Genomic DNA, 56,578 nt, shown 5'->3' on the forward strand with positions numbered 1-56,578 from the left:
CCCGCCGTAGTGGATCGAGCCCGAATCCGGCCGGACGATCCCGGCGAGACAGTGCAAGAGCGTCGATTTCCCCGACCCCGACGCGCCCATGATCGCGAGCACTTCCCCCGCCGAGACGGCCAGCGCCGCCCCGTCGAGCGCCCGCGTCTGGCCGAACGATTTGTGCAGCCCGCTGCCCGCGAGCAACGGAGTTCCCGGCCTGGTCATCAGCGCACCGCCTTCTCGAGTTCGCCGAGCCGGGCGGCGGTGAGCTCCAGCCACCGCAGATCCGCCTCGAGGTGGAAGAGCGCGTGGTCGCAGATCAGCTGATCGGCGAGGTCGCCCTCGTACTTCCGTTTCGTGAGCGAACGCATCACCTTGAGATGCTCGCCGCGCTGGACGTCGAGCACGTCGGTGGCGTCGCGCCCGGACAGCAGCGCGAGGACCACCTTCGTGTACAGCGTGTTCTGCAGATACGGCTCCGGGTTTTCCGGAGTGCTCAGCCACTTCTCGACGTCGGTGATCCCGGCGTCGGTGATCGTGTAGCGCTTCCGCTCCGGCCCTTCGCCGCTCTCGACCCCCGCGACCTCGACCATGCCGTTGCGCAGCAGACGCGACAGCGTCGAGTAGACCTGGCCGTACGCGAGCGGGCGGTCCTGCCCGAACTGCTCGTCGTACGCCCGTTTCAGGTCGTACCCGTGCCTCGGACCCGACTCGAGCAACCCGAGCAAGGTATGTGAAACCGACATTCCCCTGTTCCTCCCTTGACCCCGGAAACCCGGGGGTGAAGATCACTATACAGCAGAGGTATACGCGCCGTGTATACCTCTGCAGAATAGTGCGTTTTCGCAGTTCAGAGCGTTTTTTCGAGGCCATCGGTCCGCAATCACCTTCGCGCGGTGCGGCTCCCGGCCGTTGTCTCTCCTCGATCGGACTACTCCCAGGTTTCACGCCCGGCGGGATGAGGTATCGCTGCAGGCGACGCTATCCGCCAGAGGAGGAACCATGCACGCACAGCGCGGAGACTGGCTGGTCGTGAAGGGAAACCAGGTGGACGTGCCGGAGCACCGGGGCCGCATCGTGGCCGTGGGTTCGCCCGAGGGCGACCCTCCGTTCACCGTCCGCTGGGAGGGCGCGGACCACGAGTCGACGGTCTTCCCGGGCCCGGACGCGATCGTGCTGACCGACGCGGAGCTGGCCGCCCAGGACAAGCACGCCCAGGAACGGGTCGAGGGTCTGGGCGCGCTTCAGCACCATCTCCCGACTGACGCGTAACAGTCCGTGAGGGGAACCTTGGGGGACCCTGCTTCCCTCCGGATTCCCCTCACGGACCCGCCCGCCCGATCCGGTTCCCGATCCACCGCCCGATCTCGATCAGCACCACTCCCGCCGCCGCGCAGAGCACCGCGGTCAGCGTGTAGCCGGTGTTGCTCGGGTCCAGCTGGAAGATCTCCCGCGTCCACGGCAGCACGAACATCAGCGCCGAAACGACCGCCATCGTCGCGACCAGTGCGGCCTTCCACCAGGTGTACGGCCGCGCGACGACCGCGAGCACCCACAGCGCCAGCGCCATCAGCGTCATCAACGCCGTGGTGCTCGCCTGCACCTGCGCGGCCTCGGTGGTCGCGTTGCCGGGGTGGACCAGGATGTACGAGACGAACGACGCGGCCCCGATCACGACCCCGGCCGGGACCGCCATCCGCAGCACGCGGCCGACGAATCCGGGGCGGGCGCGGTCGTTGTTGGGGGCCAGCGACAGCACGAACGCGGGCAGGCCGATGGTGAACCAGCCGACGATCGTGACGTGCCTCGGCAGGAACGGGTACGGCATCGCGTCCAGGCCGATCAGCCCGGGCACGCCGACGATCAGCGCCAGCAGCACCGAGTACACGGTCTTGGTGAGGAACAGGTTCGCGACGCGTTCGATGTTGCCGATCACCCGGCGGCCCTCGCCGACGACGTGCGGCAGGGTCGCGAAAGCGTTGTCCAGCAAGACGATCTGCGCGACGGACCGGGTCGCCGGGCTGCCCGCGCCCATCGCGACGCCGACGTCGGAGTCCTTCAGGGCGAGCACGTCGTTGACACCGTCGCCGGTCATCGCGACCGTGTGCCCACCAGCTTGGAGCGCGGCGACCATCGCCCGCTTCTGCGCGGGCGTCGCCCGGCCGAACACGGCGGTGCTTTCCAGCTGGTCAGCCAGCTTGCCGGGGTCCTCCGACAGCGTCCGCGCGTCGACCGGGGCCTCGCCGCCGGGCAGGGCCAGCGCGCGGGCCACGCCGCCGACCGACACCGCGTTGTCGCCCGAAATCAGTTTCACCGCAACGCCTTGGGCGGCGAAATAGTCCAATGTCTCGCGGGCGTCGCCGCGGATCTTCTGTTCCAGCACGGCCAGCGCCACCGGCGTGACCTTGCCCGGTCCGTCGGGCGCGTCGACCGCGTTCGCCGCCCGGCCGAGCAGCAGCACCCGCAGGCCCTGCGCGCCGATCCGCTCCGCTTCCGCGCGTTCCTCCGATTCGGCGGGCAGCAGCACGTCCGGCGCGCCGAGCACCCAGTCGCCGTGCTCGCCGAACGCCGCGCCGCTCCACTTCCGCGCCGAGGAGAACGGCACCACGGCGGTCGGCGTCCAGTCCGGCGCGGCCGGGCAGCCCTCGGCGATCGCGGCCAGGCTGGCGTTCGGCCGCGGGTCGGCGGCGGCGAGCGCGGCCAGCACGGTCTCCGGAGTTTCCCCCGCTTCGTGCAGCCGCCGCAGCTCGGACAGCCGCATCGCGTTCTCGGTGAGCGTGCCGGTCTTGTCCGCGCAGACGACGTCCACGCGCGCCAGACCCTCGATCGCGGGCAGCTCGTTGACCAGGCACTGCCGACGGCCCAGCCGGATCACGCCGACCGCGAACGCGACCGACGTCAGCAGGATCAGGCCTTCGGGCACCATCGGGACGAGCGCCGCGACCATCCCGCGCAGCGCGGCGGGCAGCGCCTGCGACCCGGACAGCTGGTTGTAGATCGACAGCGCCCCGGCCGGGACGAGCAGGTAGGTGATGACCTTCAGGATCTTGTTGATGCCGTTCCGCAGCTCCGAATCGACCAGGGTGAACCGGCCCGCCTCCTCGGCCAGCTTCGCCGCGTAAGCCTCGGAGCCGACCTTCGTCGCCCGGTACGCGCCGTTCCCGGCCACCACGAAGCTGCCGGACATGATCGGGTCGCCCGCGTGCTTCACCACCGGGTCCGACTCGCCGGTGAGCAGCGATTCGTCGACCTCGAGCGCGTCCGCGGCCAGCACCTCGCCGTCGACCACCACCTGGTCGCCCGCGCCGATCTCGATCACGTCGTCGGCCACGACCTCTTCCGGCGCCAGCTCGCCGCTGGTCCCGTCGCGGCGCACACGCGGCCGCACCTGCCCGACGATGGCGAGCCGGTCCAGCGTCCGCTTGGCGCGCAGCTCCTGCACGATGCCGACGACGCTGTTCGCCACGATCACCCCGGCGAACAGCCCGTCCAGCAGGTAGCCGGTGGAGAAGATGATGACCGCGAGCACCGCGAAGATCGCGTTGATCCGCGTGAAGACATTCGCCCGGACGATCTCCCACGCGCTGCGGCTGGTGCGCGAGGGCACGTCGTTCGTCCGTCCCGCGGCGACCCGCTCGGCCACCTCGGCCGCGGTGAGCCCGCGCGTGCTGTCCTGCGTGAGCAGGCCGTCGTCCCCTGGCATGGCCTCGACCTTACGCAGTTTCCGGGCAAATCCGTCACGTCCTCGCCCCCGACGGGTCCGCCCGTTCGGGTGACTCGGCGCGGGCCACCGGCCAAGACAGGACGCGCGGCCTCCGGCGGACGGTTCAGCTCAGCCACTGCTTAGGCGGCGGGTACACATAACGCGCGATCGTCGTGCTCACCCAGCCGATGCAGAAGCCGCCGAACACCGGCAGCACGATCGCCACCTCGTGTCCGCCGCGGAACAGGCCGACGAACAGCAAGACCAGCGCCCACGCGACGAGCAGCCCGGCGCTGTAGGTCCAGTAGTTGCGGTACCCGCGCATGGCAACCTCCCAAGTCTTCTCTTCCCGAGTGTTCCTGGCGCAGATCTCGATTGCATGCCCAAGGACGGATAAGGCATTCGACCGCACAAAACGGTCTTTCGCGTCCTTTCGACGGGAAACCGAAAGCGCCGGAACGCAGCTATGCTCAATTCCGTGGCGCCGAACAAAACTGTGCTTCCGCACGGCAGCCGCCGGGCGGGCCTGCTGCTCGCGGTGCTCCTCGGCGTCGCAGGCTGCTCGTCCGCGCCGACGCCTCCGCCCCGGCTGTCGCCGCCGCTGCCCGACGCCCCGCTCGACCTCACGCAGTTCACGACCAAACCCTGCGACCTGATGACCCACGACCAACTGGTCACGTTCTTCGTCAGCAGCCCGGGAACGACCGCGACGGCCGGCGGCAAGACCGCCTGCACCTGGATTCCCCGCGACACGAAGGCGTTGAGCTACGTCGCCTCCGTCGACACGACCTCAGGCGGGCTGGAAGCCCTCTACCATCACCGAGCCGCTGTTCCCGGCTTCGCCCCGGTCTCCGTCCACCACTACCCCGGCATCCACCGGGACAACGGGGACGGCCACTGCACCGTCGAAACCGGCGTCGCCAACGACACGCTTCTCAGCGTGACCGTGACCGCGACCGACCCCAAGCTGGACGCCTACAGCGATCCCTGTTACGAGGCCGACCGGTTCGCCGGAAGCATGATCGCCTATCAGGCCAACCGGGCGCCCTGACCGGTCAAATCAGTACGCAATCCCCGCATTTCGGACCGTTCCGATCCGGTGCCGCCCGATAAAACAAACAACAGCTGCGGCGACGGAACCGTCCATTCTCCCGGGTGCCGGTACCGGCGAGCTCCGGCAATTCCTCCAGCGCGGCAACAATTCGGGCGATCCGGTCAGTCCACTCCGGACGCTCGGAACGCAGTACCGTCACCGCCCCGTTCAGCGCCGACGCCACGTTCCCCCGCCGGACATTCCGCGCTAGCGAGAACCGTGCCATCGCGTCGTCCAACCGCGCCACCGGCCCGCGCAGCACCCGCGCAGCGAACGCACTGACCACATCGGACTCAACCGGCGGATTTTCCTCAAGGGACAACGGAAACGCGCCGCCCAGCTTCGGCTGCCACCAAGCCGTCGAGTAGTCCGGAACCGCGCCCGCGCCGACCGCGAGCCCCAACGCGGGCGAGATGATCCGCGCCGCCAGTCCGAGATGCGCGATCGACGCCGCGACCCGCGGTTCCACGAAATCGCCGCCGAGCACGGCCCGGTTCTGCGCGACTCGCTCGCGCAGCACCGGGCCGTCGTCGAGGACTTCGGAAAGCGGACGCCACGGCTCGGCCGGTTCGCCCGCCGGATGCGTGTCCACGGCGAAGAACGGGCCCAGTCCGGTCAGCGGGTTCACGCCTCGACGGTAGCCGCGCGCCCGCGGTCCAGCACACGTTCGGCGAGCGGGCCGAACACGAGCCCGATGGTCGTCCACAGGATGACCTGAGCCACCACCGAGCAGAGCCGGAATCCCGCGAGCGTGTCGGCCGGGAATCCGGGGTACACGATCCGGCCGCCGGGGCCCTTGAGCGGCAGCGGGGTCTCGCTGGCCTGCGGACCGTACTCGGCGACATTGGAGGCCAGCGAACCCAGCGACGGCAGCAGTGCCATCAGCAGCGCGGACAGCACGACGAACCCGGCGCCCGCGACGAGCGTCGCGTTCCAGTTGCCCAGCCGCGGGGCGAGCCGCTTGCCCGCGACGACGGCCGCGACCAGGAAAATCACCGACGCGACCACCATCGTCAGGTACAGCCCGGTGCGCGCGCCGATCGTGGCCTCGTGCCCGATGGCCGGCGGGTTGGCCGGGTATTTCAGGAACGGCACGAGGTACAGCGCCAGGAATCCGGCCCCGGCCACGAGCACCGCCAGCACCCGCGCGCGGATCCGGCCGACGCGGCCCAGCAGCACGGTGTAGGTCACCGCGAACAGCAGGCCCATCGCGACCCCGAAGAGCACCATGCCGAGCCCGATGCCCAGGTTGCCTTGCACGGCACGGCTGAAAACCTCGTGGTCCCCGTGCTCGGTCGGCAGGCCGGCGGCCTGGTCGAGCGCCATCTGCGCCTCGTCGCGGCCGGATTCGTAGTCGATCGCCGCCTGGGTCAGCGGTTCGGCGAAGATCCGGGCGAAGACGAACGCCAGCACTCCGCCCAGCGCTCCGGCGAGGAGGCCGCGCAGAATCAGCTTGTTCTGCATTGTTCGGTTGTCCGTTCCGGGCGCGTCAGTGGCAGGGGAAGCCGAGGAAGTGCCGCGCGTCGTGGACGAACTCGTGCACGTGGGTGTCGCTGCCGAAGATCGAAACCGCGCCCTGGTCGACGCCGATGAAGTAGTACAGCAGCAGCGCGCCGACGACGGTCGCGCCGAGCAGCAAAGCGGCTTTCGACACGGGCAAGACGACGGGGGTGGACCGGTCGGCCGGAATGGTGGCCATGGCTCTCCTTCGGGATGACGCGTCCCTTGCGGGTGGACCTGACGACGGCTCCTCGACCTGACTCGCCCCGGGAGGGGCTCACAGTGGCGCGACCGTGCCGGAATCTCACCGGCTTCGGGAAGCCGTCGCGCGAGCAGCACGGTACGGCGGTGTCCGGCCGGTCGTCAATCGCCCAAGGGTCCGGGCTGTCCGTTATCTCCTGGTTTGCGCGGCCGGTGTGCCCGGGGTCGCACCGAACGGAGCAAGCACGCTCACGCGGGGTCGCGGTAGAAGGCCAGGTGCTCCGGGCAGAGGTAGAGCGTGAGGCCTTCCGGCGTGTCGTAGCGGGACAGGCCGCCCCATTCCTCGTCCGGGTCGAGTTTGCCGAGCATCGCCTTCAGCGCGCGGAAGTCGGCGTCGGTCTTCGCGTGCGACTCCGGGAGGTCCTCCTCCTGCCGGTCCGCACCCGGCAGGAGGCGCTCGCGGTGCAGTTCCTTCGGCAGCTGGGCGGCCAGCTCCTTCATCAGGTCGCAGTCGGATTTCAGCTGCTCGTTCAGCACGCCCGCGGCCACCCCGAGCACCGGTCCGGCCAGCGGCGCGGCGTGTTTCATGACCCGGATGAGGTGCTCCAGGTGCGGCCCGAGCTTGACGAACCATTCCCGCGGCTGCGACACCGAGTACACGCCCTTGTCGCCGTCCAGCCGATGCCAGGCGCCGGGCTCCTCGCAGTAGAGGTGGATCTCGTAGGGCGAGCCGGTGATCCGCCGCCGCCCTGCCGGGACGACCGCGAACACGCTGGGGCAGCGCGCTTCCTGCTGGTGCTGCACGAGCCGTTGCAGGCGCAGGAACATCCGCTGGTGGTAGTCGCTCTGCTCCTCCAGCCGCTCGCCGAACTGCTCCACGGTGCGGGTCAGCCGCTCCATGGACGCGCGCGTCGAGTCCCGCTCGGCCGGGGCGAGGCCGAACAGCAGCTCCGGCACCGAAACCTGCTCGCCGGAGCGGTGGCATTCGATCTCGTGCTTGGGCGGCGTGCGTTCCAGCCGGGCGCGGAGGTTCTCGTAGTCGAACAGCTCCGGGCAGTCCGGTTCGCACCGGCACGGCACGCGGCGCGTGATGTCCAGGCCGGGGAACCGTTCCAGGGTCAGGTTGAGCCCCTCGTCGAGCACCATGAAGAACCCGACCGGCGACGGCCCGCGCACGGTCAGCTCGACGGTGTTGTGCTGGCGGTCCGCACTGACCAGCGCGAGGTGGCGGCCGTCGCGGTGGCCGAGCAGCGCACCAGTGCGCCAGTGCACGTTGCGGCTGAACCGGTGCGACCGCGCGATGAACCACGTCGGGATGCCCGGCGGCATGGTGTTGAGCTGGTAGATCACCTTGATCTGCTGGGCGTTCTCCCGCGCGGCCGCCCACTGCCCCGCGTACTCGGGCGGATTCCACTGCAGCCGCTCGACGACCAGGCTCAGATCTCCCCCGCCGTTCGACTCGACGCGGTAGGACAGGTCGTACTTGTCCATCATGCCGAGGAAATGGTCGCGGATCCCCTTGTCGAGGTCGTACCACAGCGCGGCGAGGTGTTCCCGGGTGAGCAGCCCGTGCCGTTCGGCGACCTCGTCGCTGTCCAGGACGCGGCTGATGTAGTCGTTGACCCAGGAAGGCCGCAGCACGACCGTTTCCTGGAGGTCGGGATCGTCCGGGTAGTACAGGATGTCGCCGAGTTCGTGCAGCGCCCGGGCGATGAACCGGCTCGGCTCCGCGCCGGTGACGCCCGCTTCGGCCATGCTCCGCCACATCCGGCCGACCGTGATGTGGTTCTCCTGGGTCTGCCGCACCGCGTCCGCGGCGGCCAGCCAGGACGTAGGCCATTCCGAACCCATGAGCGGCAGTTCCGCCGCGTGCCGCGCGAGAAGATCGCGCAGTTCCCCGACGCCGTCCCGCGTCGCGTTGTCCACGTGCACGCTCGCGACGATTCTCGGGTATTTCGCCCGCAATTCGGCGAGCGGCAGATCGACCGGACGGCCGTGAATGTGCGTGGCCACGAGAACGATCGGCGATTCCGGCGCGCGGGCGGTGATGATGTCGAGCCAGTAATGCAGTTTTCCCTGTTCCCACCCCAGCCGTGAATTCCACAGCAGGACGAACAGGGAACGGTTGGTGAGGAAGAACTGATGGGTGGCGTGGTAGATCTGCTGGCCGCCGAAATCCCAGGTGGACATCCGCATCCGGACATCTCGTTCCGGGTGGTCGAGTTCGAGATCCCGCACGAGCAGGCCGTGTGTGGAGGGTTCGTCCGGATCGTGCTCGTCCTCGGCGAGAGCGCGGACGAGGGAAGTTTTGCCCACGCCGCCTTCGCCTACGACGAGGAGTTTGGACACCCATTGCGCGGTGCTGCCGCGTTCGCGCTCGCGGAGGAATTCGAGAACGGACTCGGACCCACTGGCGGTGATTTCCGGAGGCGGGCTGATGAAGGGGTTACCGGAGACGCTGAGGGTGGTGAGCTTAGGCAAGTGCGCGAGAGCGGCGGGCAGACTGCGGAGGCGATTGTCGGAGAGGAGAAGGGTGGTGAGGCGGTCCAGGCGGGAGAAGTTTTCGGGGAGCGAGACGAGCTGGTTGCCCCGCAAGTCCAGATTCCGGAGGCTGCCGAGTTCCCCGAAGGATTCGGGCAGCTCGGCAAGGGCGTTCTCGGCCAGGAAAAGCCTGGTCAGGCCCGCGAGCTTGCCGAGGCGTGCGGGCAAGCTCGACAGCTGGTTCACCGACAGGTCGAGGTTGTCGAGATTCACCAGGTCCGCCAAGCTTTCCGGCAGATCCGTGAGGTAGTTCCGGCTCGCGTCGAGCCAGTGGAGACAGACCAGGTCGCCGATGTTTTCCGGCAGCGAGGCGAGGTTGTTGCCGCTCAAGGAGAGACTGACCAAGCAAGGCAAGCTAGCCAGCCACTCGGGGACCGCGGCGAGCTCGTTGTTGGTGAGGAAAAGCCGCCTCAGCGCTCGGAGCCTCGCGACAGTGTCCGGCAGTTCGCCGAGCGAACACCGATTCAGGAACAGAGTCTCCAGCCGGCTCAGCTCGCCGAAGTCGAAGGAGGTCAGGTCGAGCGCGTTCCCCGCGGCGGAAAGGAAGCGCAGACCGCCGAAGCCGGCCAGCCAAGCAGGCAGTTCGACGGTCCCCGTGTCGTCCAAGGCCAGCATCGTGAGATCCACCAGCTCCCGCACCGGGTCCGGCAGGCCGTTCAGCGGATTCCCGCTGATCCACAGCTGGGTCAACCCCTGGCACGAACCCAGCCACCGCGGCAGCTCGCTGAACCGGTTGTTCCGCACCGACAGTGCCGACAGGTGTTTCAGTTCCGCCAATTCCGCGGGGAGTGCGGTCAGCTTGTTGTCGTCCAAGGTCACGTCGGCCAGAGCGGTCAGCTCCGGAAACCAGCCGGGCAGTTCGCGGAGCTGGTTGCCGCTCGCGTTGAGTCTTTCGAGGTGGCTCAGGCCGCGGATCCAGGCAGGCAGCGCGCCGAGCCCACAGCCCACAAGGTCGAGCCCCCGCAACGCGGCGAAGTCGCCGAGCCACTCGGGAACTCCGCTGAACTGGTTGCTCCCCAGGGACAGCTCGCGAAGGTCGGTGAACTCCCGAAGCCAGTCCGGCACTTCCGCGAGCTGGTTGCCGCGGAAAGAGAGAACGCGAAGGCGGGTGAGCGGAGCGAGCTGGGCGGGCAGCTCGGCCAGCCGGTTGTTGTCCAGCCGCAGCTCGACCAAGCCGGTCAGCCGGTCGAAAGAGCCGGGCAGGCCGGACAACCGGTTCGAGGAGGCGTTGAGCAGGTGCAAGGACGTGAGCTCGCCGAGCCACTCCGGCAGGGTTTCCAGCCCGCAGCCGGCGACCCGCAGTTCGGTCAGCTCAGTGCATTCCCGCAGCCACGACGGCACCTCGGACAGAGGCAAGAAGTCCAGGTCCACCCTGGTGAGCTGAGCGAGATCGCCCAGCCAGTCCGGCAGCTCCGCGAGCCGAGTGCCGGACAGCCGGAGCCACTGCAGGTTTTCCGGCCGGACGACCCCGGCAGGCAGCTCGCGCAGAGGGTTGTCGTTCAACGACAGGCTTTCGAGGCCGTCGAGAGCGCTCAGAAACTTCGGCAGTCCGGTCAAGCCGCATCCGCCGGCGCCGAGCGAGCGCAACTCCCTCAAGTCGCCGAGCCAGTCCGGCAGGCCGCGCAACAGGTTGTCGTCCACGTCCAGACGACGAAGCTTTCTCAGGCGACGCATCGACTCCGGCAGCTCCGTCAGCTGGTTGCCGTCGAGCCACAAGGTTTCCAGCTCGGTCAGGTCGCCGAGCCACTCCGGGAGCGCGGTGAGCAGGTTCCGGTCGAGGTGCAGGACGGTCAAGCCGGTGCAGTCGCGGACCCATCCGGGCACCTCGGCCAGTCCGCAGTCGCCGGCCGTCAGCTCGGACAGGCCGGTCAGGGTCGCCAAATGCCCAGGCAGCCCGGTGAACGAGTTCGAGGAGAGCCGCAGTTTTCGGAGGCCGGACGGCAGCTCGGGCAGGTCCCGCAGCCGGTTGTGCGCGACGTCCAGCAGGGTCAGGTGCTCGAGGCCGCCGATCCAGTCCGGCAGGTCGGCGAGCCGGTTGCCGTCCAGGTCGAGTTCCTCGAGACGGTCCAGCCCGGCGATCCACTCCGGGACCTCCGTCAGGCGCAGGCGCGCCAGGCCGAGCTTCGTCAGCCCGGTCATCCCGCCCAGCCAGTCCGGCAGGCCGGTCAAGGGGTTGTCGTGCAGGTGCAGTTCGACGAAGTCCAGGCCGCGCAGGCACTGCGGCACCTCGGTCAGCAAGTTGTCGTAGAGGAACAGCTTCGCCAGTCTGGGGATCTCCCCGAGCCAGTCCGGGAGGGCTGTCAGCCGGTTGCCGTCCAGGTCGAGCCGGACCAGGTTCGGCAGGCCACGCACCCACTCCGGGACCTCCGTCAACCGGCAGGCGGCCACGTCCAACGTCTCCAGACTGGCCATCCCGCCGAGCCAGTCCGGTACTCCCGCCAGGCGGTTGCGGTCGAGGAACAGCTCGGTCAGCCGCAGCCCGGCGAGGGATCGAGGCAGCGCGGCGATCCGGTTCCGGTCCACCGACAGACTGCGGAGGCTAGCCAGCTCGCCGATCCATTCCGGCAGGTTCGCCAGCCTGTTCTTGCTGACGCTCAGCTCCCGCAGCGGCAAGCCCGCCAGCCATTCCGGCAGCTCCCGCAGGAAGTTCTCGTCCAGCACCAGCTTCTCGAGACCGCCGATCTCCGCCACCCGCGGCGGGACCTCCGTCAGGTGCAGGCCCTGCAGATCCAGCGTCGTCTCTCCGGCGGCGAGCACGGCGTCGATGCGGCGATTCGCTTCCTCGGTCCCCATGCGGCCAAGTCAATCAGGTTCGCGCGCGAAGCGTTGCGCGTCCGGCGGGAAAGCTATACCGTTCCTGAACTAGAACAGGTTACAGTTTCGGCGGTGCGCGGGACGAGGAGCGGACATGGCAGCCAGGGTGGCCCGGAGCAACGAAGCCGACTACGTGGTCGTCGGGTCGGGCAGCTCGGGGGCTGCCGTCGCGGGGCGGCTCGCGGAGTCCGGGGCCAGCGTGATCGTGCTCGAGGCGGGCAAGAGCGACAACCAGCTGCTGTTGCGCAAGCCGGGGCTCGTGGCCCCGTTGCACGCCGTGCCCCAGCTGAAGAAGATGAGCGACTGGGGGTTCTACTCAGTCCCGCAGAAACATGTTCTCGATCGGCGCATGCCGGTGCCGCGCGGGAAGGTGCTCGGCGGCTCCAGTTCGGTCAACGGGATGGTCTACGTCCGCGGCAACCGGGCGAATTTCGACTCCTGGGCGGCCGAGGGCAACACCGGCTGGGACGCCGACAGCGTCAACGCCGCGTACAAGCGCATGGAGGACTTCGAGGACGGCGAGAACGCGTTTCGCGGTGCCGGCGGGCCGATCAAGATCACCCGCAACAAGATCCCGCAGGAAGGCACGCTGCAGTTCCTCGACGCGACGGCCGACGCGATCGGCTGCGACATCATCGACGACTACAACGGCGAGTCGCAGGAAGGCGTCAGCCGGATGCAGCAGAACGCCGCCGACGGCCTGCGCTACAGCGCCTCGCGCGGTTACCTGCACCACTTGGCGCCCCGGACGCTCGAGATCCAGTCCCGCGTGTTCGTGCGAAAGGTGGTGATCGAGAACGGCCGCGCGACCGGCGTCGAGGTGACCGACGCCAACGGCACGCGCCGCACAGTCCGGGCGGGCAAGGAGGTCATCCTCTCCGCCGGGTTCGTCGGGTCGCCGCAGCTGCTGATGCTGTCCGGCATCGGGCACGCCGAGCACCTCAAGGAACACGGCATCGAGGTGCTCGCCGATCTGCCGGTCGGCGACAACCTGCACGACCACATGTTCCACGCGCTCACGTTCCAGGTGTCGTCGTGCAAGAACAAGGGCACCGCACCGTATTTCGCCCGCGGGATGGCGCGCGAACTGCTCAAGCCGGGTTCGACGTTCCTCGCGAACTCAGTGTTCGAGGCGCTCGCGTTCCTCAAAACGTCGCAGGCCTCGGAAGTGCCGGACCTGCAGCTGCACCTGCTGCCCTGGGCGTACGTGTCGCCGAACCAGGACGCGCCGATCCGCCATCCGGTCGACAAGCGGCCGGCGCTGACCGTGCTCACCACGCTGATCTACCCGAAGAGCCGCGGCACGATCCGGCTCGCCTCGGCCGATCCGACCGCCGCGCCGCTGATCGACCCCCAGTACCTCTCCGACCCGTCCGACCTCGAAGTGCTCGGCGAGGGGTCGGAGATGGTGCGGGAGATCTTCGCGTCGAAGGCGTTCAAGGGCTCGATCAACGAGGAGATCCACCCGGGCACGCACCTGCGCGGCCAGGAACTGCGCGACGCGATCCTCAACCGCGCGACGTCGGTGTACCACGGCGTCGGCACCTGCCGGATGGGCGTCGACGACCTGGCTGTCGTCGGGCCGGACCTCAAGGTGCGCGGCGTGGACGGGCTGCGGGTGTGCGACGCCTCGATCATGCCGTCGATCACCGGCGGCAACACCAACGCGCCCTGCATCATGATCGGCGAAATGGGCGCGCAGCTGGTTCTTTCCGGCAACTGACGGGAGCGGAAGACCATGACCCTCACCCCGGTCCGGCCCACCCGGCCGGCTTCGGCGACCGACGAATTCCTCCGCCAGCTCGTCGCGCGCGTGCCGGGTTCGGGCGGCGCGGTGTGGCCGCTCACCGAGGTCTACACCGGCGACGTCCTGGTGGACCTGCCGCAGTCGACGCCGTCGGACATCGAACAGGCGTTCGCCGCCGCTCGGGCCGCGCAGGCGAAATGGGCCGCGACGCCGCTCAAACAACGCCTCGCGGTGTTCCGTCGCGCGCATTCGCTTTTCCTCGACCGCGCGCGCACGGTCGCCGACCTGATCCAGGTCGAAAGCGGCAAAAATCGCCGGATGGCGATCGAGGAAACGTGCGATCCGCCGATGATCATGAGCCACTATCTGCGGCGGGCCCCGAAATTGCTGGCCGCGACCCGGCGCGGCGGACCGGTGCCGCTCGTGTCGTCGTCGACCGAGATCCGGGTTCCCAAGGGCGTGGTCGGGATCATCGCGCCGTGGAATTTCCCGTTCGCCACCGGGGTTTCCGACGCCATTCCGGCGTTGATGGCGGGCAATGCGGTGGTGTTGAAGCCGGACAACAAAACCGCGTTGTCACCGCTGTACGGCGTGCGGCTGCTCGAAGAAGCCGGGTTGCCGAAGGGCCTGTTCCAGGTCGTGTGCGGCGAGGGCCCGGACGTCGGCCCGACGCTCATCGACCAGGCCAACTACGTGATGTTCACCGGCTCGACCGCCACCGGGAAGGTGATCGGCGAGCGAGCGGGCCGGAACCTGATCGGCTGCTGTCTCGAACTCGGCGGCAAGAACCCGATGATCGTGCTCCCGGACGCCGATTTCGCCGACGTGGTTCCGGGCGCGGTGTTCGGCGCGTTCGGCAACACCGGGCAGATCTGCATGCACATCGAGCGGATCTACCTGCCGGAGTCGCGTTACGAGGAATTCAAGGAAGCCTTTGTGGCCAAGGCTTCCTCGCTGGATGTGCGGGCGGCTTACGATTTCGGTCCGGAAATGGGTTCGCTGGTTTCAGTGGACCACATGAACCGGGTCAAGTCCCATGTGGACGACGCGGTCGAGAAGGGCGCCACCGTCCTGTGCGGCGGGCGTCCCCGGCCGGACTTGGGGCCAGCGTTCTTCGAGCCGACCGTTCTGGAAGGCGTCACGAAAGACATGCTCTGCGGAGTCACGGAAACGTTCGGCCCGGTGGTGGCCTTGCACCGGTACCGGACGGTCGACGAGGCTGTCGAGCTGGCGAATGACACTGACTACGGGTTGAACGCTTCGGTGTGGGGCAAGGACCTCCGCGCGGCGTCCGCGGTGGCCGCCCGGCTGGAGACGGGCAACGTCAACGTGAACGACAGCCTGGCGACCGCGTACGCCGCCAAGGGAACTCCGTCCGGTGGCGTGAAAACCTCGGGAGTGGGCGCCCGGCACGGGGATCAGGGACTGCTGAAGTACACGGACGTGCAGAACCTGGCGGTGCTGAAGAAGCCGGTGATGAGCCCGCGACCGGGACAGAAGTACGAGAAGTACGTGGAAGGAATGCTGTCCGGACTGAAAATGATGCGTCGGCTCAGGATCCGGTAGCCGATCATCGTTCGAAGTCCGGTATCCGGTCGGCGAGCACGCTGAAGTACGGCTGGGTCCGCCAGTTCTGCCGGTTGCCGATCACATACAGCCGGCGCTTCGCCCGCGAAACGGCGACGTTGAGCAGGTTCGGTTTCTCCGCGGCCCATTCCCGTGCCCGCTCCCGGTGGTCCGGAGTGCCGAGCACGAGAATCACCACGTCGGATTCCTTGCCCTGCATAGTGTGCACAGTGCCGACGTTCGTCCCGGCGAACTCCTCCCCCAGCACGTTCCGGCCGATCCTGCGCGAACCGCGCACGACCGCTCGGAAGGGGCTGACCACCCGGATGTCCTGAGCCCGGACGCCGTCCCGCCGGAGCTGCCGGAGCAGGTCCGCCAGCGCCTCGCCTTCGGCAGGCAGCCAATGCTCGTCCGAGGCGCCAGAGGGCACATGGATCCAGCCGTTCCGCCCCGGGAAAACGCCGTCGTGGCGCGTCCCGTACACCATCAGGGTCCCGCCGTAGGCGATGTCGTTCGAGATCTCGAACATCGGCCGGTCGCACCGCCGGTGCACTCGCAGCGGCGCTCCCACCCAGGCGGTACCGCTGCCGTCCGAGTCCGCCAGTTCGGTGCCGTACCGCGCCATCCGGTCCGCGATCTGCTGCGCCGAGGCAGCGTCCGGCAACCACTGCGCGTCCACCTGGCAATAGCGGCGAAGGACCTCCTGCGCGGACGAAGGCAGCGACACGATCGGCTCGAGCTGCCGTGGATCACCCACGATCACCGAACGCCGGGCCCGCCAGATCCCGCCGACGACTTCCTGCGGAGTCGCCTGCCCCGCCTCGTCGATGAACAACCAGCCCAGGGATTCCCGGCCGAGTCCCGCGAACAACCGCGGCAGGGACGAGAAGGTGGTGGACACGACCGGCACGACCAGGAACAACGCCTGCCACGCCGCGAGCAGAACTGCGGGCTCAGGCTTGACCCGGCCCGTCAGGTACGCCTCCATCACGGCCAGGTTGTCGCGCAGCCGCGGTTCAGCGCCGAGCACGAACCTTTTGTGCAGCCGCAGCGCTTCGAGAAACAGGCGGTTGCGCGCCGCGGTGAACTCCGTGTCGGCCCAAGGCGCGCAGCGCTGGAACTCGGAGTCGCTGTCGAAATCCAGGCGAAAAGGCACATTCCCCGGCCAGCGCCGGCGGCCTTCCTCGATGCGCGCGCAAACGTCGGCGAACGTCCGTTCAGCCGCGTCCCTCACCTGCACCGCCTGTTGCCAGGTCGCGGTGGCTGCAGCCAGCTCCGCTTGCCAGCTGGCCGCGGTCTGGTGCGCCCGCTCGCACGTCAGTTTCGCTGCCGCGCGGCGGTGCCGAAGCTCGGCAGCGACGCTCGCCCACTCGCGGCCCGCCCTGAACCAGGTGGAGAGCTGGATCCAGAATCCAGGACGGCTGAGCGCGTGGTGCTTGGACTCCGCGTCCTCGTCGGCGAACGTCTTCCGGGCTTGCATCAGCGCCCGTTCCGCGGCGGTGGCTTGGCCTCGCGCGTGCTCGGCTCGGCGAGCCGCCGCGACGACCTGGTCAGCCGCCGCGTCGCGGGCAACCCGGCAGCCGGGATGCGCGGCCACGGCATCAGCGACGCCCTGTCGTTCCGCTGCGAGCCGCCGGACGTCCGCCAGAGCGTCTTTGAACCGCTTGACCGCACGAGCCCAGTCCGCGGCCGTTTCGGGTTTCCGTTGCGCCTGCTGGAGGATGTGCAGCATTCCGGAGGGCTTCTTCTTCGCCTGTTCGGGCGATCCGTCCTTCTCAGCCGGTTCCGCTCGGCTCTGGCCGTCGCCCCACCAGAACCTGCTCGCGAAGCGACTCCGCTTCTTCATGCTGCCGAGCGTCGCGGCCATCAGCCCCCAAGCCGGTGCGTCGAGGACGTGCGACGCGAGTTCGGTGAAGTAGTCCGCGTCGAGTGCTTCGGCCGCGGCCCCGCCCACTGCATTGACCCCGGGAATTTCCGCGGTGACGTTCTCCGCCGCTCCGTTGTTCGCGGTGGCGAGCACCACCTCGAACCCGGTCAGTTCAGGCCGGGGGCGGTACACGTGAGCGGTGTGTTTCGCACTCAGTGCGACGCTGCCGATCTGCCCGGCGAAGGCGTCGACCGGGTGGTGCAGGGCGGCGAGCCGTTCGGCCCGCCGGACGAGGACACCCGCGAGCACGTCGCGCAGCATCGTCGTCTTCCCAGTTCCCGGCGGGCCGTTCACCGCGAACAGCCCGCTGCCGTCGGCGAGGTCGGCGAAGATCCGGTCGACCGCGAACTGCTGGCTCAGCACCAAGGGTTTTCCGACGTCGGTCGGCCACCGGCCGACCGGGATACTGCCGGGCGCCACGCCCGCCACGACCGCGTCCGGGCTGTGCCGCACGTCGACCCGGTCCGCGACGGGAACACTGCGCGGCGCGGTCAGGTACTGCAAGAGACCGGGCCCCGCGTTCCCGTTCCGGAGCTCTTGTTCGATCCTGCCCAGATCCTTCGCGATAAAGCTGTTGAGGAAATTCTGCTCGCCCGCCTCGGCCGACTCGCGCACCGGCACCAAGGCGCACTTCACGCGGACCCCGGACGGCCGCAACGCGCCGAGACCGAGCTCGTTTGCCAGCGAAGCCACCAGCCGGTGCACATCGCCCGCGGTGAGACGCGGCCAGCCGACCGTCTCTTCCAGGTCCGTCTGCTCAGGCACCGAGCCGGACGGACGCGTCTCCGGAGTCCTCTCTCGCTTGCGCGGGGTCAGCAGCTTTTCCGCGAACGCGCCGGCGACGCTGCCGGCGATCCCGCCGACCACCGGGCCGGCGACCGAGGTCACTGCCGCTGCGGCCACAGTCGTCACCGCGGTCCCGGCCGATTTCGCACCCGCTTTGAGCGCCTCGGCCGCGGCGTTCTTGACCTGGTCGCCGGCGGCCTGCGCTACCCTGCTCGCCATCGATTCGCCCGGCTCGGCGGAGTCGTCGTCCGCCGGCGACCTCCTTGCCGACGGCGGGACCAGCCTGTCGAGCTGCCTGGCGAACTCTCGTTCCTCCGCCTCGAACCCGTCCAGCCAGTCCCGGGCACCCGGTCCCGGCGAGCGCGTGCGGCCGATGGCCCATGCGCAGGCGGACAACGTCGCGGAGTTCTCCACCAGGCAGCCCTTGTCGTCCACGGTGAACGCCAGCAGCGCGGTGTGCCGGTCGAGCCGCCCGTCGGGTTCCTTGGTGTCGCGGCCCAAAGCCCGCACGAGCTCGTTCCGGACCGCCGACAGTTCGTACAGGCCACCGTAAACGGTGAACTGCCAGGTCATCCGCGGCTTCGCCGGAAGGCTCCACACGGGATGGCCTTCTTCCCAGGGCGCCAGGCCACGCGGAGGGAGATCGAACACCAGCTGCTCGCTGTCGGCGCCGGGCCGGGTGTTCGGTTTCTTGGGCACATTCTGCGGAGTAAACATTTCGACCATCCGCCAGAAACGCACGATTTCCGCCGTGCGAGCACCGTCTCCCACCGGACCCCCTCGTTCCCTCGCCCGGACGCGATTGTACTCGCCCCGTTCACCTCCATTCGCGGCGGCCGTTCCGTGGAATATTCCAACTCTTTAAAAGGCAACAATCCGGATTGATATTAAGGTTTCAGGGAGAGAATCCCCGTCCTGCTACGAATTCATCGGTACCCAGGGCTCATCCGCCAGTGCAGCGAGCGGGTACACGGCGATTGCTCCAGCAAGCTCTATCGCTGACGCCGCGGAGCCAAGCTCCCGATCGCCGCGCCGAAGATCGGTCTCTCGACGTCCTCTATTGTCGCCGATCACATTAAGCCGCCGTGTCCGCAATGGACCGACGGACTACTCGCGCCACCTGTCCGTCCACTTCGGTCAATCCGTTCAGCCGGTTCCGGCGCGTCAGCAGTCCGCCCAGGACAAGATCGACCAGCTGCGCGCCTACCTGCTCCGCCGACACCGGGCCGGCTGGGTCGAACCACGTCCATGCCCATTGCGCGGAGCCGAAGATCAGCAGGCTCTGCACCTCGACATCACACGAGCGGAACTCCCCCGACGCGATCCCTTCGGACAAGGTCGCGCGCACCAGGTCGAGGTATTCCGCGCGCATCCGGCGGCCCTCGGCCATCGCCTCGTGGTCGGCGAGCCGGACGACCTCGCGCTGGAACGCGACGGTCGCCTCCCGGTCCACCACCTGGTACAGCATGAACGCGTACAGCAGCCCGGCGAGTTGGCGGGTCGGCGTCGCGAGGCGGTCGCGGATCAGCGCGGCCTCGGCGAGCCTGCGGCGCATGTACGACTCGTGCAGCGCGGCGAGCAGCCGGTCCTTCGTGCCGAAGTGGTGCACGATGGTGCCCTTCGACAGTCCCAGCTCGCCGGCGATGTCGGAGAAGTTCGTGGCGTCGTATCCGCGCTCGGCGACGCAGCGGGTGAACGTCGCCAGGATGTCCCCGGCGCGGCCTTTGGGTGGCATCGGCCCACTGTAGCCGAAGTTTGACCACTGACCGTCCGTACGGTTACCTTCATCGTGGTCCCCGGCGACGAAGGAGTCTCGGCATGGCAGCGAGCTTGGCGCAGTGGATTGTCCGGCGCGGCACGGTCACCCCCGAGTCGGTCGCGCTGGTCGCCGCGGAGACCGGCGAGCGGATCACGTACGCCGAGCTCGAACGCCGGGTCGCGCGGCGGGCGGCGGCGCTGCGCGAACTGGGTGTGCGCAAGGGCGACCGCGTGGCGTTGCTCGGCCTGAATTCCACCGGCTACCTCGAAACTCTCTTCGCGGTCGCCTGGCTCGGCGCGATCACGCTGCCGATCAATTTCCGGCTCGCCGCGGCCGAAATCGAGTACCTCCTCGACGACGCCCGGCCGGTGGTCGTGGTGCACGACGACACCTTCGCCGCGCTCGCGAAGGAGGCTTCCGGCGCACGGACGCTGGTCAACAACCGCGAACTCGGCCAGACCGAGGACCGCGTCGAACCCGAACCGACCGGGCCGGACGAGGTCGCGGTGCTGATGTACACCTCCGGCACCACCGGCCGCCCCAAGGGAGCGATGCTCACCCACGGCAACCTGGAGGCGAACGCGGTCAACGTGCTCACCTCCGGCGAAGGCATTCTCCCGTCGGACATCACGCTTACCGTCGCCCCGCTTTTCCACATCGGCGGGCTGGCGCTGTTCACCCTGCCTTTGCTGTACGCGGGCGGCACCGTGGTGGTCGCCGGCAAGTTCGATCCACAAGAGACACTCGCACTGCTCCAGCGGGAAAAGGTCACCGTCCACTTCATGGTGCCCGCGATGTGGGCGGCGATGACGCAGGTCCCGGACTTCGATTCCTACGACCTGTCGCGGTTGCGGTACCTGTTGTGCGGCGGCGCGCCGTGCCCGCTGCCGGTGATCGAGTTCTACGAAGGCAAGGGACTGACCTTTGTGGAGGGTTTCGGGATGACCGAACTCTCCCCCGCCGCGCTGGTGCTGGAATCGGCGTTCGTGCGCTCGCACGCCGGGTCCGTCGGAAGGCCCTTCCTGCACGTCGAGGCGCGGATCGTGGACGAACGCGACGAGGACGTGCCCACCGGAACGGTCGGCGAACTGGTGCTGCGCGGCCCGAACGTCTTCGCCGGTTACTGGGGCCTGCCCGAAGCCAGCGCCGAAACCATGCGCGGCGGCTGGTTCCACTCCGGCGACCTCGCCCGCTGTGACGCCGACGGTTTCGTGACCTTGGTGGACCGCAAGAAAGACATGATCATTTCCGGCGGCGAGAACGTCTATCCGATCGAGGTCGAGCAGGTGCTGCACCGGCATCCGGACATCGCCGACGTCGCGGTGATCGGCGCGCCGGATCCGCAGTGGGGCGAAACCGTGGTCGCGGTGGTCGTGCCGGCCGGCGACTCGCTCGACGGGGACGCGGTGATCGCCTACTGCCGGGAAAGGATCGCCGCTTTCAAGTGCCCCCGCCGAGTCGAGGTGGTGGACGAGCTTCCCCGCAACGCCACGGGAAAGCTGCTCAAACGCGAACTTCGGGCCCGCTACACCGATTCCGCTGCTTCCGTCTCCCGGTAAGCCGCGAGGGGAACCAGATCCCCTCACGGCACGTCACCGGGTCAGATGAACCGCCACAGATGGTCCGGCGTCCCGTTGTCGTCCCACTGGGTCACCTGTGCACCGTCCGCAGTGGACTGCTGATCGACCGCCATCACCTTTCCGCTGTGGACATTCACCAGTTTCCACCAGCCGCCGCCGGCGTCCACGATGCGCCACAGGTGATCCGGTGTTCCGTTGTCCTGGAACTGCTGCACGTGCGCGCCGTTGTCGAGGCTCTGGTCGTGCACCGCTAGCACCTTGCCGCTGTTGCGGTTCATGATCCGGACGGTCCCGTCGCCGCTGTCCACGACCGTCCACACGTGATCGACCGTGCCGTTGTCTTGCCATTGCGTCACATCGGCAGTGTCCGAAAGCGACATACCCTGCACCGCCAGCAGTTTTCCGGAGCGCTGGTTCTCGATCCGGCGCCACGAGGTGGTCGAGGCGGCCGGACGCGGCAGCAGAGCCAAATACCCAGCCGCGACCGGACGCGCTTGGAAACCGGACTGCCGGGCGTCCGCGACGAAGTACCAGTCCGAGAACGGAACCCGCGAATCGGTGGTGTTGGCGAAACTGTGGACGCCTTCGACCAGCGTCGTGCGGATGTCGGTGTGGTCGGTCAGCCAGGCGGCCGTCCAGAGTTCCCAGTCGGCTTTCGTGTAGTCGTGGCGCGGATCCAGCGGAACCCCGTTCGCGCCCCGCTGGGACTGGTACCAGGCGGCTTCCCGCGCGGCGGTGCCGACCGGCACCAGGTCGAGGCCCAGCAACCGGTCCGCGAAACCGTTGTACTTCAGGCTCCACGTTCCCGGCTGGTCATACGCCATCCGCAGGTGCGAGCCGTCGTCGGCCAAAGTCGTCCACTGGCTGATGTACGACCGCGAAATCGACCGGTACCGCAAGGCATCAGCGGAATTGCCGGTGACGTCGGCGAGAACGGCCATCGCGCCGACGCCGATGATTCCCTTCAACGCGAGGTTGGCGCTGTGCGCGATCCAGCCGGTGAAGTCGTCGGTCTGGTTCTGGTTGCCGGGGTCGAGCGTGGTGCCCACGAGATATTCGGCCCATTGCCGCAGGATTCCGTAGTGGGCGCCGGCGAACGCTTTCGCCGCCGCGGAATCCAGCCGCTGCGCGACCGCGGCGGACATGATGAGCATGTTGGCCGATTCCTCGACCGGCATGCTCTCCTCGTTGCCGTCGTTGTGCCCGGCCGCGTTCGGATAGGACGCGCCGATGTCGTGTTCCGAGAACGTCATCGGCCAGCCGCCGTGTTCCGCGTAGTCGAGCACCGGCTCCAGCAGCAGCCGCACGAACTCCGGCGACAGATGGAGGTAGCCGGGCAGTGCCGGATAGATCACGTCTACTGTGGACACATTGCCGCTGGACGAGATCTCCTTCAGGAACGCCCACGGCGAGCCGTTCCGGTCGACCAGTTCGGTGCCGCCGAACGCCTGGCGCAGCGCGAGCGCGCAGATCGCCGCGTAGTGGTCGCCGGTGCTGCCGCCGCCGGCCGCGGCGGACGCTTCGCTCGCGATCCGCTGGTCCAGCGCGATGCCGGTGCCGAGCGCGGCCGGGTAGTCGGCGTGGAACCACGCGACCATGTCCTGCCACGACGACCAGTAGTGCGTCCACCACGGCGCCAGCTGCGCGCCGAGGTAGCTGACCGCGGGCGTGCGGACGTGCCCGATCGCCACGACCAGCGGATCGACGGCCGCGTCCGGCCGGATGGTGCCCAGGTCCTTGGCGAACGCGAGGACCGGCCAGCGGTCGCTGATCGCCCGCGGCTGGTCCGGATCGCTCGTCCCGGCCAGCGCTCCCCCGTTCGCCGACGTCGCGCGCACGACCGTGTCCTGCCCGATTTGCCAGGTCACCTCGGCCGAAGGCGCCGCGACGACGAGCGAACCCCAGCGCGGCTGGTCGTGCCCGTCCTCGGCGAGCACAGCCGGCGAGGCAGCCTGGACGCTCAACGACGTGATGCCGCCGGATTGCTGTTGTCGCCAGCCGACCGGCGTGCCCGAGTCCCATTGCAGCCATTCGGCCGACGAGTCGAAATGCAGCGAAACGGCATGCGCCCGGCCGTCGGTGCTCGCGGCGGCGACGGCGACATAGCCGAACGGCACGCACTGCCGTTGGAGGTTGCCGGGGTCGACCGGCGAGAAGAAGGTGACGGTGAGGGTCACGCCGCCGCCGGAGAGTTCGTAGATCGAGCGGGTTGCGGTGACCTGCAAGGAGTTCTGCGTCATCGGGGTCAGGCTCGGCCCGGACGGCAGCTGCGGCGCACCGGCGAACACGTACGCGGCGCCGTCGATCCGGGCGATCCCGCACAACGCGGTGATGTGCCCGTTCCAGAACGTCGACCAGGTGCCGGGCAGATTGTCCGCCGCTTGCCAGGTCGAGAGATACGGCGAGCGCACGACGAGCGGCGTCGCGGGCGGGCGCAACGGGTTCAGCGTGCCCGCCGGAGCTGCCGACGCGGTGGACTGGACCAGTTCCGGGGCGCACCAGAGCGCGGCCGCCGCGACTGCGCCGGTGCCCGCCCAGCGCAGGGCGTCGCGGCGGCTGACTTCGCGGGGAGATTCGGAGGAGGACATCGACAGCTTCTTTCGGTCAGATGCCGGACACGGGAAAGAAGGAACCGAGCGACCTCAGTGTGGCACCGCGATACAACGTTGTAAATCTGCCGAAAGCACTGACAAACGCTGTCCGTTTCCGGACAGGCAGTGTCAATGAGCGCGGCTTTCCCACCCGGCGACCGCATCCGTGCCGGTCCGCGATTCCGCTGCCGCGTTGATGAAGCCGCCGAAAAGCTGACAAGCGCTGTCCGTTTTCAGACAGCGCTTGTCAGTCCAGGTCATCGCCCCGCGGCGTACCCCTGCGCCCCGCGCGAATTCGCCGCCGCCGAAAGCACTCCGGTCTCGGGATCCTTCGCCACCGCGCACAACCGGCCCTCCGACCAAGGCTCCCCGACCGTCACGTCGTGGCCGCGGCCTTCCAATGCGGCAATGACGTCCGCGCCGATCCGCGATTCCACCGTCACGCTGCCCGCCGCCATGCCGCGCGGGTAGAACGAGCTCGGGAAGCTGTCGGTGTGCCAGTTCGGCGCGTCGATCGCGCCCTGCAGGTCGAGTCCGCCGCGCACCTTTTCGCGCAGCGCCACGGCGAGGAAGAAGTGGAAGTTCCACTGGTCCTGCTGGTCGCCGCCGGGCGTGCCGAACGCCATCACCGGCACGCCGTCGCGCAGGGCGAGCGACGGCGAGAGCGTGGTGCGCGGCCGTTTGCCCGGGGCGAGCGAGTTGGGCAGGCCCGGGTCGAGCCACGCCATCTGCAGCCGCGTGCCCAGCGGGAAGCCCAGCTCCGGCACCACCGGATTGGATTGCAGCCAGCCGCCGCTCGGAGTCGCGGCGATCATGTTGCCCCAGCGGTCGACGACATCGAGGTGGCAGGTGTCGCCCCGGGTCAGGCCGTCCTTCGCGACAGTCGGCTCCCCCGCCCCGATCGCCGACGCGGTGACCCCGCCGCCCGCGACGTACCGCGCGTGCCGGCTCAGCTTCGGCTCCCGGCCTTCAGGACTGCCCGGACGCAGGCCGAAGGACGCGCGCTCGCCGATCAGCTTGCGCCGGACCTCGGTGTACTCCGGGGAAAGCAGCGCTTCGATGGACACGTCGGTGCTGTCGCCGTACCACGCTTCGCGGTCGGCCATCGCGAGCTTCGTGCCCTCGATGAGCCGGTGGTAGTACTCCGGCGTCGCGTACTCCAGTTCGTCCGGCAGGAGCGCGAGCTGCTGCAGGAAGGCCGGACCTTGGCTCCACAGCCCGGCTTTCGCGACCGTCCAGCCGTTCCAGGTGCTGGTGACCGGGTCCTCGTAGGCCGGCCGGAACGCGGCGATGTCGTCGGCGGTGAGCGTGCCCGCGTGCCGTTCGCCGGAAGAGTCCATCGCCGGTTTCGCGGCGAACGCGGCGAGTGCTTCGGCGACGAACCCTTCGCGCCACGCCTTCCGCGCCGCCTCGATCTGCGCTTCCCGATCGCTCCCGGCCGCCTCCGCTTCCGCGATCAGCCGGCGCCAGGTCTCGGCGAGCGCGGGATTCTTCAGCAGCCCACCGGGTTTCGGCGCGACCCCGCCGGGCAAGTACAGCTCGGCCGACGTAGTCCATTCGTTCTCGAACAACTCGCGGACGGTCTCCACCGTCGCGCCGACGCGCTCGACCGCCGGATGGCCGTCCGCCGCGTAGTGAATGGCGTACTTGAGGACTTCGCGCAGCGATTTCGTGCCGTGGTCGTGCAGCAGGAGCAGCCACGCCTCGACCGCGCCGGGGACGGCGGCGGCGAGCGGGCCGGTGCCGGGGACGAGGTCCAGGCCGAGCGACGTGTAGTGCTCGATCGTCGCCCCGGCCGGCGCGGGACCCTGCCCGCACAGCACCTTCGGCGCGCCGCCCGCCGGGGCGAGGATCATCGGCACCTCGCCGCCGGGTCCGTTGAGGTGCGGTTCGACGACGTGCAGCACGAACGCGCCGGCGACCGCGGCGTCGTAGGCGTTGCCGCCGTCCTCGAGCACCGCCATCGCGGCCGCCGAGGCGAGCCAGTGGGTGGACGACACCATGCCGAAGGTGCCCTGCAACGTCGGGCGCGTCTGGACCATGGGCGTTATCGTCGCGCGCCGGCTGGCGGTACGTCAAAGACATCTGAGGCACCAATCCGATAGCGTACCGCTATGGAACGCCGCCAGCTGGAGTACTTCGTCGCGATCGCCGAGCACGGCGGGTTCACGCACGCGGCGCGGGCGTTGCGGGTGGCGCAGCCGTCGTTGTCGCGGGCGATCGCGAAGCTGGAACAGGACCTGGGCGTCGAGCTGTTCCACCGCGTCGGGCGCAACGCGGTGCTGTCGAACGCCGGCGAGCTGCTGGCCGAGCGCGCCCGGCTGGTGCTGCGCGACCTCGACGCCCTGCGCGCCGCCGCGCGGATGGCGGGCGACGGACCGGCCGGGCGCATCGACGTCGCGGCCACGTCGTCGTCCGCGCTCGAGCCGGTGATCAGCATCATCGCCGAGATGCGCACGCGGTATCCCGGCGTTCTGGTGAGCACGTCGGCGGCGTTGTCCGCGGCCGAGGTGGTCGCGATGGTGGTGCAGGGGCGATGCGAGGCCGGGGTGTGCGGGAGCGCGGAACGCCCGGTCGGGCCGGGGCTGGTCGCGCAGCACCTGCGCGACGAGGAAGTGCTGCTGGTCGCCCCGCCGGGCACGGAGATCGGCTCGGACGGGGCGGTGGAGCGGGCTGAACTCGGCGGCATGCGGTTCGTCGTCACCAGCTCGGCGACCGCGGTGCGCGGGTTCTTCGACCGGCTCGCGGCGAGCGTGCCGGACCTGTCGATCGCGGCCGAGGTCGGCGACCGGAGCGTCGTGCTGCCGATGGTGCTGCGCGGGATCGGTGCGAGCCTGATGCCGGACGGCTGGGCGGAGCTGGCCCGCCGGGCCGGTGCGCGGGTGCTCCGGTTCTCGCCGCCGGAGAAGCTCCCGCAGTGGCTGATCTATCGGTCCGGACCGATGACCGCGGCGACTCAGGCGTTTGTGGACATCACCCTCGCCGCCGGCTCGTCGGCCCCGCGCAGCGCGGCGATCACGGACTGAACCGCTGTCATCCGATCCCGAGCCCGCGCCGTCCGATCGCGTTCAGCCGCGCGGGAGCGAATCTGTCCGGCCAGGACCGCTCGTAATGCTCGGGCGGAAAGTCCGAGGGACTGGAACCGGACTCGAACGCTTCCCGCACCGCCCCGGCGTACGCCTCGTTCCGCGGGCACCACGGCGCGGCCGGGATGTACATGACGTTGCCCCAGCCCCGCTGGTTCTTCACCGGCGCGACGCTGTGGATCAGATCGCAGTGCCACCACACGGAATCGCCGGCCCGCACGTCCGGAATCCCGCTGGAAGCACGCAGCAGCAAGGAATGCCATTTCTCGCTGGCCGGGAACACCTGATTCACCGTGACGCCGCACATGTCGTCCTCGGGCACGTCGGACAGCAGCGGGCGCAGCATCAAGCAGCCCATCGCCTCCGGAATCGGGACGGTGTGCAGCACGCCCTGGTCGTGGTCCATGTCGGAGAGCGCGGTCCAGCCTTGGAAGGTGCGGAACACCGAGCACATCGTCGAACCCTCGAACTGCGGCCCGGCCGTGCGATGCGCGGCGTCCCACGGATCGTAGGACTCGACCGTGCCGTCGAAGAGGTGCCGGAACGCCCGCTGGTACGCCTCGGTCATCCAGAGGTCCAGCGTCCCGGGGTCGAGATGGGTGCCGAGGCCGCCGGAGTCCGCACCCGGCGGACGGCGGCGGATACGGTCCGGGTACAGGGAATCCCGGCCGGGGTCGAACCACCGGACGCCGCCGGATTCGGATTTCCACTGTGCGTTGAGGAACGCCTGCACGCGGGCCATCCGATCGCTTTGCCGCGCCTCCATTTGCGCTGGAGACCAGTAGATCGGGTAAATCTCCGGACGTGAGCCGACGGTGCCGAAGAAATCGTCGCCGGGCCCTCGGTAGTCTTCGAAGAACCGGTTGCCCTCGACGTAGTCGACGATCCCCTTGTCCCACGCCAGCGCCTGCTCGCGCGGAAAATGTCCGCGCACGACCAGGCAACCGCGCTTCCGGAGCCGAGCCAAGTCCTTTTCGGACACTCTGCCCGCCTCGATGTCGGCGTAGTCCAGCACCGGCCAGATCTCCTCGCCGCGTGCTTTCGCCGTCTCGATCTCCTCGACCTCGGCGGCGACGCGGGACTCGACCACCGCGAAGACCTCTTCCACGGTGCGGCCGGACGCCTCGATCCGCGCCCGCAGCGCGGCTTTGATCTCGCGGATCGCGGCCGGGAGGTCGTCCGGCGCGGTCTCCCAGTGCGGCAACGGGGGCAGCTGCATGGCGCTCGCTCCATTCAGGAAGGGCTCCTTACTGAAATGACCGTAAGGCGCCGGCGCCAATTCAGGCAACACTCCTGACTAAATCGGCTACACTCGCGCCGGTGACCCCGGCCAAGCCCTCCCTCGACCTGCTCCGGTCGCTGACCGACGAGCACGTGCTGCGGGCGCTGCTTGCCGAACGGCAGCTTACGCGCGCGCAAATCGCCGCTCGCACCGGCATTTCCAAGCCCGCGGTCGGCGACAGCGTCGCCCGGCTCGCCGAGGCCGGCCTGCTGCGCGACACCGGCGAACGCACCACCGGACGCGGCCGCGTCGGCACCTATTACGCGCTGGCCGACGATCTCGGCACGGCCCTGGTCGTGAGCATCGGCCACGACGGCGCGGTCGCCGAAGCCGTCGACGTTTTCGGCGAGGTCCTCGCCCGGCACGTCGAAGACCTGGGCTGTCCGGTGCGTCCGCGGAAGGTCTCCCAGGCGTTGCGCAAGGCCGCCGCGCAGGTCGCCGCCGACGCGGGGCCGCTTCGGCTCGCGGTCGTCAGCGCCGCCGATCCGGTCGACCGCGCCACCGGGAAACTGGTCCACCTGCCCGATTCCCCGTTCCTGCTGGGGGAACTCTCCCCCGCCGACGTCCTCGCGCCGCTCGTCGCGGGACCGGTCACAGTGGACAACGACGTCAACTGGGCCGCCCGCACCGAGCAGGCCGCCGACGATTTCGCCTACCTCTTCCTCGGCGAAGGACTCGGCTGCGCTGTCGTCGCCGACGGCGAAGTGCGGCGCGGGCACGCCGGTTTCGCCGGGGAAATCGCGCACGTCCTCACGCGCGGCCCCGGTGGCCAGGCGATCGCCTTCATCGACGTCTTCGCGGATCTCGGTGTGCGGCAACCGGATTCGACCACGATCGACGTCGAGGCCCTGCGGACCGCGATCAAATCCGACGACCTCCTCGACGCCCTCGCCGAAGCGATCTGCGGAGTGCTCCTGGCGTTGGTGACCGTGTCCGACCCGGAACTCATCGTGCTGGGCGGCCCCTGGGGACCCGACGTGCTCGACGCGGTGTCGGACCGTTTCGCGCAGCTGCCGCGCAACGTCCCCCTTCGCGCCCCGCACGCCACGGACTCCCCCGCGCTGGCCGGTGCGCGCGACGAGGCCGTGCGTGCGCTGCGGAGTGCCGTCCTCAGCCCTTGAGCCTCGTGAGCGTTGATCCCGGTTAGAACCGGGATTGCCGCGCACGAGGTGCGCCCCGGTTGACATGTCGGAAACTTCCGACGTAACGTAGCGTCATGCCCGACGACGTCTTCCTCGCTCTCGCCAGTCCCGTCCGGCGGCGGCTGCTGGAGATCCTGGCGGACGGCCCGCGCACGGCGGGCGACCTCGCGGCGCGGTTCGAGCTGAGCCGTCCGGCGGTCGCCGAGCATCTCAAGGTGCTGCGGGACGCCGCGCTGGTCCGCGACGAACCCGTGGGGCGACAACGCTTTTACCACCTGGAAAGCGACCCGCTGGAGCAGGTCGGCGCATGGCTGCACCCGTTCGAACGGTTCTGGCGCGGCCGTCTGCGCAGCATGGCCGACCTGCTGGAAAACGAGGAGGAAACCCCGTGACCTACGCCCGGACCGGCAGTATCTCGGTCGACCAGTTCATCGCCGCCCCGCCGGACAAAGTCTGACGGGCGCTCACCGACCCCGAACTGCACGCGAAGTGGTGGGCTCCCGGCGACATCGGCCCGGACGTCGGCCACGAATTCCATCTGGAGATGCCCGGGTTCGGCTCGATCCCTTGCCGCGTCCTCGAATCCGTGCCGCCGTCGAAGTTCGTCTACACCTTCAACGGCGACTGGACCCTCACCTGGACGCTCGTCGCCGAGGGCCAGGGCACCCGGCTCCTGCTGAACCACTCCGGCTTCGACCTCGACGACAAACGGCAGGCGAACGCGTGCGAGCGGATGGGCCCGGGCTGGCGCGACGGCGTGCTGCCGCGGCTGGCGAAACTGGACCTCGGCTGACCCGTCAGGCTGGACGGCGAGCGTAGACCACCGCTTGCGGCACCTCGCTGTCCAGTTCCTCCACCCACTCCGCTTCGACGGTGAACCCGGCTTCGCGCAACCATTCCGAGACCTGCGCGGGACGACGTCGATAGACGTGCACCCGCATCGGATGACCGCCGTAACCCTGCGTCTTCAACCGGGCCACGTCGCCGACGTGAAAGCCGATCGCGACCGGCGCTCCGGGCCGCAGCACGCGGTGGAACTGCGCCAGCGCGGCGGGCACCTCCGCGTCCGGCACGTGGATCAGCGACCACCACGACAGCAGCCCGGCCACCGAAGCGTCGGGCAGCGGGAGCGCGGTCATCGAGCCGACCGCGAACCGCAGCCCCGGGTGGTCGCGCCGGGCCACCTCGATCATGCCGGGCGAGAGGTCGAGGCCGAACGCGTCCAGGCCAAGGCCGTTCAGGTGCGCGGTGACATGCCCGGTGCCGCAGCCGACGTCGGCCACGGGACCGTCTCCGGGCACCAGCGAGGCGAACAACCCCAAAGTCATGCGCAGCGAAGGACTTTCGGCGATCGAATCGCGCAACCGGTCGGCATAACTGGCGGCGACGGTGTCGTACGAGGTCCGCGTGTCGGTCAGCCACGTCTGCACGACGGCCACGCTAGCCCACCGGCGCGCCGAACCACTGGCGAATCGCTGGTTCGAGACCGTCCGGGGCACCTGCCCACGCGACATATCCGTCCGGGCGGACCAGCATCGCCTCGGTGCCCGTTTCGACGCGGTTCACCCGATCCGCCCACCGCGCCGCGAGCTCCCCGAACCGCCTTCCGGGATCCACGAGAACACCGCGTCCGGCGCGCAGCTCCGGACCGAGGTCGTGCGCGGGTAGTCCCACCAGCGGATGCTCCTCGCTGCCGGGCATGGCGTAGCGGAAACCCATGCCGGACAGCATGTCGTCCAGGAGGTACTGAACTTCGGGCACTTGAACCAGTTCCGCGAACAACGACCGGGCCGCGGCCGAATCCGGGCCGTCGTCGAGAAGCAGCGACTGCGCTTGGACATTGCGCAGCACCGCCGCACCGACCGGATGCCGTTCCGCGTGGTAGCTGTCCAGCAGTCCCTCGGGCGCGGTGCCGCGAACCGCGGCGGCGAGCTTCCAGCCGAGGTTCATCGCGTCCTGGATTCCGGCGTTCATGCCTTGCGCGCCAAGGGGAAGGTGCACGTGCGCGGCGTCGCCGGCGAGAAATACCCGGCCGTGGCGATACTGCGCGGCTTGCAACGCGGCGTTCGTGATCCGGCGCGCGTAACGGAGTTCGACCAGTTCCACCCGGTCGCCGAAGACCGTCTTCAGCCCGGTGCGGATCTCGTCCTCGGTGACCGGGACGTCCCGTTCCAGCGACCAGCCGGGCCCGCCCAGCACAAGACGGCGCAGCGGCCGGCCTTCGGCGTCGACGCCGAGCGGGAACACCTGCGCGCGGTAGCCCTCCGGCGTGATCGTGTGCATCGGGACCTCGGCGCTCAGCCGGACGTCGGCGGCCACCGTGGTCGCCGTCCCGGGACGGCCGGAGAACTCCGCGCCCAGCAGTTTCCGGACCGTGCTCCGCCCGCCGTCGGCGGCGACCAGGTACTGAGCGCGGATCGCGGTGCCGTCGGCGAAGGTTCCGGTGACGCCGTCCGCGTCCTGCCGCAGTCCGACCAGTTCGTGGTTGCGGCGGATGCGGATGCCTTGGGCGGCAAGGTGTTTCTCCAGGAAACCTTCGAGCATCACCTGGGGCAGCGAGCGCCACGGGAACTGGTGCCGCGTGCGGACCAGCGGCAGCAGCGTGCCCGCGAAATGCGCGGTGCTGACCGGATAATCGCCGGTGGCCAGCAACGGTTCGAGCAGCCCGCGCTGATCGAGCGCCTCCTGCGTGCGGGACTGCAGCCCGCCGGCCTTGGACAGTTCGCTGGCCCGCGACAGCCGGTCCGCCAGCACGCAGGACACTCCGGCGAGCCGGAGTTCGTTCGCCATTGTCATCCCCGTCGGACCGGCGCCGACGACGAGCACCTCGGCAGTCATGATCTCTCCCTCGTGGGTCGGTGCGTTCGGAACTGACCCTCTGCCCGGCACCGGTCCGCGAGCCAGAAAGCGACTCAAGGGCGGCGGATTCCGACACCTGTACCCTCAAGAAGGTGGATTTCGACTACGACGATCTCGACCGGCAGCTCGTGCACGCCCTGCAGATCGACCCCCGGGCTTCGTTCAGCGCGATTGCCGAGGCGCTCGGCGTGTCGGATCGCACCGTCGCGCGCCGCTACGCCCGGCTTCGGTCCGCCGGAGCGGTACGGGTCATCGGTGGTGTCAACGAGACCCCTTCCGGTGCGGTGCGCTGGTTCCTGCGCATCCGGTGCGCGCCTGCCGCCGCGGGCGCGGTCGCCGAGGCACTCGCGCGGCGGCCGGACACCGCGTGGGTGAGCCTGACGTCCGGCGGCACGGAAATCACCTGCACAGTCCGCATCGAAAACGAGGCCGACAGCGAAGCGTTGCTGCTGGCCAAACTCCCCCGCACGCCACGGGTCGAAGGTGTCACCGCGCATTCGGTGCTGCACGAGTTCTACGGCGGCTCCGACAGCCTGGTCGCCAAGCTCGGCGTCCTGGATGAAGCCACCGTCACCCAGTTGCGCCCGCCGCCGCTTCCTCGCCGACCGGGCCGAGCGACCCTCGACGAGGGCGACCGCAAGCTCCTCGCCGCACTCGCCGCCGACGGCCGTGCCGGGTTCGAACAACTCGCCGCCGCGACCGGCTGGTCCCCCACCACGGTCCGCCGCCGCATGGCGGAACTGCGCGAACGGGACGTGCTGTATTTCGACCTCGACCTCGACTGGCGGTTGCACGGCAGGGGAATCCGGACCCTGCTGTGGCTTTCGGTCGCCCCGGCGGCGCTGGAAGAAACGGGTGCCGCGCTCGCCGCGCATCCGGAAGTCGCCTACGCCGCCGCGACCACCGGCCCGACCAACCTGTACGCGACAGCGGTGTGTGCCAGCCAGCACGAGCTGTACCGCTACCTCACCACCAGCGTCGCCGCGCTTCCCGCGGTCACCCACGTGGAAACCGCGCCGGTGATCAAAACGGTGAAACAGGCAGCGAACCGGCTGTGACGCAGGACGAACGGGCGCCCTCCCGGTCGGCGGTTGACAGCGCGCGGACCGTCCGTCGATGATTCGTTCGGCCTTTCCCGGTGGGAAATTCCCGAACGCGTCCGCGAACTGTCCCCGCTTTTTCGAGGAGACCTCGATGTCATCGGTCAGCCGTCGCCGGTTCATGCACCTCGCCGCGGCCACCGCCGCCGGCACGGCCTTGCCCGCGAGCATCGCGCGCGCGGCCTCGGTGCCGGCCGCCGTGCGCACCGGCACCCTCGCGGACGTCGAGCACGTAGTCGTGCTGATGCAGGAAAACCGGTCGTTTGACCACTATTTCGGGACCCTCAACGGAGTCCGCGGCTTCGGCGACCCGCGCCCGGTCTCCCTGCCGAACGGGAAATCGGTGTGGCACCAGGCCGACGCGAGCGGCGCCGAGACGCTGCCGTTCCGGCCGGCCGAGGACAACCTCGGCCTCACTTTTATCGAGGACCTCAACCACGACTGGAACGGCACGCACACCGCGTGGAGCACCGGCCGGTGGGACAAGTGGGTCCCGGCGAAAACCCGCACCACCATGGCCTATCTGACGCGCAAGGACATCCCGTTCCACTACACGCTCGCCGACGCGTTCACCATTTGCGACGGTTACCACTGCTCGATGCTGTCCTCGACCGACCCGAACCGGTATTACCTGTACACCGGCTGGACCGGGAACGACGGTTCCGGCAACGGACCGGTGCTGGGCAACGAAGAATCCGGCTACGGCTGGACCAGTTTCCCGGAAATCCTCGAAAAGGCCGGGGTTTCGTGGAAGATCTACCAGGATGTCGGCGAGGGGCTCGACAAGGACCACGGCTGGGGATGGACCAAAGACCCGTACATCGGCAACTACGGCGACAATTCGCTGCTGTACCTGACCCAGTACCAGAAATCGGTCCAGGGCACGCCGCTCTACGACAACGCGCGCACCGGCACCCGCGCCACCGCGGGCGACGGTTTCTTCGACCACCTCGCCGCGGACGTCAAAGCCAACCGACTGCCGCAGGTTTCCTGGATCGTCGCCCCGGAAGCGTACTGCGAACATCCGGCGTGGCCCGCCAATTACGGCGCCTGGTATGTCTCGGGCGTGCTCGACGCGCTCACGTCGAATCCGGAGGTGTGGAGCAAAACCGTTCTGCTGATCACTTACGACGAGAACGACGGGTTCTTCGATCACGTCGTGCCGCCTTATCCGCCGCGCGACGCGAACTGGGGCAAATCGACGGCGAGCGTCGCCGGGGAATGGTACGAAGGCGGCGCGGCCGCGTCGTACACCACCGGAATGCCTTACGGACTCGGCCCGCGCGTGCCGCTGCTGGCCGTCTCGCCGTGGAGCACCGGCGGCTGGGTCTGCTCGCAGACTTTCGACCACACGTCGCTGATTCAGTTCGTGGAAAAGCGATTCGGCGTGCACAACCCGAACATTTCGCCGTGGCGCCGCGCGGTCTGCGGGGACCTCACGTCGGCCTTCGACTTCACCGGAGCCGACAGCGGTGTCCCGCCCCTACCCGGCACCAGCGGCTACCAGCCGCCCGCCGACCACAGCACTCCGCCGACCTACCATCCGGTGCCCCCGTCGAACGGCTCGCTGCCGAAACAGGAACCCGGCACGCGCAAAGCGCGCCCGCTGCCGTACGACCTGGCCGCGGACACCGAGGCCCGGGACGGCCGGATGTACTTCACCTTCACCAACCTCGGCGACGCCGGAGCCGGGTTCCACGTGACGTCCCGGATGCGTTCCGACGGACCGTGGCCCTACACCGTCGAAGGCCACAAGTCGGTCACCGACAGCTGGCGTCTGCCCAGCGGCGCGGGAGACGGGTACCAGTACTCGGTTTTCGGCCCGAACGGCTGGCTCCGCGAACAGGCCGGGACGATTGGCGGCCTGGGCCCGGAAGTCACCGCCCGGCACGACGCCGGGTACGTGACGGTGACGTTCACGAACCCCAGCAGCCGGACGGTCACCTTCACCGGCGTCGACGCTTACGCGGCTTCGGAGGCTTACAAATACACGCTCGCCCCGGGCACTTCACGGGTAGTGCCGAAGTGGGGCGTGGCCAACGGTTGGTACGACATCACGGTGAAGGCGGATCACGACAGCCAATACGTCCGCCGCTTCGCGGGCCATGCGGAGACTGGCCAAGCCTCCACGAGCGACCCGGCCATCGCTACCAGCTGATCAGTCCCTTCACGGCTTCCGGAAGCCAGCCACCGCCAGGCCGACGATCACCAGCACCACGGCCAGCCCGCCGAATCCCGCACCCAGCGTCGCCGCCGACGCGAGCGCGCCGACCAGCAGCGGTCCGCCCGCGTCCCCCAGCTCCCGGCCGACCTCCGCGGCTCCCATCGTCTGTCCCAGCCGTTCCTGGGGCGCGGAACCAGCCAAATGCGCGAACCCGATCGGCGTCGCCACCCCGACCCCGACACCGATCGCCACCGCCGCGGCCACCACCCCCGCGACGCCGGGCACGAGCGCGCCCAACGCCAGCCCGGCCGCGGTCAGCAGGAGCCCGCCGGCCATTCCCCCTCCGTCGGGAATCCGCCCGGCGTCCCGGAGCCGGCCGGCCCACGGCTGCACCAGCGCGGAACACAACGCCAGCACCGACACCACCGCACCGGTCGCCACCGTGCTGAGCCCGCTCGCCGCGCCGGTCACCGGCAGGAATCCGATGCCGACCGCGAGCGCACCCGTCGTTCCGGCCAGCACCGCGGTCGGCCGCAGGAACCCGGGTTCGGCGAGCCGACGGGCGAGGTCGAGGACGGTCTGACGCTGCCGCGGCAACGGCTCCGGCGAGGACACCGCGAACGCGGCCCACCCGGCGACGACGAAGGCCAGCACCGCAAGAGTGCCGAGCAGCAAGGAAAATCCGCCCAGCATGATCAGCACGCCGCCGAGCAACGGGCCCAACGTGTACCCGACGCTCTTCCAGGCACCGTAACCGCCGAATGCCCGGCCCTGCCGTTTCGCCGGCGACAACCGCGCCACCAACGCCCCGGCCGCGGGCGAGAAGGCCGCCGCGGCCGCCCCCTGGCCCAACCGCGCCAGCCCGACCGCGGCCGGATTTCCCGCGACGACAAAGGCCGCCGACGCGAGCGCGAACGCCAGCAGCCCGCCGAGCAGGACCGGCCGCGGCCCGATCCGGTCGGCCAGCGACCCGAACACCGGTTTGAGCACGACCTCGGCCCCGTCGTACACCGCGAGCAGCAGTCCCAGGGTCAGCAAGGAATCGCCGTGCGTGTACGCGCCGAGGCTGGCGGCGATGCTGTGCGCGCCGAACGCGGTGACGAACCCGGCGGCGTACAGCGGACGCAGCTCAGCAGAACGCATGGGAACCCCTCAAAATCCGCAGCACTGTGCCGCCCTCACATCTGGTGCAGGGCTTGGAAAACCTGCTCGGTGTAGTCCGCGAGCCGTTCACCGCAATGCTTCAGCCGCTGCTCGGCCTCCGCCGCCGAAGGCGCGCCGAACACGTCCCGGGCCTTGAGCTCCCGATGCCAGCGCCGCAGCCGCTCGAGGCTCTGCTCTTCCTCTTCGAGCTCCGCCATCGTGAACTTGCCGATCCGGATTTCCTTGTCGATCTCGGCGTCGAACTTCCCGCAGTCGGCGACGAACTCCGTCCACTCCTCTTCCCGCTCGGCGGTGAACAGCTCCGCCAGCCGCGAACCGTCCCGTTCCGCGGCGTCGAGCGTGATCACCTCGCCCTCGCCGCGTTCGGCCAGCTCGGCGACCCGCGCGACGCCGCCGGCGAACCCGGGCACGTCCGGCACCGCCCAGGCGCCCTGCCCGAGCGACAACGCACCGACGCGCCGCAGCTCACGCCATACGGCGACGCGGTGCCGCGACGGTCCGGACGGCACCCGCACCACCAGCACCAGCCATTTACCCTCTGCCACAGTGCTGAATGTAGCACGTGTTACATTCAGCCAGGTAGCGTCGCCAGGAACGGGCCGATCGTCCGGTCCACCAGTGCCCGACGGTCCGGCAACGGCAGCGAGAGGCACTGCAGCGTCACGCCGTCGATCATCGCCAGCACCTGCGCTGCCGCTTCCTCGGACAGCCCGGCGTCGACATACCACTGGCGCAGTTCGCGATCGAGCTTCGCGCTTTCCTTCCGCAGCACGGGATCCACCACGGCCGCCGCCGCGTACGCGAGCCACACCCGGGCACGCCGGGCCCGCGGTTCGTCCAGCGGCAGCCACAGCTCGACGAAACCGGCGATCGATTTCGGTTGCGCCGCTTGGATTTCGGCCAGGAACTGCTCCCGCGCGTACTCGAACCCGGCGCGCACGAGGTCGTTCTTCGTCCGGTAGTAATACTGCACCTGAGCCGGCGAAACACCCGCCGCAGCGGCGACCGTCCGCACGCTGAGCGCACCGATTCCCTGCTCTGCCAGCACATTCAGCACGGCATCGAGCACATGGGCGGCACGCTTCACCGCCGAGACGCCCCCGTGCGCGCCCGCCACGCGACCGCGAGCAGCTCCAGCACGCCCGTCGCGACGTGCCCCCTTGCGCCGGTCATCCGACCCCCTCCTATACGAACGTACAATACGATCGTACAATACGATCGTACAGGACTAGCTGCCCGCCGCGGCGTCCTTCCGTGCGACCAGCCGCTCGACGATCCCGGCCTTGCTCCGCTCCGCCCGCTCGACCTCGAACCCGGCCGCGGCGAGCAACGGCAGCGGCCGGCGGGTCAGGTAATCCCCCAGCCGCCACACGCTCAGCTTCTCCAGCAGCCGCTGGGCGGCAAGCACCATCCGGCGGTCGCTGGCGACGTGGTCCAGCAGCAGAAGCCGCCCATCCGGCCGCAGCACCCGGTGCATCTCCGCGATCGCGCCGCGTTCGTCCGGAACGCCGCACAGCCCCAGCGTGCAGACGACCGTGTCGAACGTGCGGTCCCGGAACGGAAGGGACTGCGCGTCGGCCTCGGTCAGCGTCACCTCGCGCCCGATCTCGGCGGCCCGGCGGCGGGCCAGGTCCAGCATCGACGGGCTGAGGTCGATCCCGGTCAAGCGCACCTCCGGCGGATACAACGGCAGGTTCCGGCCGGTCCCGACGGCGACCTCCAGCACCTCCCCCGCGGCCTGCCCGCACACCCACTCGCGGCCGTCCGCGAGCAGTGCCCGCTCGAACCACGCGATCTCGCGGTCGTACCGCGGCGCGGCCTCGTCCCACGTCCGCCGCAGCCAGTCCGTTCCCCGCTCCGCCATCGTCGCGAACTCCTCTCCGTCGAGGTCCTCCGCCCGCTACCCTCGCACCCCGCGGGGAATCGACCTATCCGGCGCCGACGGGCTGTCACAACCGCCCGGCGGCCGGCGTCCTATGGGCGATCGACCCCGAACGCGAAGGAGCCACCCATGTCAGCGCCCGGCGAAGCGAGCCCGGACCTCGCCACCGAGACCTTCCTCGCCCACCGGAACCTGCTGTTCACCGTGGCCTACGAGATGCTCGGCTCGGCCGCCGACGCCGAGGACGTGCTGCAGGAAACCTGGCTGAAATGGGCTGGCGTCAACCTCGACGATATCCGCGAGCACCGTGCCTACCTGGTCCGGATCACCACCCGCCAAGCCCTGACCCGGCTGCGCACGCTCGGCAGGCGCAAGGAGTCCTACGTCGGCACCTGGCTGCCCGAGCCGCTGCTCACCGCGCCGGACGTGGCCGAGGACGTCGAACTGGCCGACAGCGTGTCGATGGCGATGCTGCTGGTGCTCGAAACGCTGCGGCCGACCGAGCGCGCGGTGTTCGTGCTGCGCGAGGTCTTCGACGTGCCGTACGACGAAATCGCCGAAGCAGTCGGCAAATCCCCGGCCGCGGTGCGGCAGATCGGGCACCGGGCGCGGTCGCACGTGTCCGCCCGCCGTCCGCGCGGCGACGTCACGCCCGCCGAAACCCGCGGCGCGCTCGACGCGTTCCGGAAGGCCGTCGAGACCGGCGACCTGCAGGGCCTGCTCGACCTGCTCGCCCCGGACGTCGTCTTCCTCGGCGACGGCGGCGGCGTGAAGCAGGCGGTGCCGCGGCCGATCGTCGGCGCCGACAAGGTCGCGCGGCTGCTGGCCGCCGGGAGCACTCAGCTCCCCGCGCCGCTGCGCCCGATGCAGGTCAACGGCCACCCGGCGCTGGTGCTCACGCTCGACGGCGAGGTGGACACCGTGCTGACGCTGCGCATCGACGAGGGCAAGATCACCGGTCTGTACGCGGTGCGGAATCCGGCGAAGCTGTCGCATATGGACACGGAGACCGCCCTCCGCCGCTGACTCCGGCCGCCGCTACGCACCGTAGCCCCGGTTCTGGCGCGCGCCACCCGGTCGGCCCATGCCATCCTGGTCCGGCCAGGGGCGGCCCGCCGGGCCGCCGCCGTACCGAGGAGAGGACCGACGTGGGCGTTGTCAGCTGGATCGTGCTGGGCCTGATCGCCGGATTGATCGCGAAGGCCCTCATGCCGGGCAAGGACCCGGGCGGCTGCATCATCACCATCCTGCTCGGGATCGGAGGCGCGTTCGTGGGCGGCTGGATCGGCAAAACGCTGTTCCACACCCAGCTCGGGACGTTCTTCGACCTGCGCACGTGGGGTCTCGCGGTGCTCGGCGCGCTGGTCATCCTGACCGGCTACCGGCTCATCGTGGGCAACCGCCGCCGCGACTGACCCGTGCGGGCGGCCCGCTGCCGGGCGCGGCGGGCCGCCCTCGCTCCGGGAAATCCGAACCGGATTCCGCGCCGCCGCCCGGCGGTCTCCGGCCCGGTCCCGGACTCACCCGGACGGGGCGCCGAATCGGACTCGGCCCCGGATTCCGGCCGCGTTTCGTGGCAGAATCAGCGGAGAAGTCCCGGCAAGGTCGACGGGCGGAGCGGACGATGGCGCTGCGCGACCACGAACAACACCAGCTGGACGAGATCGAACGGTACCTCGCCCAGGAGAATCCGCGCCTGGCCCGCCGCTTCGAGAAATTCCGCCCGATGCCGGTGCTCTCCTTCGCCGCGGCCGCGCTCGGGGTGCTCAGCGTGTTCCTCACCGGCCTGGTCACGCTGGTCGTCGGGTTCGGCATGGGGTCCGCGGCGCCGATCGCGGTGGGCGCGGTGCTCACGACGGCGATTCCGCTCGCGATCGTCTGGTTCTACCGCTGCCGCTGGCGCTGACGGCTCAGGCTGCGACGCGTCCTCGCACGAAACGGCGGTACAGCCCGAATCCCGCGATCGCGGTGACCGTTTCCCAGGCGATCGTCGTGATCACCGACACCGACAGCACGTCGATCCGGTCCGGTGACGAGGGCCGGAGCCGGCCCCGCGCGTCCACGCGGACCCGGGTCAGGCCGCGCGCCGCCGGGTCGGAGCGCAGCGGAATGGCGGCTTCCTCGGTGCCGCCGTCCGGGGCGGTCCACGTGACGCGCCGGGTGTCGGGCACCGCGGCGCCCTCGCTCCCGCGCAGCGCGCCGGATCCGGGCTGGACGGCGGCGACGACAGACTGGCCGGGCGCGCGGCCGATCGCCGCCGAGCCCTGCCGGTGGATCCACAGCCCCAGCCAGACCCCGGCCGCCGCCGAGACCGCGACGGCCGCGGCCAGGACCGGAAGGAGGAACACGCGCCCGCGCACGGCGGACGCGCGGAAACCGCCAGAAGCCATGCTCCGAGAATGCCGCGAAAACCGGGAGAATGGCAGAGTTCGCGGGCAAATGTGCCCAAGTCGCGGAAAAAGCGCCCGCGGCGGGCGCCTCGGAGCGGAACCTCCACCCAAATTCACCCGTTCTTTTCACTCATTCGTGCGTAACGCCACGCAGAGGCAACCCGGCCGCCCCAGTGGCGGTTTCCTCCGAAGCAGGTCGCAGAGCCGGTGATGCGCGGGCGTTCTCTCCCCGCCAAGAAGCCCGGCGGCGATGCAGAGGTCCGTGACGGGCCCCTTGACGGAATCTGATTTCCTCAGTGGCCCCTCACGGACTTCCGCGGGAGAGGAGAGCGGGACGGCACTCGGCAGCCGCCGTGGCCCATTCCGCACGGTGAGGAGCACCCGCGCCCGCCGATTGTCCGCCGCGTTGTTTATTGCCGCCGTCTTCCGCCAGTACGGGGAATTCTCCCGAAACGCACCGGCATTCCCGTCATCCGCCGGATGCGCTCAGCAACGCCAGCCCGGTGGCCGTCACCGCGTGCCGGACGGTGTTCCCGTCCCGTCGGCTCTCCACCAGTCCCGCGCGACGCAGGACCCCCGCGTGCTTGCTCGCCGCGACCGGGGTCACGCCGATCTGCCCGGCCAGTTCGGCCGCGGACAGCGGCACCGCCAGCGCGTGCAGCGCCCGGGCCCGGGTCTCGCCGAGCAGCTCCGGCAGCGGGTCCTGGGCGGCCTCGATCGTGCGCTCCGCGGTCCTGCCGAGCGCTGCCGACGGCTCCGGTTGCGCGACCCGGAAATACGCCGGAATCACGAGCAACCCTCCGAAGCAGACACTGCGGTCCGCGGGCGGTTCGGCGGACAACTCCGGCTTCGCCCAGCGAATCGGCGCGGCACCGGCCCGGATACCGCGGACGGCCGGCGCGAGCGGAGTCTGCCGCGCGATGCCGTACGACGTGAGCGCCGTGCCGAGCAGCCCGCGAGCCCCTTCGGCCAGTTCGCCGGACCAGGACGGCGCGGCCCCGTGCACGAAGAACGTCTGGAGGTCGCCGCGCAACCTCGTCTTCTCCACGTGCACGACGCCGTCCCCGGCGACCGGCCCGATCTCTCGCCGCCGCTCCGCCGGTCTCAGCACCCCCGTGTGCCGGACCGTCGCCTCGCCGCGGCCGGACTGCCCGCCCGGCGGCAGCGCCTTCATGGCCCGGCGGCGCCACTCCAACGCGGGCACCGGACGGGGGTGCGGAAACAGCCCCTCCCGGCGAAGTTGCTTGCGAGCACGGGCGGACCAGACCCGCAGCGCGCCCGCCGGACGGCGGCTCTGCAGCGCGGTGAGGCTCAGCACCAGTTCCCACAGCGGATCGGGGCCGGTGCGCCGCCTCGTCCGGCCGAAATCGTCGTCGGTGAAATGAATGCGCAATGCCATGTGGCTCCCCCTGCCCCCGGCATGGTTGCGCTTCCAGGGTGCCGCGCCGATCCGCCGCTGTCCAGGCGCTTTTTCCGTTCGGGGAAGAATCCGCCGAATGCCGGCGAATCTCGCTGAATCAGGTGGTTCTCGGACAGACGGTCAGCCGCGAGACGAGACAAATCGTCTCACCGGATCCGGGGCCCGCATTCGCCGGACGTGCACGGTGCACGTTCGGATGCACCTGTTTTCCGGCGGTGCGACCGGCTTCCGGGGTGCGCGGGCGGCGCGCCGGGCCAGCGGTCCCGACATTTGCCGCAACGATTTCCCCCACCCGGGCGACTATTTCCGCGGGAATGCGAAACGGGGCCCGGCCGCGTGGGCCGGACCCCGTTTCCGGTGTCGCAGTGCGAGGGCCTCAGCTGAGCAGAAGGCCGTTGCCGCCGGCGACGGCGTTGTCGAAGCGCTTGCTGATCTCGGCCCAGTTGAAGATGTTCCACAGGGCGTTGACGTAGTCCGGCTTGACGTTCTTGTAGTCCAGGTAGAACGCGTGCTCCCACACGTCGACCAGCAGGATCGGCACGGTCGGCAGGATCAGGTTGTTGTGGTGGTCGCGCAGCTGCTGGGTGATCAGCGTCTTGCCGATCGGATCCCACGACAGCGCGCCCCACCCGTTGCCCTGGATCGTGGTCGACACGGCGGTGAACTGGGCCTTGAACTTGTCGAACGAGCCGAACGCCTCGTCGATCGCCGCGGCCAGCTCGCCGGTCGGCTTGTCCCCGCCCTCCGGCGAGAGGATCTTCCACCACACCACGTGGTTGGCGTGCCCGGCCAGGTTGAACGCCAGCGTCGTCTCCAGGCCCACGATCGAGCCGAAATCGCCCGCCTCCCGCGCGGCGGCGAGCTTGTCCAGCGTGTCGTTCGCGCCCTTCACGTAGGTCGCGTGGTGCTTGCTGTGGTGCAGCTCGTTGATCTCGCCCGAAATGTAGGGCGCGAGAGCGCCGTAGTCGTAATCGAGTTCGGGCAGCTCGTACCGGGCCATGGGCCCTCCTTCTGTCTTCGACATCAAGTCTTGCCCCCTCGAACCTAGTAGCACACCCGTGCCCCGGGCGAGCGGGGGCGGCCTCGGCGCCACGGGCTGGAACCTGGTTGAGTGAATGTTCAACTTCCGGTACGGCGGGGATCGCCCGCCACTCAGCGTGACCGTTTCGTCCGCTCCGCCCGTGGCGTCCGGCACCCGGTACGGTTGGCCCATGGCGACGTCCCGGCTCGGCAGCGTGCAGCGGGTGCTGCTGCTGTTCGCGCTCACGCTGGGCATCGCCGTGATGCACCACGTGCCCTCCCCCGGCGCCGGGCATGCGATGACGAGCCAGATGTCCGTCGTCCAGGCACACGACGCCGCCCCGGCCGCCGAATCCGGCATGCCCGCCGGCGAGCATTCGATGCTGCACCTCTGCCTGGCGGTCCTGTACGCGGCCGGCGCGCTCGTCCTCGGTTTGCTGGCCTTCCGCCGCCGCCCCGCCGTGCAGGCGGTTTTCGACGGCACGCGCGGCTCCCCCGCCGCCGACCGGCCGCCCGACAGACGGGGCCGGGCCGTCCTCACTTCTCTCTGCGTGTCGCGGACCTGATCGGTATTCGCTTTCCGGTCTTTCTTCGCAATTTTCCTTTTGGAGAGAAGGTTTTTTCGTGCGCAAAATCTTTTTCAGCGGTGCCGTGCTGGCCGCTTCGCTGCTGCTCGGCGCGTGCGGCGGCCCGGAATCCCCCGCTCCCGCCTCCAGTTCGCAGGCGGGCCACAACGCCGCCGACGTCGCGTTCGCCCAGCAGATGATCCCGCATCACCATCAGGCGCTGGAGATGGCGAAAATGGTACCGTCGCGCAGCAGCGACCCGAAGGTCGTCGACCTGGCCGGCCGGATCGACCGGGCGCAGGACCCGGAAATCCGGCAGATGCAGGGCTGGCTGAAAGCCTGGGGAGTCGCGGCCACGAGCCATGCCATGCCCGGCGGCCACGAGATGTCCGGCGACCACGCGATGACCGGCATGATGTCCGACGCCGACATGAAAAGCCTGGACGCCGCCAAGGGCCCGGCCTTCGACCGGTCGTGGCTGGACATGATGGTCAAACACCACCAGGGCGCGGTCGAGATGGCGAAGACCGAACTGGCCCAGGGCTCGGATGCCGGCGCCAAGGCGCTGGCGAAGAAGATCATCGAGGCGCAGCAGGCCGAGATCGCTGAGATGCAGGGATTGCTGAAGGGCTGACGCGGTGAGGGGCCGGGGCCGCTTGGGCGGCCCCGGCGCCTTGCTTCCGGGCTGTCGCGCGCCGCGGAAGGCGGGCGGAGTCTGCGGGAACTGCCTGCGAGACAGCAGGAGCCCGCCCCGGAGGTCAAGGCCGCTGGATCCGGCCGTGCCGACCGGATCCAGCGGGGTCTCAGCGCCGCAGTTTCTCCGGTGCTTCGTCGATCAGCCGCAGCAGCCGCACGGCGAGGGCCTGGCAGGCGGTGCCGGTCAGGCCGGTGTCCTCTTCCAGCACGGCTCGGACGGAGGCGATGCGCTGGTCGTATCGCGACACGTAGGTGATTTCGTCGGGCATGATGCGGTCCTCTTTCTTGGCTTTCCTGGTTGTTGCGAGGGTCTCGGAGGAGCACGCGCACCGGCGGTGCAAGCCGCCTGACGCGGTCGCGGCGCAGTAGCGGCTCGCGATCGCGTCATGCGAGTCGTTTCCGTGGGGGCAGACCGCGCAGGCGCCGGAGGGAACGCCGTCGCCGAACAGGATTTCCGCCGCGCTGGACTCGCCGTCCGCGGTCACCGGGCGCCGTTTACCGCGCGAGGCGCCGTCCGGAGCGGACTTCCGACCTGGTGCAAATGCCGCAGGACGTCCGCGTACGTGCGGAACAGCCCGCCCTGGCTGTAGCTGATCCCGCGGGCGAGGCAGAAGTCCCGCACCAGCGGCTGCGCCCTCCCCAGCGTCGCCATCGGGATGCTGGGGAAAAGATGGTGCTCGATCTGGTAGTTCAGCCCGCCGAGCGCGTAGGTCATCCAGCGGCCGCCGCGGACGTTGTGCGACGTCAGCACCTGGCGGCGAAGGAAGTCCAGCCGGTGCCCGGGTTCCAGGTGCGGCATCGCCTTGTGGTTGGGCGCGAACGAGCATCCCATGTAGACACCCCACGCGGCGTGGTGCACGACGATGAACACCACGGCGATTCCGGGCGGCAGCAAGAGAAACACGGCCGTCAGGTAGGCGGCGACGTGGACGGCGAGCAGGACCGCGTCGAGTCTCGGGGACTTGGTCCCGCCGTGGCGCACGGCCTTGATCCCCGACCAGTGCAGGTCGACGCCTTCCAGCAGCAACAAGGGAAAGAACAGGAAAGCCTGGTATTTCGCCATCCAGCGCAGGAAACCCGCCTTCGCCCGGCCCTGCCGGGTGCTGAACGCCAGCGCGGGAATGTCGATGTCCGGGTCGGCGTCCTCGAGGTTCGGATTCGCGTGGTGGCGCGTGTGCTTGCCGACCCACCAGCCGTAGCTCAGCCCGACCAGCGCGGCCAGCGCCGTGCCCGCCGCGTCGTTCGCGCGGCGGCCGCGGAAGATCTGCTTGTGCCCGGCGTCGTGGCCGAGGAACGAGAGCTGGGTGTAGGCGACGGCCAGCAGCGCCGCCGTGCCGAGCTGCCACCAGCCCGCCGCGAGGAGCGCGAGCAGCACCCACGCCCCGCCGAACGCCAGCAGCGCGATCCCGCCGCGCACCAGGTAGTGCCCCGGACGGCGGCGGAACAGGCCCGCCTCTTTCACCAGGGCCGAGAGTTCGGCGAACTCGCTTCCGTGCCCTGATCTGCCCGTCTGTCCGTCCATATTCCAGCTCCGCATCGGATGGTGTGCCGGACGACCGCGGTGGTTCGACAGAGGCGAGGACCCGGTATCGGCGGTGCGGGCAGGTCCCGCTCTCCTCGGCAGCCGTGACGGCTCGATCGCATCACCGAGGTCCAGGGTCTTGCTGCCGAGCCTACACCCGGCTCGGCAGCCCACGCCCGCCCGGCGGAGGGACCTTCTTCCGGGGACGCCGGGCCAGGTCCATTCGAGTGCTCTCGGCGGTTCCGCGCCGCGCCGCGGAATTCCCTTGCGACCACCCGGTCTTCCGCGAAACCGGACTCGTTCGCCGCTGCCGCCGCCCGATGTCCGCGCATCCGGCAGCGCGCCCGGCGCGGTCGAGGGTGTACTCTCGGCGGTGTCCGAGAACATCTCGTGCGCCGACAGTCCCGGCCCCTCGCGGCCTGGACGAACGCATGCCCTGTCGTCGGGCCCACGGCACACCACCGTCACCCCTCGCGGCCTGTCAGCCGCCGAGCTGCCCTTGCTTCGGCCGCCTCCGCGGCATCAGTCAGTGGCGCCCTCTCGGGAAGGCGGTGGTGCGACGTGGACCAGCCGTCCGGTTCCTCTGTTCCGCCGCGGTCTCTTGCCGCTCTGAAAGGAAAACTCATCACTGCCGCAGTCAGTATGCCGCTCTTCAGCCATCCCGTCGCCGAAAGCCCGCGCCCCGGCGCTCTCGTCCGGCCGCAGGACACTCGCTACGGCGGTCTCTTCCGCCAGCCCGCGGTCCCGCCCGCCGAGCGGACCGAATCGCAGCCGCCGCAAGGGCGAGCGCACGCACGGCGACACCGTCGCTGACCCGCGCCCCGTCGCACCGGAGACCGCCGCGCCCGAGTCTCCGGAGAGGAGTGCCGCGATGACGTCAGCCCCGCACAGCGGCGCCGCGAGCACCGTGATCGAACCCGCCGAGGTCGGCAACCGCTTGCGGCTCAAGCAATCCGGTGCCGTGAAGGGCTGTTTCGACGGCGCGTGGCGGCCGCTCTCCCTTGACCCGGTGACGGAATTCAGCGCGCTGGTCGCCGCGCTCTCCCGCCGTTCCGGACCGGTCGACCGCATCGGCTTCAACCCGGCGGCCTGGGGCCTCGCGCCCGCCCACCTCGCACACGGGCCGGATCTCGTGCGGCTGTCCGGATTTTTCGGTCTCCAGCAGCACACCGTCGTGGTGATCGGGCCTCGTATCCGGCATCTGACGCTCCTGGTGATCCCGCCGGAAACCGGCGACGCCGCCGCCGAACGCGCGCTGGCCGCGGCCTCGGCGTCCGACAGCTTCGGCACCGCCGAGGAAATCCTCCGCGGATGCGGCGTGCTGCTGCCCGATCGGCGGTCGGCCGAGAGCTGACCTTTTCTGGTTCACTCGAGCACATGGCCGAGACTTTCGGAGTCCCCCGACCGGACAAAATCGACTACTACGCCCAGGTCGCCGAAGCCGGGCGCGACTACAAACGGCACGTGCTGGCCGCGCTCGACCTGCGCCCCGGCTTGACCGTGCTGGACGTCGGCTGCGGCCCCGGCACCGACCTGCCCGCCATGGCCGAAGCGGTGGGTTCCGCGGGCGCGGTCCTCGGGGTGGACACGGAACCGGGAATGGTCGAGGAGGCGGGACGGCGGACCTCCGGGACGCCGCAGATCTCGGTCCGGCTCGGCGATGCGCAAGCGCTGCCGCTGGCCGACGCGAGCGTCGACCGCGCTCGGGCGGACCGGATGGTGCAGCACGTCGCCGATCCCGCCGCGGTTTTCGCTGAACTGCACCGGGTGCTGCGGCCGGGCGGACTGGCGTGCGTGGCCGAGCCGGACTGGGACAGCCTGGTGGTCGACCCTGGGGAACGCTCGACGAACCGTGCGTTCAACCGGTTTGTGTGCTCGACGATGGTGCGGAACGCGACGGTCGGCCGTTCCTTGGCGCGGTTGGCGCTGGGGGCCGGGCTGGAGGTGCTCGACGTCTCGGTCGCCGCACCGGTCTTCCGCGATTTCGGTGCGGCGGACAAGATTCTCGGCTTGAGCCGGAACGCCGAACGCGCGGTGCGGGCGGGTCAGCTGGACCGGGCCGCCGCGGAGGCGTGGCTGGCGGCGCTTGCCGCGGGGCCGTTCTTGGCGGCGAGCATGGTTTTCGTCGGGGTGTTCGTCAAGCCCGCCCCTTGACCATCTCGGCGATCCACACCGGGGCGTACGGCGAGGTGCAGTTCGGCGGTGTCGGATAGTCCTTGAGCACTCCCAGCCGCTCGCCGATGCCGATCGCGCGGGCACGCAAGCTCGGGTTTTCGATGCCGATCTGGGCGAGGCAGTGGTTCATCGCCCACTGCAACCGCTCCGGGGCGGCTTTCATCTCGGCTTCGATGACGTCGAGCAGCCCGGGAAGGTCCAGCCCGTCGGGCTTCTTCGCGACGCGGTCCACGGTGAGCGCCCAGCCCGCGCTCGCCACCACCGGGTCGGGGTCCTCGAGCCAGGCCACGCGGAGCTCCTCGGCGTGGCGGCTTTTCTTGACGATGTTCGCGACGAGCCAGTCCTGGACCTTGGGGGTGCCCGCCTCGCGCAGCATCGCGTCGAGGTCATCGCGGTCGAACTGCTTCGGCCGCGCGACGAGGAGCGCGAGCAGGCGGGCGTTGGTGTCACCGGTCCGCCAGAGTTCACGGGCCAGCTCGGGCTGGGCTTTGAGCTCTTGGGCGAGGGCGCGGAGCTTGCCGAGGTTGACGCTGTGGTCGTCGCCGTGGTTCTCGTTGACGGCCCGGATTTTGGGGTCGTCAAGCTCCGCGAGCCGGGCGAGGACCCCGGAAAGGGGTGCGTCGACCACGGAAACCTCCCTGCTCAGGTGCGGACGGGGTCGAGATTACGCGAAACGCGCGGTAACGCTCGCGGGCCGCGGGACGTCTTTCGACCATGACCCGTCGCACCGTCGCCGCCATCGCGCTGGCCTTGGCTCTGGCCGGATGCGCCGGGGATCCGCCTGCCCAGCACGCCGTCGCGGTACCGTCGCCGACGAGCCAGCCCAGCCCGGAACCCGCGCCGTCCACGACGACGGCCCCGACCGCGACGACGCCGACTGCCTCGACCCCGGCCAAGGCAACCAGCGCTCCCAGGACCGCGGCATCGAAGACCAAACGGCGCGACCCCGCGACCAGCCCGGGTTGCGGCCAGCGGGCAGTCGACGCGGGCAAGTTCAATCCGCGTTGCAAGGAATACCAGGGCTATCTCGACCCCGGCGGCCCCGGACGTCCGAAGACCTCCGGGGAGATCCAGCACGAATGGGCCTGCCAGCAGGGCTACCTGCCCCCGGCGGAATGCTGACCCCCGGCCAGGAACTCCTCCGGAGCGGGGATCGGCACCCGCACCCAGTTGTTCACCCGGGTGAACGTCGCGCCGCCCATCCGGCCGACCGGCTGGTACACGTCCTGGTCCAGCCGTCCGTCCGGGCGCAGCAGCCGGTCGTCCACCGCGACTCCGACCACCTCGCCGAAGACCAGGTGCGCGCCCCGGAACTCCTCGATCTTCACCAGCGTGCACTCCAGGCTCGGGCCCGTCCCGGCCGGATGGGGCACGGCGATCCGCACCCCGGGCGTCCACGACAACCCGACGTGCTCCGCTTCGTCCACCGATGAGTCCACTGTGGACGCGGTGCGCGCGACGAGTTCTTCCTGCCCGCTCAACGCGATCGTGATCGCGAACTCGCCGCTGGCCTCGATATTGGCCAGAGTGTCCTTCGACGCTTCCGAAATCGAGAAGACCACCGTCGGCGGGTCCATCGTGAGCGGCGCGAAGTAGCTGAACGGCGCGAGGTTCCGCACGCCCGCGCCGTCCACTGTGCTCACCCACACGATCGGCCGCGGGACGACGGCGTTCTTCACCATCCACACGAAAGCGCCGCGATCGGCGTCGGTATTGCTGCTGTACACGAAACCTCACTCTGTCGCCGCACCCGAGCACGTCGAATCCGACCGTACGCTCAGCAACTCCTCATCCGCACCGGTGACCGGATCGTGGGCAAAACCGCCTGGTTGGAGCAGGTTCCCGGGTAACCCTCCGTGTGCTCCAGCCAGTCTGCACCCCGCAGTGGCCGCGCCGGACGCGGCGCAAGCTCAGCCGCGCGCGGCGGTCAACGCGGCGAGCACCCGCTCCCGGCTCGGCACGTCGAGCCGGCAAGCGTCGCCCGCGACCGGGCCGGGCGTTCCCATCACGTCGACGCCGTCGACCAGGATCGTCGGAGAGCGGTAGCGGCCGACGCGTTCGACCACCGACGCGTCCAGACGGCTCTCGGCGAGGCACTCCGCGACCAGCGACCGGGCCGCCTCGGCGTTCGGGCAGTCCGGGGCGGTCAGCAGTTCCACCCGCGTCCCGCGGATCTCCGGCCCGGTCGTGCACATGGACCCAGCCTAGGCCGAAATCGGTCCTTGACAATCCGCTTCCGGGTAAAAGCTCCGGTGGCCCAGGACGTCGAAAGCCACAGTCCGGTGGGTACGTCGCGTACCAGCTACCTCACGGGGACGCCGCCGGAGGACCCGGTCGAACGGAACGTCTCAAGCAACCGGCTCACGCTGCGCGAGATCCTCCTGCACGGGCTGGACGACGTGATACGACGGCAATACCTGCCGCACGCCCGCGTGCTCCGGTCCATTCCCGGCGCCCGGCGCCGCTGCCAGGCCTCACCGACATCGGCGACGGCGTGATGTGCCTGTTCGCCGCCCGCACCGAACTGCTGCCGTACTCCGACGACGAACTCCGCGCCGCCACCGGGCTTCAACTTCGGAACCTGACGGTTTCCTTGGCCCGCACGTGGAATCCGAAAGCACCAGCGTGCCGATCGAGCCCTGGCCGACCACCTCGGTGACCTTGCTCGGCGACGCGATCCACGCGATGAGCCCAGCAGTCGGCGTCGGTGCCAACACGGCCCCGCGCGACGCCGATCCCCTCCCCGCGCGGCGGGAGTACGAGGCCGCGATGATCCGCTACGGCTTCGACGCGGTCCGCACGTCGGCGAAGTCCGGGGCGACGCGCATGGGCCAGCCTCCGCTCACGCAGGCTTGAGCAGCGGAACGTCCCGCGAAATCTCGCGGAACCCGACGCTGTCATACAACCCGCGCGCGGACGGATGTCCAGGCGCGCCAAGGCAGGCGACCGTCGCGTGGGTGGCTCCGGCCGCCCGTGCGCGGTCCATGCCGTGCAGCAGCATCGCGCGGCCCAGCCCACGTCGCCGGTAGTCCGGATGGGTTCCGACCGGCTCGAACTCGGCGGTTTGGTTCGCCTCGTCCAACCACATGATCGCGGACGCCGCCATCGTCCCGTCCGGTGCTTCGACCAGGAAGTGCAGGTCGCCGCGATATGCCGGGGTCGTGCGGACGCCCTCGTAGCTTTCCCGCGAGTACGCGACAGTGCCCCAGGCGTCGAGATGAGCCCGGACGGCGGCCTCCGGCCCGGCTTCGGCTGCGGTGCGGAAGCGGAATCCGTCCGGCAGCACCGGCTTTTCCAGCACCTCGAGGTCGCGTTCGTTCAGCTGTGTCCAGGATCCGGTGTCGCCGAGGCCGTCCGGATCGGGCCGGTAGCCGTGCGCTGCCCAGCGTTCCAGGCCGAACTTGTCCGCCGCGCCGGGCAGCGCGGTGCGTTCGAGGCCGTCCGCGGTCGCGTCGAACCAGTCGATCACCTCGTCGACCAGTCCGGCGTGGTCGGGATGGACCTGAAAGGCGAGATACGCACCGGTGATGTCTTTGACCGAACCGTCGCTGCGCCGCACGCTCCGCGGCAGCTGCGCCCAGCCCCACGCGACGAGATCGTCCCCGGCGAACCACAGCCGGCGGACCCAGCTCGCCCCTTGCGCGGCGTGCGCTTTGCCCCAGTTCCAGGCCAGTTCGCCGTAGGAGGCGTCGCTGTTGACGAGCTCCGGCCGCACCGCGGTGATCCGCTGCGCGAGTTCCTGCATGAGCAGCACGTCCGCGGCGGTCAGCAGATCGGTCATGGCCGGACTTTGTCAGCCGGGCGGCCGGGCGTCGACCGGTTTTCCGCCGCAGGCGCGAATCACCGCGTCGGCGAGCAGGTCCGTCGGATCCAGCACCCCGGTCGCGCTCCTCGCCGCCAAGGGAAGTTCCGTGCACGCCAGCACCGACAACGGCGCGTCGACCTCCGCCAGCGCCCGGTCGAAATGCACCGCTCCGCCGGCCCGGTCGCCGCGCTTCACCGCCGCGACCGCCGCGTCGACTTCCCGCTGTCCCGACTCGGACGGCACCACCCACTCGACCCCGGGCACTCCCTGTTGGTACAGCCCGGCGGCGATCGTCCCGCGCGTGCCGAGCAGTCCGACCGGCCCCGTCCGTCCGGCGAGGAATTCCGCCGTTTCCGCGACCATGTCCACGAACGGCACCCCGCTGTCCGCCGCCAGCTTTCGCAGGAAGAAATGCGCGGTGTGGCACGGAATGGCGATGACGGTCGCACCGAGCTCGCGCAGTTTTTCCGCCCCGGCAAGCAAAGCCGGGTACGGATCGGTGCTTCCGTCGAGCACCGCGGCCACCCGGTCCGGCACCGTCGGGTCCGCCCAGATCGCGACCCGCAGATGGTCCTGGTCGCGCTCCGCGGCCGTCCGCGCGATGAGCTTCGCGTAGAACTCGGCGGTCGCCGCGGGACCCATGCCGCCGAGGATGCCCGCGATCACTGGAAGGTCGACCGGTAGCCGAACAGCCCGGCGACGCCGCCGGTGTGCACGAACACCACGGTGTCGGTCGCGGCGAACCGGCCCTCCTCGATCGCGCCGAGCAGGCCGGCGAAGCCCTTCCCCGAGTACACCGGGTCCAGCAGGATCCCTTCGGTCTCGGCGAGCAGCCGCACCGCGTCCACCATGGACTGGGTCGGCACGCCGTAGCCCTCGCCGACCCAGCGGTCGTCCACGAGCACGTCGTCGCGGGAAACGTCGGCGCCGATCAGCTCCGCCGTCCGGCTGGCGAGGCCGTGCACCGCGTCGATCTGCCGCGCTTCCGGCTGCCGGACGCTGACGCCGAGCACTCGAGCCGGGCTGTGCACCGCGCGCAACCCGGCGACGAGGCCTGCCTGCGTGCCGGTGCTGCCGGTCGCGTGCACGACCCAGTCGACCGGGACCGGCGCGGTGTCCAGCTCCAGCGCGCACTGGACGTACCCGAGCGCGCCGATCGGATTCGACCCGCCGCCGGGGATCACGTACGGCCGCCGTCCCTCCGCGCGCAGCTTCGCGGCCACGTCTTCCATCGCCGCTGGCATATCAGTTCCGGCCGGGACCCGGTCCACGATCTCCGCGCCGAGCAGTTCGTCGAGCAACACGTTGCCGGAGTTTTCGTACTCCTCGTCGCGCACCTGCCGTTGTTCCAGCAGCAGCTTGCAGGCCAGCCCGGCGCGCGCGGCGGCCGCGGCGGTCTGGCGGGCGTGGTTGGACTGCGTCGCGCCCTGGGTGATCAGCGTGTCGGCACCCTGCGCGAGCGCGTCGCCGACGAGGAATTCCAGCTTGCGCGTCTTGTTGCCGCCGGTCGCCAGACCGGTGCAGTCGTCGCGTTTGATCCAGAGGTCCGGTACGTCCCGGCGGCGTTCGCGCAGCCGCGCGGTGAGCAGGTCCAGCGGTTCGAGCGGGGTCGGGAAGTGTCCGAGCGGGAAGCGGGCGAAGCGCGTCGTCTGTACCACGGACGCCATCGTGCTTGCCGGACCCGGCCGCTGTCCACCGCGTCCGTCACGGGTGCAGTTCGGCCCGGATCACCTGCGCCGCCTGCGCCAGCCGCGCCCCGATCGCCGAGATGTCAGCCGGACCGGTCAAATACACCACCGCGAGCGCGGCCGGATGCTGCCCGGGCACCGCGAGCGGCACCGCGATCGACGACAGCCCGGGGATGACCTCGTCGTGGCTGGTTTCGTACGGCGTTTCCTCCCCGCGCAGCTGCCGCAGAATCGCGCGGCCCGGTGCGCCGTCGGTGATCGGGTGCCTGCTGCCCGGCCGCCGCGCCACCGCCGCCGTCGCCTGCCGCGGCTCGACGCTGGCCAGCGTGACCACGGAATCCTCGCCATCGAGCGTCGCGAGGAACGCCGTCATGCCCAGTTCGTTCGCGAGCACGGTCAGCTCCGGCAACGCGGTCGACTGCAGATCGCGGGAAACGTTGCGCGCCAACGCCGCCAGCCGCGCTCCCAGCTCCAGCTCGCCGTTCGCGCCGCGCACGACCAGGCCGTGGTCCTCGAGCGTGCGCACGATGCGGTAGGTGATCGACCGGTGCAGCCCGAGCCGCGACGCCAGCTCGGCGATCGACAGCGGCGCGTCGGCCTCGGCGAGCACTTCCAGCGCGGTGAGCCCGCGCGACAACGTCTGCGACCCGGCTCCTTGCTTGGCTTCCGTCACGACTCGGTCCTTCCCCGCGGGGTCTTGTGCGCCGGAGCGGCCCACCTTAGCATCGACGTACTCCATAATTGAACAACGAGTTCGATTATAGAACACGGTCCCCTGACTGTCAGTGCTTCACGATGAGGTGAGGAAACTTATGCAGTTCCACCACCACGGCTACGTTTCCGGCGAACCGCGCGTGCTTCCCGCCGCCGGAACCGGGATCGACCGGCCACAGGAACTGCCGGACGAGGTCGACGTGCTGATCGTGGGCACCGGTCCCGCGGGCATGATCACCGCCGCGCAGCTGTCCCGGTACCCGCGCGTCACCACGCGGATCGTCGAACGCCGCGGCGGACGGCTCGAGGTCGGGCAAGCGGACGGGATCCAGGCGCGCAGCGTCGAAACGTTCCAGGCCTTCGGCTTCGCGAACCGGATCGTCGAGGAGGCGTACCGGATCACCACGATGTCGTTCTGGAAGCCCGATCCGGCCGACCCGACGCGCATCGTCCGCTCGTCGCGCGTGCCCGACGATCCCACCGGGATCAGCGAATTCCCGCACCTCATCGTGAATCAGGCCCGGGTGCAGGACTATTTCGCCGAGTACATGGCCCATTCGCCGAGCCGGATGAAGCCCGATTTCGGCCTGGAATTCCGGTCGCTGACCATCACCGAGGGCGACGAATACCCGGTGGCCGTCACGCTGCGGCACACCGCCGGCCCGCGCACCGGCGAGGATCGCGTCGTCCGGGCCAAATACGTGGTCGGCTGCGACGGCGCGCGCAGCGCGGTGCGCGAGTCGATCGGCCGCAGGCTCGTCGGCGACCAGGCTCTGCACGCGTGGGGCGTGATGGACGTCCTCGCCGTCACCGATTTCCCGGACATCCGCACGAAATGCGCCATCCAGTCCCACGACGGCGGCAACATCCTGCTGATCCCGCGCGAGGGCGGCTCGCTGTTCCGGATGTACGTCGACCTCGGCGAGGTGTCCGAGGACGATCACGGGGCCGTGCGGAAGACGACGATCGACCAGATCATCGCGCGCGCCAACGCGATCATGCGTCCCTACACTCTGGACGTCAAGAACGTGGCCTGGCACAGCGTGTACGAGGTCGGCCACCGTCTCACGGACAAATTCGACGACGTACCCGTCGGCGACACCCGGCTGCCGCGCGTCTTCATCACCGGCGACGCCTGCCACACGCACAGCGCGAAAGCCGGACAGGGCATGAACGTCTCGATGCAGGACGGGTTCAATATCGGCTGGAAACTCGGCCACGTCCTCGACGGCCGCGGTCCCGCGTCGCTGCTGGCTACTTACTCCGCGGAACGCCAGCTGATCGCGAAGAACCTCATCGACTTCGACAAGGAATGGTCGACCCTGATGGCGGCCCGGCCGGAAGACCTCGCCGATCCGGCGGAACTGGAAGAATTCTACGTGAAAACGTTCGAGTTCCCGTCCGGTTTCATGACGTGCTATCAGCCGTCGGTGCTCATCGCCGAACCGGACCACCAGCACCTGGCGACCGGTTTCCCGATCGGCAAACGCTTCAAATCGGCTCCGGTCATGCGGGTCTGCGACGCGAACCCGGTCCACTTAGGACACCACGCCCAGGCCGACGGACGTTGGCGCATCTACGTGTTCGCCTCCGCCCGCCCGGTGGCTGAATTCGCCGACTGGCTGGGGAATTCCCCGGACTCCCCGGTGGTGGCCCACACGCCGAAGGACCTGGACATCGACGCGTGGTTCGACGTGAAGGTGGTCTACCCGCAGCCGTACGAGGAGGTCGATCTCGGCGAGGTGCCGGAGATCTTCCTCCCCCGCACCGGCCCCTTCTCCCTGATCGACTACGAAAAGGTCTACGCGGCGGACCCGGCGGAGGACATCTTCGCCGCCCGCGGCATCTCGCCCGGCGGTGCGGTCGTGGTGGTCCGGCCGGACCAGTACGTCGCGAACGTCCTTCCCCTCACCGCCACCGCCGAACTGGCCGCGTTCTTCGCCCCGATCTTCGCCGCCGACTAGCCGACGTCGCGGCCGGCCCCTGCCACGTATCACGCCCGCAGCACGGCGGCGAGCCCTTCCCGCAGGTCCTGGACGAAATACTCCGGCACTTCCAGCGACGGGAAATGCCCGCCCCGTTCCGGCTCCCGCCACCGGACGATCCGCCGGAA

The 56,578-nt window shown here is 69.8% G+C and carries 53 protein-coding genes, 2 pseudogenes and 1 riboswitch (1 of these 56 cut by a window edge); of the genes and pseudogenes, 22 read left to right on the forward strand and 33 right to left on the reverse strand.

Annotated features, from left to right (window positions below; translation table 11 throughout):
- Positions 1–207, reverse strand: a 207-nt coding sequence (locus tag H5411_RS14165; RefSeq protein ID WP_183124042.1) for an ATP-binding cassette domain-containing protein, incomplete at its 3' end; no start/stop codon positions are given.
- Positions 207–728 (reverse strand): PadR family transcriptional regulator, encoded by a 522-nt coding sequence (locus tag H5411_RS14170; RefSeq protein ID WP_101439536.1) that lies wholly within the window; start codon positions 726–728, stop codon positions 207–209. The genes H5411_RS14170 and H5411_RS14165, both read right to left, overlap by 1 nt.
- A 256-nt stretch (positions 729–984) precedes the next feature.
- Here H5411_RS14170 and H5411_RS14175 point away from each other — a divergent pair, with 256 nt between their 5' ends.
- Positions 985–1,254 (forward strand): DUF1918 domain-containing protein, encoded by a 270-nt coding sequence (locus H5411_RS14175; RefSeq protein ID WP_183124043.1) that lies wholly within the window; start codon positions 985–987, stop codon positions 1,252–1,254.
- Positions 1,255–1,303: 49 nt separating this feature from the next.
- Here H5411_RS14175 and H5411_RS14180 read toward each other — a convergent pair whose 3' ends face one another.
- Positions 1,304–3,685, reverse strand: a complete 2,382-nt coding sequence (locus H5411_RS14180; RefSeq protein WP_183124044.1) for an HAD-IC family P-type ATPase — start codon at positions 3,683–3,685, stop codon at positions 1,304–1,306.
- Between the two features lie 124 nt (positions 3,686–3,809).
- On the reverse strand, positions 3,810–4,010 hold the full coding sequence (locus tag H5411_RS14185; RefSeq protein WP_101439079.1) for a hypothetical protein: 201 nt from the start codon (positions 4,008–4,010) through the stop codon (positions 3,810–3,812).
- 153 nt (positions 4,011–4,163) lie between these two features.
- On the opposite strand from H5411_RS14185, the gene H5411_RS14190 reads away from it, so the two are divergent.
- A complete protein-coding gene (locus H5411_RS14190) occupies positions 4,164–4,736 on the forward strand; it encodes a DUF3558 domain-containing protein (protein WP_183124045.1) in 573 nt (190 codons plus the stop codon).
- 4 nt (positions 4,737–4,740) lie between these two features.
- Here H5411_RS14190 and H5411_RS14195 read toward each other — a convergent pair whose 3' ends face one another.
- From H5411_RS14195 to H5411_RS14210, 4 genes are all read right to left on the reverse strand, one after another.
- Positions 4,741–5,406 carry a (2Fe-2S)-binding protein gene (locus H5411_RS14195; RefSeq protein WP_312878241.1) on the reverse strand — a complete coding sequence of 222 codons (666 nt, stop codon included), beginning with the start codon at positions 5,404–5,406 and terminating at the stop codon, positions 4,741–4,743.
- Positions 5,403–6,242 (reverse strand): CbtA family protein, encoded by an 840-nt coding sequence (locus H5411_RS14200; RefSeq protein WP_183124047.1) that lies wholly within the window; start codon positions 6,240–6,242, stop codon positions 5,403–5,405. The genes H5411_RS14195 and H5411_RS14200 overlap by 4 nt, the downstream gene beginning before the upstream one ends.
- A gap of 25 nt (positions 6,243–6,267) precedes the next feature.
- Positions 6,268–6,477: a CbtB domain-containing protein gene (locus H5411_RS14205; protein ID WP_043827060.1), complete on the reverse strand. Its 210-nt coding sequence runs from the start codon at positions 6,475–6,477 to the stop codon at positions 6,268–6,270.
- Between the two features lie 42 nt (positions 6,478–6,519).
- A riboswitch (adenosylcobalamin (AdoCbl) riboswitch) is annotated at positions 6,520–6,605 on the reverse strand.
- A 123-nt stretch (positions 6,606–6,728) separates the two neighbouring features.
- Positions 6,729–11,813 (reverse strand): leucine-rich repeat domain-containing protein, encoded by a 5,085-nt coding sequence (locus H5411_RS14210; protein ID WP_101439075.1) that lies wholly within the window; start codon positions 11,811–11,813, stop codon positions 6,729–6,731.
- A gap of 115 nt (positions 11,814–11,928) precedes the next feature.
- Between H5411_RS14210 and H5411_RS14215 the strand changes: the two genes are divergently transcribed.
- Positions 11,929–13,557, forward strand: a complete 1,629-nt coding sequence (locus H5411_RS14215) for a GMC family oxidoreductase (RefSeq protein WP_101439074.1) — start codon at positions 11,929–11,931, stop codon at positions 13,555–13,557.
- 15 nt (positions 13,558–13,572) lie between these two features.
- Positions 13,573–15,147, forward strand: coding sequence for a succinic semialdehyde dehydrogenase (locus H5411_RS14220; RefSeq protein WP_101439073.1), 1,575 nt, complete (start codon positions 13,573–13,575; stop codon positions 15,145–15,147).
- A 4-nt stretch (positions 15,148–15,151) separates the two neighbouring features.
- Here H5411_RS14220 and H5411_RS14225 read toward each other — a convergent pair whose 3' ends face one another.
- On the reverse strand, positions 15,152–18,559 hold the full coding sequence (locus H5411_RS14225) for a DEAD/DEAH box helicase (RefSeq protein ID WP_312878244.1): 3,408 nt from the start codon (positions 18,557–18,559) through the stop codon (positions 15,152–15,154).
- A gap of 376 nt (positions 18,560–18,935) precedes the next feature.
- Positions 18,936–19,595 (reverse strand): TetR/AcrR family transcriptional regulator, encoded by a 660-nt coding sequence (locus H5411_RS14230; RefSeq protein ID WP_183124048.1) that lies wholly within the window; start codon positions 19,593–19,595, stop codon positions 18,936–18,938.
- 83 nt (positions 19,596–19,678) lie between these two features.
- On the opposite strand from H5411_RS14230, the gene H5411_RS14235 reads away from it, so the two are divergent.
- Positions 19,679–21,178, forward strand: coding sequence for an acyl-CoA synthetase (locus tag H5411_RS14235; RefSeq protein ID WP_101439071.1), 1,500 nt, complete (start codon positions 19,679–19,681; stop codon positions 21,176–21,178).
- Between the two features lie 41 nt (positions 21,179–21,219).
- Here the strand turns inward: H5411_RS14235 and H5411_RS14240 are convergent, their stop codons facing one another.
- Positions 21,220–23,787, reverse strand: a complete 2,568-nt coding sequence (locus H5411_RS14240; protein WP_183124049.1) for a glutaminase domain-containing protein — start codon at positions 23,785–23,787, stop codon at positions 21,220–21,222.
- Between the two features lie 260 nt (positions 23,788–24,047).
- Complete coding sequence (locus H5411_RS14245; RefSeq protein ID WP_183124050.1) at positions 24,048–25,832, reverse strand: gamma-glutamyltransferase family protein; 1,785 nt, start codon at positions 25,830–25,832, stop codon at positions 24,048–24,050.
- 72 nt (positions 25,833–25,904) lie between these two features.
- On the opposite strand from H5411_RS14245, the gene H5411_RS14250 reads away from it, so the two are divergent.
- Complete coding sequence (locus tag H5411_RS14250) at positions 25,905–26,816, forward strand: LysR family transcriptional regulator (RefSeq protein WP_183124051.1); 912 nt, start codon at positions 25,905–25,907, stop codon at positions 26,814–26,816.
- Between the two features lie 7 nt (positions 26,817–26,823).
- Here the strand turns inward: H5411_RS14250 and H5411_RS14255 are convergent, their stop codons facing one another.
- Positions 26,824–28,095, reverse strand: a complete 1,272-nt coding sequence (locus tag H5411_RS14255) for a DUF1479 domain-containing protein (RefSeq protein WP_183124052.1) — start codon at positions 28,093–28,095, stop codon at positions 26,824–26,826.
- Between the two features lie 101 nt (positions 28,096–28,196).
- Between H5411_RS14255 and H5411_RS14260 the strand changes: the two genes are divergently transcribed.
- From H5411_RS14260 to H5411_RS14270, 3 genes and pseudogenes are all read left to right on the forward strand, one after another.
- Positions 28,197–29,279, forward strand: coding sequence for an ROK family transcriptional regulator (locus tag H5411_RS14260; protein WP_183124053.1), 1,083 nt, complete (start codon positions 28,197–28,199; stop codon positions 29,277–29,279).
- 95 nt (positions 29,280–29,374) lie between these two features.
- On the forward strand, positions 29,375–29,692 hold the full coding sequence (locus H5411_RS14265) for an ArsR/SmtB family transcription factor (protein WP_101439065.1): 318 nt from the start codon (positions 29,375–29,377) through the stop codon (positions 29,690–29,692).
- 77 nt (positions 29,693–29,769) lie between these two features.
- Positions 29,770–30,093, forward strand: a pseudogene (locus H5411_RS14270) (SRPBCC family protein); the annotation flags it as partial.
- Positions 30,094–30,097: 4 nt separating this feature from the next.
- On the opposite strand, the gene H5411_RS14275 reads toward H5411_RS14270, so the two are convergent.
- Positions 30,098–30,739 carry a class I SAM-dependent methyltransferase gene (locus H5411_RS14275; RefSeq protein ID WP_183124054.1) on the reverse strand — a complete coding sequence of 214 codons (642 nt, stop codon included), beginning with the start codon at positions 30,737–30,739 and terminating at the stop codon, positions 30,098–30,100.
- Between the two features lies 1 nt (position 30,740).
- Complete coding sequence (locus H5411_RS14280; protein WP_101439062.1) at positions 30,741–32,138, reverse strand: FAD-dependent monooxygenase; 1,398 nt, start codon at positions 32,136–32,138, stop codon at positions 30,741–30,743.
- A gap of 113 nt (positions 32,139–32,251) precedes the next feature.
- Here H5411_RS14280 and H5411_RS14285 point away from each other — a divergent pair, with 113 nt between their 5' ends.
- Both H5411_RS14285 and H5411_RS14290 read left to right on the forward strand, forming a co-directional pair.
- Positions 32,252–33,217: an Lrp/AsnC family transcriptional regulator gene (locus tag H5411_RS14285; protein WP_101439061.1), complete on the forward strand. Its 966-nt coding sequence runs from the start codon at positions 32,252–32,254 to the stop codon at positions 33,215–33,217.
- 136 nt (positions 33,218–33,353) lie between these two features.
- Positions 33,354–35,417: a phosphocholine-specific phospholipase C gene (locus H5411_RS14290; RefSeq protein WP_101439060.1), complete on the forward strand. Its 2,064-nt coding sequence runs from the start codon at positions 33,354–33,356 to the stop codon at positions 35,415–35,417.
- Between the two features lie 9 nt (positions 35,418–35,426).
- On the opposite strand, the gene H5411_RS14295 is transcribed toward H5411_RS14290, so the two are convergent.
- From H5411_RS14295 to H5411_RS14310, 4 genes are all read right to left on the reverse strand, one after another.
- Positions 35,427–36,566, reverse strand: coding sequence for an MFS transporter (locus H5411_RS14295; RefSeq protein WP_101439059.1), 1,140 nt, complete (start codon positions 36,564–36,566; stop codon positions 35,427–35,429).
- A 35-nt stretch (positions 36,567–36,601) separates the two neighbouring features.
- On the reverse strand, positions 36,602–37,132 hold the full coding sequence (locus H5411_RS14300) for a Chromate resistance protein ChrB (RefSeq protein ID WP_101439058.1): 531 nt from the start codon (positions 37,130–37,132) through the stop codon (positions 36,602–36,604).
- Positions 37,133–37,158: 26 nt separating this feature from the next.
- On the reverse strand, positions 37,159–37,674 hold the full coding sequence (locus H5411_RS14305) for a TetR/AcrR family transcriptional regulator (protein ID WP_158242547.1): 516 nt from the start codon (positions 37,672–37,674) through the stop codon (positions 37,159–37,161).
- 141 nt (positions 37,675–37,815) lie between these two features.
- Complete coding sequence (locus tag H5411_RS14310; RefSeq protein WP_101439056.1) at positions 37,816–38,451, reverse strand: class I SAM-dependent methyltransferase; 636 nt, start codon at positions 38,449–38,451, stop codon at positions 37,816–37,818.
- Between the two features lie 147 nt (positions 38,452–38,598).
- Between H5411_RS14310 and H5411_RS14315 the strand changes: the two genes are divergently transcribed.
- The 3 genes from H5411_RS14315 (at position 38,599) to H5411_RS14325 (ending at position 40,375) form a co-directional block, all read left to right on the forward strand.
- The gene (locus H5411_RS14315; protein WP_101439055.1) at positions 38,599–39,495 is read left to right on the forward strand and encodes an RNA polymerase sigma-70 factor; all 897 of its coding nucleotides are present in this window, start codon (positions 38,599–38,601) and stop codon (positions 39,493–39,495) included.
- 122 nt (positions 39,496–39,617) lie between these two features.
- Positions 39,618–39,884 (forward strand): GlsB/YeaQ/YmgE family stress response membrane protein, encoded by a 267-nt coding sequence (locus H5411_RS14320; RefSeq protein WP_101439054.1) that lies wholly within the window; start codon positions 39,618–39,620, stop codon positions 39,882–39,884.
- A gap of 209 nt (positions 39,885–40,093) precedes the next feature.
- A complete protein-coding gene (locus H5411_RS14325) occupies positions 40,094–40,375 on the forward strand; it encodes a DUF3040 domain-containing protein (protein ID WP_208637500.1) in 282 nt (93 codons plus the stop codon).
- 4 nt (positions 40,376–40,379) lie between these two features.
- On the opposite strand, the gene H5411_RS14330 is transcribed toward H5411_RS14325, so the two are convergent.
- The 3 genes from H5411_RS14330 to H5411_RS14340 form a co-directional block, all read right to left on the reverse strand.
- The gene (locus H5411_RS14330; protein ID WP_208637499.1) at positions 40,380–40,859 is read right to left on the reverse strand and encodes a hypothetical protein; all 480 of its coding nucleotides are present in this window, start codon (positions 40,857–40,859) and stop codon (positions 40,380–40,382) included.
- A 469-nt stretch (positions 40,860–41,328) separates the two neighbouring features.
- Complete coding sequence (locus H5411_RS14335; protein ID WP_101439051.1) at positions 41,329–42,258, reverse strand: ArsR/SmtB family transcription factor; 930 nt, start codon at positions 42,256–42,258, stop codon at positions 41,329–41,331.
- 397 nt (positions 42,259–42,655) lie between these two features.
- Positions 42,656–43,279 (reverse strand): superoxide dismutase, encoded by a 624-nt coding sequence (locus H5411_RS14340; RefSeq protein ID WP_009083877.1) that lies wholly within the window; start codon positions 43,277–43,279, stop codon positions 42,656–42,658.
- Positions 43,280–43,490: 211 nt separating this feature from the next.
- Between H5411_RS14340 and H5411_RS14345 the strand changes: the two genes are divergently transcribed.
- Together H5411_RS14345 and H5411_RS14350 are read left to right on the forward strand one after the other, a co-directional pair.
- The gene (locus H5411_RS14345) at positions 43,491–43,865 is read left to right on the forward strand and encodes a hypothetical protein (RefSeq protein ID WP_101441226.1); all 375 of its coding nucleotides are present in this window, start codon (positions 43,491–43,493) and stop codon (positions 43,863–43,865) included.
- A 58-nt stretch (positions 43,866–43,923) separates the two neighbouring features.
- Positions 43,924–44,499: a DUF305 domain-containing protein gene (locus H5411_RS14350; protein WP_183124055.1), complete on the forward strand. Its 576-nt coding sequence runs from the start codon at positions 43,924–43,926 to the stop codon at positions 44,497–44,499.
- 169 nt (positions 44,500–44,668) lie between these two features.
- On the opposite strand, the gene H5411_RS47555 is transcribed toward H5411_RS14350, so the two are convergent.
- From H5411_RS47555 to H5411_RS14360, 3 genes and pseudogenes are all read right to left on the reverse strand, one after another.
- Complete coding sequence (locus H5411_RS47555; RefSeq protein WP_183124056.1) at positions 44,669–44,830, reverse strand: DUF6307 family protein; 162 nt, start codon at positions 44,828–44,830, stop codon at positions 44,669–44,671.
- A 60-nt stretch (positions 44,831–44,890) separates the two neighbouring features.
- Positions 44,891–45,046 (reverse strand): annotated as a pseudogene (locus H5411_RS49295) (RGCVC family protein); the annotation flags it as partial.
- Positions 45,043–46,083: a fatty acid desaturase family protein gene (locus H5411_RS14360; protein WP_183124057.1), complete on the reverse strand. Its 1,041-nt coding sequence runs from the start codon at positions 46,081–46,083 to the stop codon at positions 45,043–45,045. The pseudogene H5411_RS49295 and the gene H5411_RS14360, both read right to left, overlap by 4 nt.
- An 871-nt stretch (positions 46,084–46,954) precedes the next feature.
- Between H5411_RS14360 and H5411_RS14365 the strand changes: the two genes are divergently transcribed.
- The gene (locus H5411_RS14365; protein ID WP_183124058.1) at positions 46,955–47,437 is read left to right on the forward strand and encodes a DUF5994 family protein; all 483 of its coding nucleotides are present in this window, start codon (positions 46,955–46,957) and stop codon (positions 47,435–47,437) included.
- Positions 47,438–47,460: 23 nt separating this feature from the next.
- The gene (locus H5411_RS14370; protein WP_183124059.1) at positions 47,461–48,237 is read left to right on the forward strand and encodes a methyltransferase domain-containing protein; all 777 of its coding nucleotides are present in this window, start codon (positions 47,461–47,463) and stop codon (positions 48,235–48,237) included.
- Here H5411_RS14370 and H5411_RS14375 read toward each other — a convergent pair.
- Positions 48,221–48,886: a DNA alkylation repair protein gene (locus tag H5411_RS14375; RefSeq protein WP_312878251.1), complete on the reverse strand. Its 666-nt coding sequence runs from the start codon at positions 48,884–48,886 to the stop codon at positions 48,221–48,223. The two genes, H5411_RS14370 and H5411_RS14375, sit on opposite strands and share 17 nt — an antisense overlap.
- Before the next feature lie 86 nt (positions 48,887–48,972).
- Here H5411_RS14375 and H5411_RS14380 point away from each other — a divergent pair, with 86 nt between their 5' ends.
- Entirely contained in the window at positions 48,973–49,380 is a 408-nt protein-coding gene (locus tag H5411_RS14380; protein WP_183124060.1) for a hypothetical protein, read from the forward strand.
- Here H5411_RS14380 and H5411_RS14385 read toward each other — a convergent pair.
- Together H5411_RS14385 and H5411_RS14390 are read right to left on the reverse strand one after the other, a co-directional pair.
- Positions 49,356–49,985, reverse strand: coding sequence for a flavin reductase family protein (locus H5411_RS14385; protein ID WP_183124061.1), 630 nt, complete (start codon positions 49,983–49,985; stop codon positions 49,356–49,358). The two genes, H5411_RS14380 and H5411_RS14385, sit on opposite strands and share 25 nt — an antisense overlap.
- 183 nt (positions 49,986–50,168) lie before the next feature.
- On the reverse strand, positions 50,169–50,453 hold the full coding sequence (locus H5411_RS14390; RefSeq protein ID WP_101439042.1) for an alkylmercury lyase: 285 nt from the start codon (positions 50,451–50,453) through the stop codon (positions 50,169–50,171).
- Between the two features lie 57 nt (positions 50,454–50,510).
- Between H5411_RS14390 and H5411_RS14395 the strand changes: the two genes are divergently transcribed.
- A complete protein-coding gene (locus tag H5411_RS14395) occupies positions 50,511–50,756 on the forward strand; it encodes a hypothetical protein (RefSeq protein ID WP_220816937.1) in 246 nt (81 codons plus the stop codon).
- Between the two features lie 106 nt (positions 50,757–50,862).
- Complete coding sequence (locus H5411_RS47025) at positions 50,863–51,114, forward strand: FAD-dependent monooxygenase (RefSeq protein WP_312878254.1); 252 nt, start codon at positions 50,863–50,865, stop codon at positions 51,112–51,114.
- Here H5411_RS47025 and H5411_RS14405 read toward each other — a convergent pair.
- The 4 genes from H5411_RS14405 to H5411_RS14420 are packed head-to-tail and all read right to left on the reverse strand — an operon-like array spanning position 51,101 to position 54,424.
- Positions 51,101–52,039, reverse strand: coding sequence for a GNAT family N-acetyltransferase (locus H5411_RS14405; protein WP_183124064.1), 939 nt, complete (start codon positions 52,037–52,039; stop codon positions 51,101–51,103). The genes H5411_RS47025 and H5411_RS14405 overlap by 14 nt on opposite strands.
- A gap of 12 nt (positions 52,040–52,051) precedes the next feature.
- On the reverse strand, positions 52,052–52,729 hold the full coding sequence (gene cuyB, locus H5411_RS14410; RefSeq protein WP_183124065.1) for a cysteate racemase: 678 nt from the start codon (positions 52,727–52,729) through the stop codon (positions 52,052–52,054).
- Entirely contained in the window at positions 52,726–53,721 is a 996-nt protein-coding gene (cuyA, locus tag H5411_RS14415; protein WP_460431642.1) for a D-cysteate sulfo-lyase, read from the reverse strand. Before cuyA ends, cuyB begins: the two co-directional genes overlap by 4 nt.
- A 46-nt stretch (positions 53,722–53,767) precedes the next feature.
- A complete protein-coding gene (locus tag H5411_RS14420; protein WP_183124067.1) occupies positions 53,768–54,424 on the reverse strand; it encodes an IclR family transcriptional regulator in 657 nt (218 codons plus the stop codon).
- Positions 54,425–54,563: 139 nt separating this feature from the next.
- Between H5411_RS14420 and H5411_RS14425 the strand changes: the two genes are divergently transcribed.
- Positions 54,564–56,429: an FAD-binding monooxygenase gene (locus H5411_RS14425; RefSeq protein ID WP_183124068.1), complete on the forward strand. Its 1,866-nt coding sequence runs from the start codon at positions 54,564–54,566 to the stop codon at positions 56,427–56,429.
- 29 nt (positions 56,430–56,458) lie between these two features.
- On the opposite strand, the gene H5411_RS14430 is transcribed toward H5411_RS14425, so the two are convergent.
- Positions 56,459–56,578, reverse strand: partial view of an epoxide hydrolase family protein gene (locus H5411_RS14430; RefSeq protein ID WP_183124069.1) — the 3' portion only. The gene runs 1,035 nt beyond the window's last position; the window shows 120 of its 1,155 coding nt (coding positions 1,036–1,155); its start codon lies beyond the right edge, outside the window — the gene reads right to left on this strand; it ends in the stop codon at positions 56,459–56,461.

It is taken from the genome of Amycolatopsis echigonensis, from assembly GCF_014174495.1.
Classification (GTDB): Bacteria; Actinomycetota; Actinomycetes; order Mycobacteriales; family Pseudonocardiaceae; genus Amycolatopsis; species Amycolatopsis echigonensis.

Coding starts and splice junctions, on each gene's coding strand:
- H5411_RS14170 (WP_101439536.1), bottom strand. CDS start 728: ATGTCGGTTTCACATACCTTGCTCGGGTTGCTCGAGTCGGGTCCGAGG.
- H5411_RS14175 (WP_183124043.1), top strand. CDS start 985: ATGCACGCACAGCGCGGAGACTGGCTGGTCGTGAAGGGAAACCAGGTG.
- H5411_RS14180 (WP_183124044.1), bottom strand. CDS start 3,685: ATGCCAGGGGACGACGGCCTGCTCACGCAGGACAGCACGCGCGGGCTC.
- H5411_RS14185 (WP_101439079.1), bottom strand. CDS start 4,010: ATGCGCGGGTACCGCAACTACTGGACCTACAGCGCCGGGCTGCTCGTC.
- H5411_RS14200 (WP_183124047.1), bottom strand. CDS start 6,242: ATGCAGAACAAGCTGATTCTGCGCGGCCTCCTCGCCGGAGCGCTGGGC.
- H5411_RS14205 (WP_043827060.1), bottom strand. CDS start 6,477: ATGGCCACCATTCCGGCCGACCGGTCCACCCCCGTCGTCTTGCCCGTG.
- H5411_RS14210 (WP_101439075.1), bottom strand. CDS start 11,813: ATGGGGACCGAGGAAGCGAATCGCCGCATCGACGCCGTGCTCGCCGCC.
- H5411_RS14215 (WP_101439074.1), top strand. CDS start 11,929: ATGGCAGCCAGGGTGGCCCGGAGCAACGAAGCCGACTACGTGGTCGTC.
- H5411_RS14220 (WP_101439073.1), top strand. CDS start 13,573: ATGACCCTCACCCCGGTCCGGCCCACCCGGCCGGCTTCGGCGACCGAC.
- H5411_RS14230 (WP_183124048.1), bottom strand. CDS start 19,595: ATGCCACCCAAAGGCCGCGCCGGGGACATCCTGGCGACGTTCACCCGC.
- H5411_RS14235 (WP_101439071.1), top strand. CDS start 19,679: ATGGCAGCGAGCTTGGCGCAGTGGATTGTCCGGCGCGGCACGGTCACC.
- H5411_RS14240 (WP_183124049.1), bottom strand. CDS start 23,787: ATGTCCTCCTCCGAATCTCCCCGCGAAGTCAGCCGCCGCGACGCCCTG.
- H5411_RS14245 (WP_183124050.1), bottom strand. CDS start 25,832: ATGGTCCAGACGCGCCCGACGTTGCAGGGCACCTTCGGCATGGTGTCG.
- H5411_RS14250 (WP_183124051.1), top strand. CDS start 25,905: ATGGAACGCCGCCAGCTGGAGTACTTCGTCGCGATCGCCGAGCACGGC.
- H5411_RS14255 (WP_183124052.1), bottom strand. CDS start 28,095: ATGCAGCTGCCCCCGTTGCCGCACTGGGAGACCGCGCCGGACGACCTC.
- H5411_RS14265 (WP_101439065.1), top strand. CDS start 29,375: ATGCCCGACGACGTCTTCCTCGCTCTCGCCAGTCCCGTCCGGCGGCGG.
- H5411_RS14280 (WP_101439062.1), bottom strand. CDS start 32,138: ATGACTGCCGAGGTGCTCGTCGTCGGCGCCGGTCCGACGGGGATGACA.
- H5411_RS14290 (WP_101439060.1), top strand. CDS start 33,354: ATGTCATCGGTCAGCCGTCGCCGGTTCATGCACCTCGCCGCGGCCACC.
- H5411_RS14295 (WP_101439059.1), bottom strand. CDS start 36,566: ATGCGTTCTGCTGAGCTGCGTCCGCTGTACGCCGCCGGGTTCGTCACC.
- H5411_RS14310 (WP_101439056.1), bottom strand. CDS start 38,451: ATGGCGGAGCGGGGAACGGACTGGCTGCGGCGGACGTGGGACGAGGCC.
- H5411_RS14315 (WP_101439055.1), top strand. CDS start 38,599: ATGTCAGCGCCCGGCGAAGCGAGCCCGGACCTCGCCACCGAGACCTTC.
- H5411_RS14325 (WP_208637500.1), top strand. CDS start 40,094: ATGGCGCTGCGCGACCACGAACAACACCAGCTGGACGAGATCGAACGG.
- H5411_RS14330 (WP_208637499.1), bottom strand. CDS start 40,859: ATGGCTTCTGGCGGTTTCCGCGCGTCCGCCGTGCGCGGGCGCGTGTTC.
- H5411_RS14335 (WP_101439051.1), bottom strand. CDS start 42,258: ATGGCATTGCGCATTCATTTCACCGACGACGATTTCGGCCGGACGAGG.
- H5411_RS14340 (WP_009083877.1), bottom strand. CDS start 43,279: ATGGCCCGGTACGAGCTGCCCGAACTCGATTACGACTACGGCGCTCTC.
- H5411_RS14345 (WP_101441226.1), top strand. CDS start 43,491: ATGGCGACGTCCCGGCTCGGCAGCGTGCAGCGGGTGCTGCTGCTGTTC.
- H5411_RS47555 (WP_183124056.1), bottom strand. CDS start 44,830: ATGCCCGACGAAATCACCTACGTGTCGCGATACGACCAGCGCATCGCC.
- H5411_RS14360 (WP_183124057.1), bottom strand. CDS start 46,083: ATGGACGGACAGACGGGCAGATCAGGGCACGGAAGCGAGTTCGCCGAA.
- H5411_RS14365 (WP_183124058.1), top strand. CDS start 46,955: ATGACGTCAGCCCCGCACAGCGGCGCCGCGAGCACCGTGATCGAACCC.
- H5411_RS14370 (WP_183124059.1), top strand. CDS start 47,461: ATGGCCGAGACTTTCGGAGTCCCCCGACCGGACAAAATCGACTACTAC.
- H5411_RS14380 (WP_183124060.1), top strand. CDS start 48,973: ATGACCCGTCGCACCGTCGCCGCCATCGCGCTGGCCTTGGCTCTGGCC.
- H5411_RS14390 (WP_101439042.1), bottom strand. CDS start 50,453: ATGTGCACGACCGGGCCGGAGATCCGCGGGACGCGGGTGGAACTGCTG.
- H5411_RS14405 (WP_183124064.1), bottom strand. CDS start 52,039: ATGACCGATCTGCTGACCGCCGCGGACGTGCTGCTCATGCAGGAACTC.
- H5411_RS14425 (WP_183124068.1), top strand. CDS start 54,564: ATGCAGTTCCACCACCACGGCTACGTTTCCGGCGAACCGCGCGTGCTT.